This is a genomic window from Paenibacillus sp. 01T431 (assembly GCF_056398625.1).
In genome coordinates this window covers 173,014-230,684 of record NZ_JBFTPT010000013.1, presented here as the reverse complement: position 1 = coordinate 230,684, position 57,671 = coordinate 173,014, and the positions used below count along the sequence as shown (strand labels likewise).

Annotated in this window: 60 protein-coding genes (1 of these 60 running past the window's edge); 6 read left to right on the top strand and 54 right to left on the bottom strand. The window is 46.1% G+C overall.

The annotated features are described in order from the left end of the window. The 5 genes from AC1DM9_RS23550 to cymR all read right to left on the bottom strand — a co-directional run. A protein-coding gene (locus AC1DM9_RS23550; protein ID WP_076270816.1) for an AI-2E family transporter crosses the window boundary here: on the bottom strand, window positions 1-850 show its 5' portion. Its footprint begins 221 nt before the window's first position; the window shows 850 of its 1,071 coding nt (coding positions 1-850); its start codon is at window positions 848-850; its stop codon lies off the left edge, out of view. Between the two features lie 155 nt (window positions 851-1,005). After that, entirely contained in the window at window positions 1,006-1,203 is a 198-nt protein-coding gene (locus AC1DM9_RS23545; RefSeq protein ID WP_054027275.1) for a hypothetical protein, read from the bottom strand. A 13-nt stretch (window positions 1,204-1,216) separates the two neighbouring features. Then, window positions 1,217-1,753 carry a PRC-barrel domain-containing protein gene (locus AC1DM9_RS23540; RefSeq protein WP_083682557.1) on the bottom strand — a complete coding sequence of 179 codons (537 nt, stop codon included), beginning with the start codon at window positions 1,751-1,753 and terminating at the stop codon, window positions 1,217-1,219. A 17-nt stretch (window positions 1,754-1,770) separates the two neighbouring features. Continuing rightward, complete coding sequence (locus tag AC1DM9_RS23535; protein WP_339207912.1) at window positions 1,771-2,925, bottom strand: cysteine desulfurase family protein; 1,155 nt, start codon at window positions 2,923-2,925, stop codon at window positions 1,771-1,773. A 12-nt stretch (window positions 2,926-2,937) separates the two neighbouring features. Further along, window positions 2,938-3,357: a cysteine metabolism transcriptional regulator CymR gene (gene cymR / locus AC1DM9_RS23530; protein WP_054027272.1), complete on the bottom strand. Its 420-nt coding sequence runs from the start codon at window positions 3,355-3,357 to the stop codon at window positions 2,938-2,940. 201 nt (window positions 3,358-3,558) lie between these two features. On the opposite strand from cymR, the gene mnmA reads away from it, so the two are divergent. After that, window positions 3,559-4,692 (top strand): tRNA 2-thiouridine(34) synthase MnmA, encoded by a 1,134-nt coding sequence (mnmA, locus tag AC1DM9_RS23525; protein ID WP_339207910.1) that lies wholly within the window; start codon window positions 3,559-3,561, stop codon window positions 4,690-4,692. A gap of 74 nt (window positions 4,693-4,766) precedes the next feature. Here mnmA and AC1DM9_RS23520 read toward each other — a convergent pair whose 3' ends face one another. Further along, the gene (locus AC1DM9_RS23520) at window positions 4,767-6,107 is read right to left on the bottom strand and encodes a hemolysin family protein (protein ID WP_477582483.1); all 1,341 of its coding nucleotides are present in this window, start codon (window positions 6,105-6,107) and stop codon (window positions 4,767-4,769) included. On the opposite strand from AC1DM9_RS23520, the gene AC1DM9_RS23515 reads away from it, so the two are divergent. From AC1DM9_RS23515 to AC1DM9_RS23505, 3 genes are read left to right on the top strand one after another with little or no spacing between them, the layout of a single operon-like run. Next, window positions 6,095-6,430: a hypothetical protein gene (locus tag AC1DM9_RS23515; RefSeq protein WP_477582481.1), complete on the top strand. Its 336-nt coding sequence runs from the start codon at window positions 6,095-6,097 to the stop codon at window positions 6,428-6,430. The genes AC1DM9_RS23520 and AC1DM9_RS23515 overlap by 13 nt on opposite strands. Before the next feature lie 53 nt (window positions 6,431-6,483). Next, window positions 6,484-7,053, top strand: coding sequence for a copper resistance CopC family protein (locus AC1DM9_RS23510; protein WP_477582479.1), 570 nt, complete (start codon window positions 6,484-6,486; stop codon window positions 7,051-7,053). Beyond that, window positions 7,053-8,138 (top strand): copper resistance D family protein, encoded by a 1,086-nt coding sequence (locus tag AC1DM9_RS23505; protein WP_076270821.1) that lies wholly within the window; start codon window positions 7,053-7,055, stop codon window positions 8,136-8,138. The genes AC1DM9_RS23510 and AC1DM9_RS23505 overlap by 1 nt, the downstream gene beginning before the upstream one ends. Window positions 8,139-8,235: 97 nt before the next feature. Here the strand turns inward: AC1DM9_RS23505 and AC1DM9_RS23500 are convergent, their stop codons facing one another. The 14 genes from AC1DM9_RS23500 to AC1DM9_RS23435 all read right to left on the bottom strand — a co-directional run bounded on the left by AC1DM9_RS23500 (window position 8,236) and on the right by AC1DM9_RS23435 (window position 24,033). Next, the gene (locus AC1DM9_RS23500; protein ID WP_477582543.1) at window positions 8,236-9,543 is read right to left on the bottom strand and encodes a replication-associated recombination protein A; all 1,308 of its coding nucleotides are present in this window, start codon (window positions 9,541-9,543) and stop codon (window positions 8,236-8,238) included. 657 nt (window positions 9,544-10,200) lie between these two features. After that, window positions 10,201-10,956, bottom strand: coding sequence for a tRNA threonylcarbamoyladenosine dehydratase (locus AC1DM9_RS23495; protein WP_477582477.1), 756 nt, complete (start codon window positions 10,954-10,956; stop codon window positions 10,201-10,203). A gap of 29 nt (window positions 10,957-10,985) precedes the next feature. Further along, complete coding sequence (gene aspS / locus AC1DM9_RS23490) at window positions 10,986-12,803, bottom strand: aspartate--tRNA ligase (protein WP_477582475.1); 1,818 nt, start codon at window positions 12,801-12,803, stop codon at window positions 10,986-10,988. Between the two features lie 28 nt (window positions 12,804-12,831). Next, the gene (gene hisS, locus AC1DM9_RS23485; RefSeq protein ID WP_477582473.1) at window positions 12,832-14,097 is read right to left on the bottom strand and encodes a histidine--tRNA ligase; all 1,266 of its coding nucleotides are present in this window, start codon (window positions 14,095-14,097) and stop codon (window positions 12,832-12,834) included. 187 nt (window positions 14,098-14,284) lie between these two features. Then, window positions 14,285-14,449 carry a hypothetical protein gene (locus tag AC1DM9_RS23480; protein WP_477582471.1) on the bottom strand — a complete coding sequence of 55 codons (165 nt, stop codon included), beginning with the start codon at window positions 14,447-14,449 and terminating at the stop codon, window positions 14,285-14,287. 320 nt (window positions 14,450-14,769) lie between these two features. Then, on the bottom strand, window positions 14,770-14,940 hold the full coding sequence (locus AC1DM9_RS23475) for a hypothetical protein (RefSeq protein ID WP_441875823.1): 171 nt from the start codon (window positions 14,938-14,940) through the stop codon (window positions 14,770-14,772). Window positions 14,941-15,032: 92 nt separating this feature from the next. After that, the gene (dtd, locus tag AC1DM9_RS23470) at window positions 15,033-15,476 is read right to left on the bottom strand and encodes a D-aminoacyl-tRNA deacylase (protein WP_477582469.1); all 444 of its coding nucleotides are present in this window, start codon (window positions 15,474-15,476) and stop codon (window positions 15,033-15,035) included. Between the two features lie 54 nt (window positions 15,477-15,530). Then, window positions 15,531-17,711, bottom strand: coding sequence for a RelA/SpoT family protein (locus AC1DM9_RS23465; protein ID WP_076270827.1), 2,181 nt, complete (start codon window positions 17,709-17,711; stop codon window positions 15,531-15,533). Between the two features lie 198 nt (window positions 17,712-17,909). Further along, window positions 17,910-18,440: an adenine phosphoribosyltransferase gene (locus AC1DM9_RS23460; RefSeq protein WP_076270828.1), complete on the bottom strand. Its 531-nt coding sequence runs from the start codon at window positions 18,438-18,440 to the stop codon at window positions 17,910-17,912. Between the two features lie 22 nt (window positions 18,441-18,462). Next, window positions 18,463-20,481, bottom strand: coding sequence for a single-stranded-DNA-specific exonuclease RecJ (gene recJ / locus AC1DM9_RS23455; protein ID WP_477582467.1), 2,019 nt, complete (start codon window positions 20,479-20,481; stop codon window positions 18,463-18,465). A gap of 32 nt (window positions 20,482-20,513) precedes the next feature. Continuing rightward, window positions 20,514-21,431, bottom strand: coding sequence for a cation diffusion facilitator family transporter (locus tag AC1DM9_RS23450; RefSeq protein WP_477582465.1), 918 nt, complete (start codon window positions 21,429-21,431; stop codon window positions 20,514-20,516). A 143-nt stretch (window positions 21,432-21,574) separates the two neighbouring features. Further along, a complete protein-coding gene (gene secF / locus AC1DM9_RS23445) occupies window positions 21,575-22,489 on the bottom strand; it encodes a protein translocase subunit SecF (RefSeq protein WP_475447412.1) in 915 nt (304 codons plus the stop codon). Beyond that, a complete protein-coding gene (gene secD, locus AC1DM9_RS23440; protein WP_076270831.1) occupies window positions 22,479-23,711 on the bottom strand; it encodes a protein translocase subunit SecD in 1,233 nt (410 codons plus the stop codon). Before secD ends, secF begins: the two co-directional genes overlap by 11 nt. A gap of 82 nt (window positions 23,712-23,793) precedes the next feature. Beyond that, window positions 23,794-24,033 carry a post-transcriptional regulator gene (locus AC1DM9_RS23435; RefSeq protein ID WP_076270832.1) on the bottom strand — a complete coding sequence of 80 codons (240 nt, stop codon included), beginning with the start codon at window positions 24,031-24,033 and terminating at the stop codon, window positions 23,794-23,796. A gap of 221 nt (window positions 24,034-24,254) precedes the next feature. On the opposite strand from AC1DM9_RS23435, the gene spoVB reads away from it, so the two are divergent. Beyond that, the gene (gene spoVB, locus AC1DM9_RS23430; RefSeq protein WP_477582463.1) at window positions 24,255-25,832 is read left to right on the top strand and encodes a stage V sporulation protein B; all 1,578 of its coding nucleotides are present in this window, start codon (window positions 24,255-24,257) and stop codon (window positions 25,830-25,832) included. A gap of 58 nt (window positions 25,833-25,890) precedes the next feature. On the opposite strand, the gene AC1DM9_RS23425 is transcribed toward spoVB, so the two are convergent. Continuing rightward, complete coding sequence (locus tag AC1DM9_RS23425) at window positions 25,891-26,610, bottom strand: YetF domain-containing protein (protein WP_477582541.1); 720 nt, start codon at window positions 26,608-26,610, stop codon at window positions 25,891-25,893. 259 nt (window positions 26,611-26,869) lie between these two features. On the opposite strand from AC1DM9_RS23425, the gene AC1DM9_RS23420 reads away from it, so the two are divergent. Continuing rightward, the gene (locus AC1DM9_RS23420) at window positions 26,870-27,265 is read left to right on the top strand and encodes a TIGR04086 family membrane protein (RefSeq protein ID WP_256711052.1); all 396 of its coding nucleotides are present in this window, start codon (window positions 26,870-26,872) and stop codon (window positions 27,263-27,265) included. 55 nt (window positions 27,266-27,320) lie between these two features. On the opposite strand, the gene yajC is transcribed toward AC1DM9_RS23420, so the two are convergent. The 33 genes from yajC to AC1DM9_RS23255 form a co-directional block, all read right to left on the bottom strand. Next, entirely contained in the window at window positions 27,321-27,638 is a 318-nt protein-coding gene (yajC, locus tag AC1DM9_RS23415) for a preprotein translocase subunit YajC (RefSeq protein WP_076270836.1), read from the bottom strand. Window positions 27,639-27,652: 14 nt separating this feature from the next. Next, window positions 27,653-28,786, bottom strand: coding sequence for a tRNA guanosine(34) transglycosylase Tgt (tgt, locus tag AC1DM9_RS23410; protein WP_477582461.1), 1,134 nt, complete (start codon window positions 28,784-28,786; stop codon window positions 27,653-27,655). Window positions 28,787-28,808: 22 nt separating this feature from the next. Beyond that, window positions 28,809-29,855, bottom strand: coding sequence for a tRNA preQ1(34) S-adenosylmethionine ribosyltransferase-isomerase QueA (gene queA, locus AC1DM9_RS23405; protein ID WP_477582459.1), 1,047 nt, complete (start codon window positions 29,853-29,855; stop codon window positions 28,809-28,811). Between the two features lie 10 nt (window positions 29,856-29,865). After that, entirely contained in the window at window positions 29,866-31,986 is a 2,121-nt protein-coding gene (locus tag AC1DM9_RS23400; protein ID WP_477582457.1) for a SpoIID/LytB domain-containing protein, read from the bottom strand. A 2-nt stretch (window positions 31,987-31,988) separates the two neighbouring features. Next, the gene (locus AC1DM9_RS23395; RefSeq protein WP_477549778.1) at window positions 31,989-32,441 is read right to left on the bottom strand and encodes a thiol-disulfide oxidoreductase DCC family protein; all 453 of its coding nucleotides are present in this window, start codon (window positions 32,439-32,441) and stop codon (window positions 31,989-31,991) included. A gap of 6 nt (window positions 32,442-32,447) precedes the next feature. Next, window positions 32,448-33,449 carry a Holliday junction branch migration DNA helicase RuvB gene (gene ruvB / locus AC1DM9_RS23390; RefSeq protein ID WP_076270841.1) on the bottom strand — a complete coding sequence of 334 codons (1,002 nt, stop codon included), beginning with the start codon at window positions 33,447-33,449 and terminating at the stop codon, window positions 32,448-32,450. Between the two features lie 19 nt (window positions 33,450-33,468). Continuing rightward, window positions 33,469-34,104 (bottom strand): Holliday junction branch migration protein RuvA, encoded by a 636-nt coding sequence (gene ruvA, locus AC1DM9_RS23385; protein ID WP_054027250.1) that lies wholly within the window; start codon window positions 34,102-34,104, stop codon window positions 33,469-33,471. After that, on the bottom strand, window positions 34,101-34,604 hold the full coding sequence (gene ruvC, locus AC1DM9_RS23380) for a crossover junction endodeoxyribonuclease RuvC (protein ID WP_076270842.1): 504 nt from the start codon (window positions 34,602-34,604) through the stop codon (window positions 34,101-34,103). The genes ruvA and ruvC overlap by 4 nt, the downstream gene beginning before the upstream one ends. A gap of 161 nt (window positions 34,605-34,765) precedes the next feature. Then, a complete protein-coding gene (locus AC1DM9_RS23375; protein ID WP_477582455.1) occupies window positions 34,766-35,416 on the bottom strand; it encodes a BofC C-terminal domain-containing protein in 651 nt (216 codons plus the stop codon). Between the two features lie 196 nt (window positions 35,417-35,612). Then, a complete protein-coding gene (locus AC1DM9_RS23370; RefSeq protein ID WP_477582453.1) occupies window positions 35,613-37,943 on the bottom strand; it encodes a LysM peptidoglycan-binding domain-containing protein in 2,331 nt (776 codons plus the stop codon). Between the two features lie 203 nt (window positions 37,944-38,146). Continuing rightward, window positions 38,147-39,016 carry a prephenate dehydratase gene (gene pheA / locus AC1DM9_RS23365; RefSeq protein ID WP_430057746.1) on the bottom strand — a complete coding sequence of 290 codons (870 nt, stop codon included), beginning with the start codon at window positions 39,014-39,016 and terminating at the stop codon, window positions 38,147-38,149. Next, entirely contained in the window at window positions 39,013-40,008 is a 996-nt protein-coding gene (thrB, locus tag AC1DM9_RS23360; RefSeq protein ID WP_477582451.1) for a homoserine kinase, read from the bottom strand. Before thrB ends, pheA begins: the two co-directional genes overlap by 4 nt. 5 nt (window positions 40,009-40,013) lie before the next feature. Then, window positions 40,014-41,300 (bottom strand): homoserine dehydrogenase, encoded by a 1,287-nt coding sequence (locus AC1DM9_RS23355; RefSeq protein WP_076270847.1) that lies wholly within the window; start codon window positions 41,298-41,300, stop codon window positions 40,014-40,016. Window positions 41,301-41,324: 24 nt separating this feature from the next. Continuing rightward, window positions 41,325-41,762 (bottom strand): ACT domain-containing protein, encoded by a 438-nt coding sequence (locus AC1DM9_RS23350; RefSeq protein WP_076270848.1) that lies wholly within the window; start codon window positions 41,760-41,762, stop codon window positions 41,325-41,327. Between the two features lie 131 nt (window positions 41,763-41,893). Further along, on the bottom strand, window positions 41,894-43,219 hold the full coding sequence (gene obgE / locus AC1DM9_RS23345; RefSeq protein ID WP_076270849.1) for a GTPase ObgE: 1,326 nt from the start codon (window positions 43,217-43,219) through the stop codon (window positions 41,894-41,896). A 13-nt stretch (window positions 43,220-43,232) separates the two neighbouring features. Next, window positions 43,233-43,970 (bottom strand): Spo0B domain-containing protein, encoded by a 738-nt coding sequence (locus tag AC1DM9_RS23340; RefSeq protein WP_076270850.1) that lies wholly within the window; start codon window positions 43,968-43,970, stop codon window positions 43,233-43,235. A gap of 63 nt (window positions 43,971-44,033) precedes the next feature. Continuing rightward, on the bottom strand, window positions 44,034-44,168 hold the full coding sequence (locus AC1DM9_RS23335) for a hypothetical protein (protein WP_477582448.1): 135 nt from the start codon (window positions 44,166-44,168) through the stop codon (window positions 44,034-44,036). A 13-nt stretch (window positions 44,169-44,181) separates the two neighbouring features. Beyond that, complete coding sequence (rpmA, locus tag AC1DM9_RS23330; RefSeq protein ID WP_076270851.1) at window positions 44,182-44,493, bottom strand: 50S ribosomal protein L27; 312 nt, start codon at window positions 44,491-44,493, stop codon at window positions 44,182-44,184. An 88-nt stretch (window positions 44,494-44,581) separates the two neighbouring features. After that, complete coding sequence (locus AC1DM9_RS23325) at window positions 44,582-44,920, bottom strand: ribosomal-processing cysteine protease Prp (RefSeq protein WP_054027239.1); 339 nt, start codon at window positions 44,918-44,920, stop codon at window positions 44,582-44,584. Window positions 44,921-44,931: 11 nt separating this feature from the next. Further along, window positions 44,932-45,243 (bottom strand): 50S ribosomal protein L21, encoded by a 312-nt coding sequence (rplU, locus tag AC1DM9_RS23320; RefSeq protein ID WP_053374798.1) that lies wholly within the window; start codon window positions 45,241-45,243, stop codon window positions 44,932-44,934. Between the two features lie 206 nt (window positions 45,244-45,449). Beyond that, window positions 45,450-46,679 (bottom strand): Rne/Rng family ribonuclease, encoded by a 1,230-nt coding sequence (locus AC1DM9_RS23315; protein WP_441875773.1) that lies wholly within the window; start codon window positions 46,677-46,679, stop codon window positions 45,450-45,452. Between the two features lie 37 nt (window positions 46,680-46,716). Beyond that, entirely contained in the window at window positions 46,717-47,598 is an 882-nt protein-coding gene (locus AC1DM9_RS23310; protein ID WP_441875770.1) for a M50 family metallopeptidase, read from the bottom strand. Beyond that, window positions 47,591-48,508 carry a peptidoglycan DD-metalloendopeptidase family protein gene (locus AC1DM9_RS23305; protein WP_477582446.1) on the bottom strand — a complete coding sequence of 306 codons (918 nt, stop codon included), beginning with the start codon at window positions 48,506-48,508 and terminating at the stop codon, window positions 47,591-47,593. Before AC1DM9_RS23305 ends, AC1DM9_RS23310 begins: the two co-directional genes overlap by 8 nt. 163 nt (window positions 48,509-48,671) lie before the next feature. Further along, window positions 48,672-49,817 (bottom strand): FtsW/RodA/SpoVE family cell cycle protein, encoded by a 1,146-nt coding sequence (locus AC1DM9_RS23300; protein WP_477549774.1) that lies wholly within the window; start codon window positions 49,815-49,817, stop codon window positions 48,672-48,674. Window positions 49,818-49,824: 7 nt separating this feature from the next. After that, window positions 49,825-50,616 carry a septum site-determining protein MinD gene (gene minD / locus AC1DM9_RS23295; protein WP_054027234.1) on the bottom strand — a complete coding sequence of 264 codons (792 nt, stop codon included), beginning with the start codon at window positions 50,614-50,616 and terminating at the stop codon, window positions 49,825-49,827. A 3-nt stretch (window positions 50,617-50,619) separates the two neighbouring features. Then, window positions 50,620-51,285 carry a septum site-determining protein MinC gene (locus tag AC1DM9_RS23290; RefSeq protein ID WP_076270856.1) on the bottom strand — a complete coding sequence of 222 codons (666 nt, stop codon included), beginning with the start codon at window positions 51,283-51,285 and terminating at the stop codon, window positions 50,620-50,622. Between the two features lie 65 nt (window positions 51,286-51,350). Further along, on the bottom strand, window positions 51,351-51,875 hold the full coding sequence (gene mreD, locus AC1DM9_RS23285) for a rod shape-determining protein MreD (protein ID WP_076270857.1): 525 nt from the start codon (window positions 51,873-51,875) through the stop codon (window positions 51,351-51,353). After that, entirely contained in the window at window positions 51,872-52,735 is an 864-nt protein-coding gene (gene mreC, locus AC1DM9_RS23280) for a rod shape-determining protein MreC (protein ID WP_339207859.1), read from the bottom strand. The genes mreD and mreC overlap by 4 nt, the downstream gene beginning before the upstream one ends. A gap of 58 nt (window positions 52,736-52,793) precedes the next feature. Next, a complete protein-coding gene (locus AC1DM9_RS23275) occupies window positions 52,794-53,822 on the bottom strand; it encodes a rod shape-determining protein (RefSeq protein ID WP_076270859.1) in 1,029 nt (342 codons plus the stop codon). A gap of 39 nt (window positions 53,823-53,861) precedes the next feature. Then, window positions 53,862-54,551 (bottom strand): RadC family protein, encoded by a 690-nt coding sequence (gene radC / locus AC1DM9_RS23270; RefSeq protein WP_477582444.1) that lies wholly within the window; start codon window positions 54,549-54,551, stop codon window positions 53,862-53,864. A 90-nt stretch (window positions 54,552-54,641) separates the two neighbouring features. After that, window positions 54,642-55,271: a Maf family protein gene (locus AC1DM9_RS23265; RefSeq protein WP_430057842.1), complete on the bottom strand. Its 630-nt coding sequence runs from the start codon at window positions 55,269-55,271 to the stop codon at window positions 54,642-54,644. Window positions 55,272-55,325: 54 nt separating this feature from the next. Further along, a complete protein-coding gene (locus AC1DM9_RS23260; RefSeq protein ID WP_076270861.1) occupies window positions 55,326-55,568 on the bottom strand; it encodes a DUF4321 domain-containing protein in 243 nt (80 codons plus the stop codon). A 61-nt stretch (window positions 55,569-55,629) separates the two neighbouring features. Beyond that, entirely contained in the window at window positions 55,630-57,051 is a 1,422-nt protein-coding gene (locus tag AC1DM9_RS23255; RefSeq protein ID WP_477582442.1) for a hypothetical protein, read from the bottom strand. Window positions 57,052-57,671: the final 620 nt, after the last annotated feature.

The window sequence follows — 57,671 nt, the reverse complement described above, 5'->3', positions numbered from 1 at the left end:
TCGCGACAAGGATGACCATCTTAATGGAAACCGTAGATGCCATTAGTATTGCAGGTGCGGCTCCAAAAAAAGGACCGAGATACGGAATGACATTCGTTATCGCAACGATGCCGGCAAGGAGCAGCGCATAAGGCATACCGATCAACAGGTACCCGAAATAAGCAAGCACGCCAACGATAATACAAACCAAAAACTGTCCGCGAATATAGCTGCCGAGTGCCGTATCGATATCTTTAAGCAGCCTGACCGTGTTTTTGCGATGTGATTTGGGTACATACGTAATGACCGTTCTTTCAAACACATCAAAATCCTTTAATATATAGAAGGCGAGAAACGGAATAATGAACGCGATAAACACTGCATTTAACATGGACCCAATATTGTTAACAAAGTTGAACAAACTCTCCGACAGCTTTTTTTCCATATGCAAAAGTGACTTATTAAGCCCGCTTCGAATACTCTCCGGTAAAAAAGAAGTGTTGTTAATGTCCGTGACGATATTTTGAGCACGCATGGAAAGCTCAGGCACATGACGATTGATTTCCTGTACTTGTTCGATGAACATTGGAATCAAGTTAACGAGAATCACCGTAATGACTGCACAAAACACTGCATATATGAGCAGCACGGCAATCGTCCTAGGAACCTTCCGGTCATGCAGCATCGTAACGATAGGATTCAGCACATAAGAAATTATCATCGCGATTATAAATGGAGCAAAAACGGCTTTTACAAACACATATACGTTCACAATAAGCGGCTTTATAAGCAGCATAAGATAAATCGCAAGCAGACCCAATATGATGTAAACCAGCCAGACAAACAGACGGTTCTTCGTAAAGCGCTCCACCGTCCTCACCCCCGAACTTTCTTTATCCGCTTCGCTCTTAGCAAGACAAGCCGAACTAGTTCAGTATATGTACAAGCGCCCTAAATCATCCTATAACAGCAAAAAAAAGACGGCCGAAGACCGTCTTTTGATATTCAAGTTTATAGCAACGCACGTCAGTTGACGTGAACTTGTGTAATTTCTTCCTCAAAGAACAAGTCGTCGAGTGAGCTTAACGTGCCATCCTCTTCCACTTGGTAAACCGACATTTTGTCGCCGTTAACCGTCAGTTCAATGAAGCAGCCCCAGCAATAAAACTGGTGGGAACCGATCTTTCCGATATCTTTCGAATTACAATTCGGACATCTCATCATCTTTCATTTCTCCCTATCCTCTGAAATTGGAAGCTGCGACAGGCTCCAATTCCGCTTCACTGACAGCAGGAACAATAATCGCGTCTTCCCCGAGTAATACGCTATCCGGATCACTCGGCGCCTTCAGCCATCTGCGCCCTTCCATCAGATCCGAAACAAAACCGTCCGTAAGCTCGTAGCCTATTATTTGTGTACCCTCTTTTGGGTAAAAATAAACATCCGACACTCTGCCAAGTTGAATACCTTGTACAGTTACGACGGGCAGATCCTTTAATTTCACTAATCCTGTGTCATAAGAACGTAGCAATTGCTTCGACTTCATCCGAACGATCGCTGCTTCACTTGCTATAATAACGGTGTCCTCTCCGCAAGATATCACGTGAGTCCACTCCACTATTTTTACGGAGGAAGCAAACCACTTGGGACAATCGAGTATTAGCCCTTTCAGCTGCCAATGCTCATCGAACCAGGCGTCCTTGACAGTTCCAACAAGTTTGCCGGAATGGATAACGATTACGGGTAGTCCAATAAGCCGTTGAAGTTTGATCACGCTTAGCTGGAGTCCTCCTAGTAGTTATTACGAATACGCCTCACGATTGTTCCAACTTTTTGTGCGGCATCTTCTAATTCCTCCAAAGTATTCCCCAAACCAAAGCTAAATCTTACAGCAGAATTAATTTGTTCCTCGGGCAATTGCATTGCTCGAAGTACATGTGAGCGTTCAAGCGCGCCGGAGGTACAAGCAGAACCGCTTGCTGCTGCGATACCTTCCATATCCAAATTCATGAGCATCGTTTCCGTATCGACACCAATAAAGCTGATATTTACGATATGCGGCAAATAGTGCTGCTCCGAGCCATTTATAACGATAGGCACTTCAACATGGTTGTGAAGCAGTTCTATCCATCTCTTACGAAGCTCGTCCATAAAAAGTTGCTTATTTTCTCGCTCGTTCACACAAATGTCAACTGCGGCAGCAAACCCGACGATCCCCGCAATATTTTCTGTCCCTGCACGCCGCTTTCTCTCTTGAGATCCACCATGCTGTAGAGCGTCAATCGGCGTACCGTTAGCCACATAAAGTGCGCCAACACCTTGAGGACCGTTGATCTTATGGGCGGAGAAGCTCATCAAATCAACTGGCAGCTCATTGAGCCTATACTCGAATGAGCCCAAAGCTTGAACTGCATCCACATGAAAAACAGCACCGCCAGCTCTAGCTATGCGCCCTATTTCTTCAATCGGCTGAATCGTTCCAACCTCGTTATTTCCATGCATGATGCTAATAAGGCCTGTTTCTGGGGTCATGGCTTCTTGAACAAGCTCTGGTGATGTTCGTCCAAAGCTATCAATAGGTAGTACGGTTAGGGAGAAACCTTCTTCCTTAACCAGCCATTCGCATGTATGAAGAACAGCGTGATGTTCACCCGCTGAAGTTATAATATGTGATTTGCCTCGTTTACGCTGTGCTCTAGCAGCCCCAATTAGAGCGGCATTATCGCTTTCCGTTCCACCTGAGGTAAATAATAATTGTCCCGGCTTGCAGCCTATTGCTGCTGAAATGAGATCTCGTGATCGATTTAACTGATGCTTGGCCGCTCTTCCAAAAGCATGCATACTAGACGAATTGCCGCCGGAGCCTTGCATTACCTCAAGCATCGCTTGGATGACTTTCGGATGCATAGGTGTAGTGGCGGCATGATCAAAATAATGATTTGTCATAGGTCGGCTTCCTTAAATATAGAACATATAGCTATCAGGTTTGCCAGCATCTTCGAAATTAATTAGATCTGCAAGCGTAGTCGAATCTAATACTTCTGCAATACTGTCTCTAATGCGCAGCCAAAGCTGACGTTTAGCCGGATCGTCTTCTTCTGTAAAGTCTACAGGCGAAATCGGGCCTTCAAGAATTCGAATAATATCCCCAGACGTAATTGTTTCCGGATCCTTCGATAAAATATAACCGCCATAAGCTCCGCGAATACTTTTCACAAGACCAGCATTTCTAAGGGGTGCTACTAATTGCTCCAAATAGTGCTCGGAAAGCTGATTTCGTTCAGCGATACTCTTGAGCGAAGTCGGGCCTTCACCAAATTTAGCCGCAAGCTCCATCATAATTGTTAAGCCATAACGGCCTTTCGTCGATATTTTCAAAGTGGCACCTCTTTTATTGTTTTTAGTATTGATTTATGATTGTGTCTTCCTCATTGGTTGTTAATTCTCTGTATTCCCATTTCACTTATATGTTAACATATCGAGCGGGCGGAGTGTGCAAAAAGGTTGACATCTTCATGAAAAAGTTTGCAGCCTATGTTACAATAATAAATGTTTGATTCAAGCAAGGTGGTGTTTACGATGGAAAAACCAAAAGCTTCGACAAGAGTTGTCGTCGGGATGTCAGGCGGCGTCGATTCCTCCGTCACTGCACTGCTGCTAAAGCAGCAAGGGTATGACGTTGTCGGCATTTTTATGAAAAACTGGGATGATACCGATGAATTCGGTCATTGCACGGCGGAAGAGGATTCTGAAGATGTACGCCGCGTATGTGAACAAATTGGCATTCCCTACTATACCGTGAATTTTGAACGGCAATATTTTGACAAGGTATTCACTTACTTTCTAGATGAGTACAAGCGCGGGCGTACGCCTAACCCAGACGTTATGTGCAACCGCGAGATTAAATTTGGCGACTTCCTGCAGCGCGCCTTGGAGCTTGGAGCGGATTATTTGGCAACAGGCCATTATGCTCAAGTAGAACGTACCGAGGATGGCACAACGAAGCTCATTCGCGGAGTCGATTCAAATAAAGATCAGACGTACTTCCTTAGTGCTCTTAATCAGAAGCAGCTGGCTAAAGCGATGTTCCCGATTGGGCATCTGCCGAAGCCTGAAGTACGCCGAATTGCTGAAGAAGCTGGCCTTTATACCGCTAAGAAAAAAGACAGCACAGGCGTTTGCTTCATCGGGGAACGCAATTTCAAAACCTTCCTTAGCGGCTATCTTCCCGCTCAAGCCGGCGATATGATTGATATTAGAAACGGCGAGAAAAAAGGTCGTCACGACGGACTGATGTATTACACGCTCGGCCAGCGCCAAGGACTTGGCATTGGCGGATCAGGTTCCGGCGAGCCTTGGTTCGTAGCGGACAAGGATTTGGAGAAAAACATTCTTTATGTTGTACAGGGAGAGCAGCATGCCAGCCTTTACTCTGAGAGCTTGACGGCAACTGGAATGAACTGGATTCTACCAGTAAAAAGCGGAGATACCATTCGCTGCACCGCCAAATTCCGTTATCGCCAGCCCGATCAAGGCGTCAGCGTAACGATTGGCGAAGATGGAAACGCGCATATCGTGTTTGACAAGCCTCAGAAAGCCATTACACCTGGACAAGCTGTCGTACTCTACGACGGCAACGTTTGCCTTGGCGGAGGCACGATCGATAAAGTTAAGAAAGTCGATCCTGCTGCTGATTTTGCAAAGCAAGCATAACAACACGAAAAGCTGCCTGAAGCATCCGCTATTGATGCATTAGGCAGCTTTTCTTTTGATCAAAACGTTCATGTTCAGCCAAAATATTGGCCGTTCTGTCCTTTTTTTTTCTCGCCAATCTTTCGAATCAGAAGCCTGGAGATCCGAAGATGATCCGTCTCTTCAATAATGAATTCATATTCTCCAGCGTGATCGACACGCTGATTGTTGACAGGAGGTATGTTTATTTTGGAATACATCCAGCCCCCGATTGTATCATAATCATCCGTTTCGATATCGAGATTGAAGAAGCTGTTGACTTCCTCGATCAGCATGAGACCACTAATGGAGTAGGTATTGTCGTCTTTTTTCTCAAGAGGCTCTCGTTCCTCGTCAAATTCATCTTGAATCTCGCCGACGATTTCCTCCATAATATCCTCGAGGGTTACTAAGCCGGAAGTGCCGCCGTACTCGTCAATCAAAATAGCAATTTGCGACTTTCGTTTTTGCATCAGCTTCAGCAGTGTACTAATTTGCATCGATTCGGGTACTGTCGTAATTGGTCTCGTAATTTGCCTTATATCCTGCAGATTGTGCATCGTGTCCTTCAGTAAATCCTTGATATGCACGAACCCAATGATATTGTCCTTGTCATTCTCACAAACCGGATAACGCGTCAGCATTTGCTCCAGTGCAATTTTTTTATTGTCGGCTAAAGTGCTGCTTGTATTCAGGCATATCATTTCTGTTCGAGGAATCATAATTTCACGCGCATTCGTCTCGGCAAAATCAAAAATGTTATCAACAAGCGTTAGCTCCATATTATCTATTAAACCGTTTTTGTGGCTCTCCTTCATCAAAATCCGAATTTCATCCTCCGTGTGCGCCGAATCCTTCTCGGTCACAGGCTCAATTCCAATTTTTCTAAGAAGCAAATTGGCTACCCCGTTAAATAACCAAATAAAGGGAAACATAAGCTTATAAAAACAAACGAGCGGCAACGCTGTCAATCGCGTAATGGATTCAGCTTTGCGGATTGCAATCGTTTTTGGCGCCAGCTCTCCAAGTACTATTTGCAGCATCGTAATGAGAATAAAGGCAAGCAAAAATGAAAAGGTATGAACAAACCATTCACTGCGAATGCCGATGAAAGCCATAGCAGGCTTGATCACATTTGCAATAGCTGGACCGCCAACCCATCCGAGGCCAAGCGAAGCAAGCGTAATACCAAGCTGGCACGCAGATAAATAAGCATCTAAATTGCCTGTCATATGAGAGGCAAGCTTCGCTCTCGAATCACCATCTGCGATTATTGTATCTAAGCGGCTTCCTCTTACCTTCACCATTGCAAACTCGGCAGCAACAAAAAAACTGTTCATCATGATAAAAACAAAAATAAGCAGCAGAGACAAGCTGGTCGGTAATGGGTCAATCACTGGATTCCTGTCCTCCGCAAGAAATGAAACGGGATGCGATGACAGGTGCACCTCCTTTTGGAACAAAGATACGGCAATCTTTGTGTAGTGTGAGATTTCTCCTAGATGACAAACCGCCGCGTCAAACGGTAAAGCTTGCGAGCCATACCGCTCTCAAGACTGTAATTATGTCTATTCGCCATAGGCTAGCACTTATACGCGGATTTCCAGTCTTTCTAAGCGTTTTTTATAGGAAGCATCAAACGATCTTCAACAAATGTTCACTAAGCCGCAATGAATTGATCATTTTATTTGGCGCAACAGCGAATTGGAATCTGTTATAATGCAATGAGCTTACTAAGTAGGCTCGTTACAAAAATATGTAGGAGGTTTAAAAATGAAACGAATATTGCTTATTTTTCTTGCCGCTCTATGGCTCGTTCCGGGCGTAGCGATGGCCCATTCCAAACTAGAAAGCGCGGTGCCTGCGCGAGATGCGACGGTCGCTGCCTCACCAGAGCGTATAGAGATGACATTTAACACAAAGATCGAGAAGCTTAGTAATTTTAAAATATTAAATGCTGCTGGCGAGGAAATGGAAAAAGAAAAGGTCGAGGTTGACGGCATGACGATGACCGGATCAGTACCTAATGCTTTGCCTAATGGTATTTATACAGTTAAGTGGGTCATTATCGGAGCGGATGGTCATTCGGTGGAAGGCGATTATTCGTTTACTGTAGAATCGCCTGTTATTACTGAACAACCAAGCGAAGAACCAACAGCAACAGCTACTGAAGCACCAGCAGAGACAACGTCTCCTACTCCTTCTCCTGATGCTAGCACTAATACTGACGGAGGAAGCAGTGAAGCTACAACTAATGATGCTGGGACAAACTATACTCCTTATGTCGTTATCGGTGTCATTATCGTAGCAGCAGTTCTCTTATTCATGCGGAGGCGCAAATAATGATCTATATCAGCGAAGGCCTTCTATACATTTGCTTCGCCATTTTAACGGGCACCTTTCTATTGCGGCTTGTACCGGAGGACAGAAGGCCTTCCGTTCATGTACCGCATGGCCTGCTGCTCGCATGCGCAGTAGCAATACCGTTCTTATCCTACGTTCCTATTCATAAGCTTGCTATCGTATTTGCCAAAGATTTTGACATGAGCTACGGCGCTATTTTAAAGAGCATCCTGCTCGATGTTAATACAGGCAAAGCGTGGGTATGGACAACAATCGGATCAGCTGGACTCGCTTTTCTACTAGGGCTTAAAGCATTCCGGGGCGATAAGCATATGCCTAAGGTAGCTTTGTTTGTTACCTTTTTGCTAATTGTGTGGCTGGGTTATGCAGGACATGCTTCATCCTTGTATGGATTTAAAGGTTTAATTACACATTCTGCTCATTTTCTCGCAGTCAGCGTATGGATCGGCATTTTGTTTGTGATCAGTTGGTTTTCCAAAGACGATGCCAATTGGAATGCATTTCTGCGTTGGTTTTCACCAGTAGCTATCGTTTCTGTTGTTGTAACGCTTCTTGCCGGCATTACGCTTATGTCATTCACAACTCCAGAATATGTAAACTCATGGATGCTTCCCTACGGTCAGATGCTGCTGATTAAACATCTACTGATTTTGCCTCTGCTGCTGTTTGCTTTCTCAAATGGCTTCGGATACAAAAAAATAGCAAAAACCAATCCGAATTTCAATCCAAGACGCTGGCTAAAAGCAGAAAGCTTCATTGCTTTGCTCGTGCTTGCAGCCACAGGTGTGCTTGGTCAGCAAGCACCACCGCATAAAGTGAAGGAGACACTGCAATCGGAATCACCTTCTCCATTTTTCACTTCAATTTACAAAGGAAACTTCAGCCCTGACATCAGCTTGAAATTCACGCTGAACATGGAGTGCCTGCTTATGCTTGCGGCAGCTGCACTAATGGCGGTCGGTCTGCTTTGGATGTATCGCGTAAATAAGCTTATGCCAGCTTTTGTAATGGGGATTTTGACAGTGGTATTCGGCTATTTCGGCCTGATGTTTGCGATTGCTTAAAAGAATAACAAGAAAAACTCCTGCTAATATGGAGGTAAGCTTAGGAATGAGCTTACCTCCATCAAATTAGCAGGAGTTTTTTTTATTAATTAACTTATCATTTACCTTGGCGTTTTTGCTGATTTTGCCTTATTTTATCTTCCATCCCTTGCTCGGTAGCCTTATAAAAGGTCATTCCCCCAAGCGTATTCGGCAAATATTGCTGCTTTACATAATGGTTCGGGAAATCATGCGGATATTGATACCCCTCGTGGCCAAGCTGCTGCGCCCCTTTGTAGTGGGTATCGCGCAAATGCAGCGGTACCTCTGCACCGCCTGCTCGCTCGATTGCCGCCTCTGCATTGCCGATTGCAATGGCAGTAGCATTCGACTTGGGACTCTCTACCGCGAACAGTATCGCTTGTGAGATGTTATATTTCGCTTCAGGCCAGCCTATCTTATGATAGGCATCCATCGCTGTAACCGCTTGAATCATCGCTTGCGGATTAGCAAGTCCAATATCTTCGCTGCATGCGACAATCAGCCTGCGGATAAACGTCATCGGGTCCATGCCCAGCTTCTCCACAGCATATAAAAACCAAAATAACGCTGCGTCGCTTGAACCTCTTACACTTTTGTGAAACGCCGACAGCACATCATATTGTGTAGATAGATCTGCGCGAATGGACGGCTTCCTTATGGACTCTTGAGCCACCTCAAGCGTCAACCGGACAGAACCATCAATCTCAGACGGCGTTGTCACCGCAGCCAGCTCAAGCGCATTAAGCGCCCTGCGGATGTCTCCGCCAGCCATTGCAGCGATATGCAGCAGCGCGTCCTCATCTACTTGCAAGTCCATAAAGCCTAAACCCCGCTCACGATCGGCTAGCGCTCTTATCATCGCTTCATAGGCGTGCTCCTCGCCAAGCGCTTCGAGCTGAAACAAGGTTGAACGTGACAATAGAGCGCCATTCACATGATGAAATGGATTTTCTGTTGTCGCCCCTATAAAAATAATAATGCCCTGCTCGACAGCAGGAAGCAGCGCATCCTGCCTAGCTGTATTAAAGCGATGCACCTCATCTAGAAAAAGCGTTGTCTTCTTGCCGTACATCGCTTTGTTGGTACGAGCCTGCTCGATAACTTCACGTACATCTTTTACCGACGCATCTACCGCGTTCAGCTTCACGAACTCGCCTGCTGTCCGCAAAGATATAATATGTGCAAGCGTCGTTTTACCGCAGCCCGGCGGACCATACAACAAAATTGACGACACTTGATCGCCTTCAATAGCCCGCCGCAGCAGCTTACCCGTTCCTACTATATGCTCTTGCCCGATATATTCGTCTAATGTTTGCGGCCGCATGCGATCTGCAAGCAGCCTGGCGCGAGGCGCTTCTTCCTCTTGATATGAAAATAAATCCATTCTGCTCCCCAACCTTCTGCCATCTGTTACTCCGATCATAGCATACAAGCACATTTGTTCGCCAGAAATGATGTGCTTGTATGCTAATCGCCGAAGCGTCCACGGCTTCGCTACCCTTTCTGCTGCTATGAAAAGTTTTGAATCCATTTATTTTGTATTTCAGACAAATTTGAAGCAAATTCTTTTCTTTTTATGCTAGCATCTTTCACGCTCGCTCAGCGCTAAACTGCAAGCAGTTCGAGCTATCTTGTACTTATGCAGGCTAGCAACTCTTTTTGTGCTAGACGTGTAGTCTATGATGTATTTTTGCAATACAGATGCACATGTTTTAGTCAACAACCCATAACTACGAGCAAGTTACTGCGCATATACATGATAGCTCATCCTTTACACCTAATCCGAGGCAAGTTATTGCAAATGTGCAGCATAGACAACCGAAGACAACCAAAGCCTGTAAAGTCACTCCTAACAAACTTGCCTTGCCGCAAATGCCCTAGAAATAAAATCCCTTTATTAAAATAAATCTATAAATTCCTATATAAAATAGCCGATTCGCAAAAAAGCTGAAGACGCTTTTTTTCAAATCGGCTATTGTTTTGCTTCTTACTTGTCGAGTGGAGATCTATGGCCTCTCACCAGCTTACCGACAGTTATCGTTTACACCTCAATGCCGCCAGCAGCAAGCAAATCCTTAACGACGACACTAACCATGATCAGCCCCGCTACGGGCGGAACGAATGCATTGCTGGCCGGAGGCTGCTTCGCTTTGCGAATGTCAGGCGCATTCTCGGGAACGATTTTTTTCGTAACATCCTCACGCGGCTTCATTGGCAGCTCCGTTGAGAATACTACCTTAACGCCGCGTTTGATACCTTCCTTACGAAGCTTAGTACGGATAACCCTTGCTAAAGGATCGGTATGCGTCTGCGAAATATCGACAACCTGAAATTTCGTCGGGTCCATCTTGTTTGCTGCGCCCATACTAGAAATAATCGGAATTTTTCTTTCGAGACATTGCTTGATCAAATGAATCTTATACGAAATCGTATCGGACGCATCAACAACATAATCAAGCGGATACTCGAAAAACTGTTCAAACGTTTCTTCCGTATAAAACATGCGCAGCGCAATGACATCACATTCGGGATTAATGAGTTTAATCCGGTCACGCATAAGCTCCGCTTTCACTTGACCAACCGTTGTTGTGAGCGCATGAACTTGGCGATTCACATTTGTAATATCTACAACGTCCTTGTCAACGAGTATAATACGTCCAACTCCGGTGCGTGCAAGCGCCTCAGCTGCAATGCCGCCAACGCCTCCGATGCCGAGCACGGCAACCGTGCTCCCCTTCATTAGCGCTAGCCCCTCTGGCCCAATAGCCAGCTCTGTTCGTGAAAATTGGTGAAGCATCCGGCTGCCGCCCCTTTCGCATTGATTGCTTATTTTTCGTTAGTTTCTGCTGCTGCAGCAGCTGCCGATGCAACAGGTTGTTTTGGCTTAAGAACAGTACGGATATGCAATTGCTCGAGCTGCGACAGCTCGACTTCGGACGGCGCATCGCAGAGAAGATCTGTAGCACTTGCCGTTTTTGGGAATGCAATCGTTTCACGCAGATTCGTGCGGCCAGTAAGCAGCATAACCAGACGGTCGAAACCAAAGGCAATACCGCCGTGTGGAGGTGTTCCGTATTCAAATGCATCCAGCAAGAAGCCGAATTTCTCTTGTGCTTCTTCCATGCTGAAGCCAAGCGCTTTGAACATTTGTTCTTGTACTTCACGCTTGTAGATACGCATGGAGCCGCCGCCAACTTCATAACCGTTCAGAACTAGATCATACGCTTGTGCGCGAATTTGTCCTGGATCCGTATCAAAGAAATGAAGGTCATCTTCATTTGGACGTGTGAATGGGTGGTGTTCCGCTACATAACGCTTCGCATCCTCATCCCATCCAAGCAATGGGAAGTCAACAACCCAAGCAAACTTGAATTTGGATTCGTCGATCAAGCCTAGGTCTTTACCAAGTTTAGAGCGCAGGTTGCCAAGTACATCGCAAACCACTTTTTTCTTATCCGCAGAGAAAGTTAGCAAATCTCCGTCTTCAACTTGCAAACGCTCTGTAAGCGCCGCAATCTCTTCCGGCTTAAGGAATTTAACGATCGGTCCACGCCATTCGCCATCCTTCACCGTAATCCAAGCTAGCCCTTTACCGCCGTAACGAGCAGCGAATGGCTGCAAGTCATCAAGCTCTTTGCGGCTCCAGCTTGCACAGCCTTTAGCGTTCAATGCTTTAACAACGCCGCCGCTTGCAGCAACGCTCGCGAACACTTTTACATCGCTGCTTGATACGATATCGGTAATATCTTTAATTTCAAGGTCGAAACGAAGGTCCGGTTTGTCGGAGCCGTATTTGTTCATTGCATCCGCATAAGTAATGCGTTGGAACGGAAGCTCAAGCTCTACGCCTACTGTCTCTTTTAGAAGCTTAGCTGTTAGCTCTTCCATCATTGCAAGCAATTGATCTTGCGAAAGGAAAGAGGTCTCGATGTCGACTTGCGTGAATTCCGGTTGACGGTCTGCACGAAGATCCTCATCGCGGAAGCAACGAGCGATTTGGTAGTAACGCTCAATACCGCCAACCATCAGAAGCTGCTTAAAGATTTGCGGCGATTGCGGCAATGCAAAAAATTCACCTTCATGCACACGGCTTGGCACCAAGTAATCACGCGCGCCTTCAGGCGTGCTTTTCGTTAAAATAGGTGTTTCAACGTCGATGAAGCCTTCCCCGTCTAGGAAATCGCGGAAAACCTTTGCTGCTTTCGAACGAAGGAACAACGTTTTTTGCATTTCTGGACGACGCAGGTCCAGGTAACGATATTTCAAGCGAAGCGACTCGTCTACTTCTACGCCATCCTCGATTGGGAATGGAGGCGTTTTGGCAGCGTTCAACACTTCAATTTTTGTAACACGAACTTCAATTTCACCGGTAGCAAGGTTAGCGTTGTAAGTTTCAGCATCGCGCTCCACTACTATTCCTTGAATGGCAAGGACGAACTCATTACGAGCACGGTCAGCGATCGCTAGTGCGTCACCAGAGAAATCCGGGTTGAATACCGTTTGTACAATACCAGAACGGTCACGAAGATCGATAAATAGGACGCCACCAAGATCGCGGCGACGTTGTACCCAGCCATTTAGAATAACCGATTGACCAACGTCCGCTTTCGTTAAGCGGCCGCAGTGATGTGTTTTTAACAACATAGTGTTCATGCTCCTCGTTTAGTTAGATTTATTTATGTGTTGAAAATGAATTGCTAATTTCTTCAGCGAGCTTATCTAGTGCAACAACACGCTGCTCGCCTTTAGCCATGTCTTTCAAGGAAATTTCGCCACGCGCAAGCTCATCATCGCCAAGTATAGCAGTAAAACGGGCCTGAAGACGGTCTGCCGACTTCATTTGCGCCTTCATCTTACGGCCAAGATAATCACGCTCTGCACGTATGCCTTGCTGTCTTAGCTGGTATACGAGCTTGGTTACCTCGCGCTCCGCAGCTTCGCCTAACGCAACGACATACACGTCGATTTGATTAAAAACAGGCAATTCCGTTTCTTGATGCTGAAGCAGCAAAATCGTTCTTTCAAGACCTAAGCCAAGACCGACTCCCGGCTGGTCAGGACCGCCGATTTCCGATACAAGGCCGTTATAGCGACCGCCGCCGCCGACAGTATCGATCGTACCGATACCCTCTGCCTTGTATTCGAAGGCCGTATGGGTATAGTAGTCGAGTCCGCGAACGAGGCGATGATTGATTTCATAAGGAATGCCCATGTCACTCAAATACATTTTTACTTTATCAAAGTGAATTTGGCATTCCTCGTCCAGGCTGTCCAAAATAGATGGCGCATCCGTAAAATGCTCTTGATCGACCTTGCAATCAAGCACGCGCAGCGGATTGCGATCCATCCGTGATTGGCAATCCTTGCAGAGCAGCTCACGCTTAGGCTCTAAGAAAGCAAGCAGACGCTCGCGGAACACCGCACGTACAGCCGGTGTGCCGACGGAATTAATTTCTACGCGTACGCCTTTTAGACCCACCTCTGTATAAAAGGTATAGCCAAGTGCAATGACTTCTGCATCTATAGCAGGATCAACCGAACCGATAGCCTCAACGCCAAATTGATGCAGCTGGCGATAACGGCCTGCCTGCGGGCGCTCATAACGGAACATCGGACCGATATAATACAATTTAGACACGTCTGGCTCGCCGTAAAGCTTGTTCTCTACGTAAGACCTCACAACGCCTGCGGTTCCTTCCGGACGAAGCGTCAGACTGCGATTGCCGCGGTCTGTGAAGGTATACATTTCTTTCTCAACGATGTCGGTCGTTTCACCGACGCCCCGTTGAAACAGCTCAGTGGATTCAAATATCGGCGTACGAATTTCCCTGAAATTATAACGCTGACAAATATCTCGAGCCTTCTGCTCCACATACTGCCATCTCTCTACCGCGCCAGGCAAAATATCCTGTGTGCCCGGCATTTTCTGAAATGCCATTGAATAACCCCTCCTGCCCTCATAATAAACGGGTTAAATTTCGGAAAACGCAAAAAACTCCCGTTCCTAATAGCTTGCGCCATAAGGGACGAGAGTGAATCTCCCGTGGTACCACCCACATTTCGAGCCTGCATCCTATGCGTTCGGCTCGCTCAAAGACGGTTAACGTCCGTCATCCGCAGTCCAGCTACTGTGCGTTAGCTGCAAGCCTAATTGCTTGCTGCCATCTGCCGTTCACCGTCTGTTCTCCGGGAAGTCTGTTCATTCTGCCAATATAAGGACGCTTGCAGCCAAGTGACGTCCCTCTCTGAATATAAGGCGTAGAATTACTTTGTCCCTTCAACGAATCCATATCTATACTGAGGACTAATTTTACCTCTGACTAAGCTTAAAGTCAAGATCGAACTGCCCAAGCAACACTATCCTGTTTAAAATAGGCAGAAAAAAACCTACAAAACGTATTTGTAGGTCCAAAAGTAAAATATATTTTAAAAAGGGGGTCGAGTTCTATTATAGGTCAATGATATTAAAAAAAAGTTAGAGATTGATTACAGTAATATTACAATTTCGAAAGCGTTTTAATGGATACTTTGTGTAGATGCTATTTTCTCCATTTGTTTATTTCAAAAGATAACCGCCCCAGCTCTCGGCTTGGGCGGCGGTATGCTTATGCTATAGTTGACCCGAATTATCGCGGCGCGGGTGCTGCGGGAAACCCGCCCACTCCTCCGCTGCTTCCATATCTTCCTCAAGCTCTGCAAAAATTTTAGCTTCTCTGCGATCGGAATGAAGCAGTCTGCGAGATGATCGTTCCATCCCTTGTTCCTTGCGTGATTGGTGCATTCGCGGTTTACCTCCAATATGGCATACTGCTTGTACAAGCTTCTAATGATGCGTGCACAGCCTACACTATATTGTTTCCCGCGTTGCCTTAGTTAAATACGGCTATCCAAAATTAACGTTATAGGCCCGGAATTCACGAGCTCCACGTCCATCATCGCACCAAAGCGCCCCGTTTCCACGACCAATCCGGTAGAACGAAGCGTCTCATTAAACAAATCATACAGCTGCTCTGCTTGCTCGGGTCTGGCGGCTGCCATGAAGTTAGGGCGTCTGCCTTTCCGGCAGTCTCCATACAGTGTAAACTGTGAGACCGAAAGCAACTGCCCGCCAACATCTGAAATAGAATGATTCATTTTGCCTGACTCATCCTCAAAAATACGCAGGTTAGCTACCTTATCAGCCATCCATTTGACATCCGCTTCTGTGTCCTCATGCGTCATGCCTACAAGAAGCACAAGCCCCGAGTCAATTGAACCTACTGTTTCACCCTCAATGACTACCTTTGCTTGTTTACTGTGTTGTACAACAACCTTCACTGCTCAAAAACCTCCGATATTCGTTTTGATCTCGATGCCGCAAGAGCAAAACGTTTATTGCATAATCCGTTGAACAGAATAAATATCCTGCACTCGCTTGATTTTCTCAACAACCGAAGTAAGGTGCTCGACATTGCGGATAAGCACCGTCATATGAATATGCGACATTTTGTTTTTTACAGAACGTCCGGTTACAGCTGAAATGTTCGTCTTGCTTTCGGATACCGCCTGCAGCACTTCATTCAGAAGGCCTCTGCGATCGTGTCCGGTTATTTCGATATCGACGCTGTAATTGGCATCAATATTATCTTCCCACTCTACCTCTATTACGCGTTCGCCCTCTTCGCCCTGATCGCCGAAAGGAATGTTCAAACAATCCATTCGGTGGACTGAAACGCCGCGCCCTCGGGTAATGTACCCGATAATCGCGTCTCCCGGTACAGGGTTGCAGCAGCGTGCAAAACGAACGAGCAAATTGTCGATGCCCTTCACAGTCACGCCTTGATTCGGACGTGATTTGCGATTGCCCGGCGATTTTATTTCCTTGATTTCGCTTGTAAGCTCAATCTGGCTTGCCAGTTCGGCCTCTCTGCGCATCTTCTCGGTAAGCTTCGTGCAAATTTGTGCAGCCGTAATTCCGCCAAAGCCGATTGCGGACATCATATCCTCAATATCGTTAAATGCGAACTTCGCGGCAGCCTCCTGCAGCTTATCTTCCTGCAGCCATGCGGAAGGCTCAAGTCCTAAACGCTTCAGCTCACGCTCAAGCAGATCCTTGCCTTTTGCTACATTTTCTTCGCGACGCTCTTTCTTGAACCATTGCCGAATTTTGCTTCTAGCGTGTGAGGACTGCGCAATTTTCACCCAATCCTGACTTGGTCCATAAGAATGCTTCGACGTTAATATTTCAACAATATCCCCGGTTTTGAGCTTATGGTCAAGCGGCACAATTCGACCGTTCAGCTTTGCGCCAATCGTTCGATTGCCCACTTCCGTATGAATCCGGTAGGCGAAATCAAGCGGTACAGAACCAGCTGGCAGTTCAATGACTTCACCGCTAGGCGTAAATACAAATACGAGATCGGCAAAGAAGTCCATTTTTAGCGACTCCATAAACTCCGACGCATCGCGCGCTTCATGCTGAAGCTCTAAGATTTCTCGGAACCATGACATTTTATCTTCAAAATTGCCGCCTGGTACAAGCGAACCCTCTTTGTAAGCCCAATGTGCCGCAATTCCGTATTCTGAGGTGCGATGCATTTCCCAAGTACGAATCTGTACCTCTGTAGGCTCTCCATTTGGCCCTATAACGGTCGTATGCAGCGATTGATACATATTCGCCTTCGGCATAGCGATATAGTCCTTAAAGCGGCCAGGCATCGGTTTCCAGAGCGTATGAATAATTCCGAGCGTAGCATAGCAGTCCTTAATATTATCAACGATTATACGAATAGCAAGCAGATCATAAATCTCCGTAAACTGCTTGTTGCGATCGGTCATTTTTTTGTAAATGCTGTACAAATGCTTAGGCCGACCAGAAATATCACCTTCAATACCCATTTCTTCGAGCTTCTCGGTAATCCGGGAGATGACATCGTCAATAAACTGCTCGCGTTCCGCACGCTTCTTCTTCATCAGATTGGCGATACGGTAATATTGCTGCGGGTTCAAATAACGAAGAGCAATATCTTCCATTTCCCATTTGATAGCTGAAATACCGAGGCGATGAGCAATCGGACAAAATATTTCCAACGTTTCATAAGCGATACGACGCTGTGCTTCTTCCGATTGGAACTTCAGCGTGCGCATGTTATGAAGCCGGTCAGCCAATTTTATCAAAATGACGCGAATGTCCTGAGCCATGGCGACAAACATTTTACGATAGTTTTCGTTTTGCTGCTCTTCTTTAGAACGAAATTGAATTTTTTCGAGCTTCGTTAGACCGTCTACCAGCATCGCACAGGTTTCGCCAAATTTCGCACGCACCGTCTGCAAATCAACAGTTGTATCCTCAACGACATCATGGAGCAATGCTGCGATAATGGACAGCACGTCCATTTGCATATCAACAAGAATATCCGCCACCGCTACGGGGTGCAGAATATATGGCTCTCCCGATTTCCGTACTTGTCCGTGATGGGCTTGCTCCGCAAAGTCATAGGCTTCCTGGATGCGTATAAGGTCCTGCTCTTTCATATAGGCGGATGCCTTCTCGAGTAAATGCTCAATGCCCATGAAACGTCCCTTTCTGATTACACTCCTGGCGGATCCCATTCATGCGTTTTCCGAGTTTTTATAATATTATGCCTGTAATCACAGTACCGCGTCAACTACCAGAGACCTCCAGCAATAAAATAAAACCGCCTGGCCTTCTCGCAAAATGCGAATAAGGGGGATAGGCGGTCATTTTATAGAGCAATCTTGCTGCTTGAATTATGAGTAAGTCATTAGTGAGAATACGTCGATTCCTTTAAGCTTCTCACGGCCAGTTAAGTATGCAAGCTCAATTAGAAAAGCTGCGCCTACTACTTCACCGCCAAGCTGCTCAATCAAATTGATCGATGTTGCGATCGTTCCGCCTGTTGCAAGCAGATCGTCAGCAATGAGTACGCGTTGGCCCGGTGTGATTGCATCCTTGTGCATAGCCAGTTTATCCTGTCCATACTCCAAGTCGTAGCTTGCTGTAATCGTCTCGCCCGGCAGCTTGCCGCTTTTGCGAATCGGAGCAAAACCTACGCCTAGCGCAATCGCCAGCGGTGCGCCTACTACGAAGCCGCGAGCTTCTGGTCCTGCAATGACGTCAATTTTCATATCCTGAACAGCAACTCGCATCTCTTCAATCGCAGCACGATATGCTCCTCCGTCTTTCAGAAGCGTCGTAATATCTTTGAAACGGATACCTGGTTGCGGGAAATCAGGAATTACCCGGATGTAATCTTTGAAGTTGTATTGTGTGTTGGACACTTGAGGTCAACCCTTTCCATTTCTAACTATTCATTATAATTTGTGTTGCTTCAAATTGTGCTTTTGCTTCTCTATAACGTTCAGAAGTAGCTAAATCACGTTTCTGAGGTGAGGGTGCTGCCTGCATCAAACCATTGTCTCGGTTAATAAATTGCAGCTCCTCGAATACTGCCAGCATAAGCTCAACCGTCTCTAAGGATAAACCACTTTGCTTCGATAAGCGAGCATTTAATCCTTGAAGCGGAACTTGCCCCAGCTGTTTCAACAGTTGATACACTTTGCCGAATTGCTCGCGCTCTGGAAATTCGACAGCAGCAGGATCAAAATGCACATCATGCAGTTGAAGCTGAGGTTTGCGCTGCCCATTCCACTCATTAACAGATAATTCCCCGACAACATCTATTTTGCTGCCCGGCTTTAATCCTTCTGCTAGCATTCCCATACTGAAGCCGATACCGTCTAATAAACGACGGCCGCTTCCTAGAGATAGCTTTAAGTGTCTTGACTCCTTGCCTATCGTACGACGATCTGCAAGCTCCGTCTTCTGAAACAGCAATCTTGGCGATGGATTTCCCATCCCGAACGGCTCAAGCTGTGAAAGCTCGGTAATCGTATCGAGAGTGGCTTCGCTAACCGAGCATACAAGATCAACAGACGTTTTGGGAATCCAATCGTCAGCGCTCAGCCATTCAGCAGCCAGCTCGCCAAGTTTCTGTTCAAATTCAGATAGTCGATCGCGATGAAGACTCATTCCAGCAGCGGCCTGGTGTCCTCCGTAATGATCGAGCAGCTCGTCGCAAGCTGTAAGGGCTGCATGCAGGTCGAAGCCTTCTATGGAGCGCGCAGAGCCTTTACACATCCCTGTCTGCTCATCTATCCCAAGTATAATAACAGGCTTATAATTGCGTTCAAGCAGTTTGGAGGCAACGATACCGATGACACCAACATTCCAGCCTTCACCTGAGAGCACAATAACTGGCGGAGGTGATGCATTCGCGGCTGCAGCATCGTCGCATTTGGTCTGCCACTGCAGCTCGGCTTCCTTCACGATACTCTCCACTACGCGCTGCCGTTCTTTGTTTAAACTGTCCAGTCCGATTGCAGTCAAAATCGCATTGTCATAATCGTCGGTTGTGAGCAGTTCGACTGCACGTTTCGCATGGTCGAGCCTTCCAGCTGCATTGATGCGCGGTGCCATTCCAAAAGCAATGCCTGTCGCAGTAATGCTGTCCAGCTCAATGCCGCCAGCCTCTGCCAGCGCTCGGAAGCCTACTCCTGCATGATTCTTCAATCGTTCCAAGCCGCAGCGAACAAAAATACGATTCTCGTCTTTAAGCGGCATTAAATCTGCTACTGTTCCAAGACTCACAATGTCGGCCCACTCAAGCGGAGGGCGCTCTAATAACGCATGCGCCAGCTTGAATGCAACGCCTACGCCTGCAAGCCCTTTGAACGGATAAGTGCAGCCTTCTTGCTTCGGATTAACGACTGCTGCAGCATTTGGGATTTGCTCTGGCGGCTCGTGATGATCAGTAACAACAACATCAATCCCGAGCTGCTTCGCATAATCAATTTCTTCAACAGCGCTGATGCCCGTATCAACCGTAACAATTAAACCGATGCCCTCTTCAGCAGCCAGCTCAATCGCTTTTTTGTTTAATCCGTAACCTTCCAAAGCACGATGAGGAATATAATAATCAAATTCATAATTTAATGATCGGAATAAATGTACCAATAAAGATGTGCTTGAAACGCCGTCCGCATCGTAATCGCCATAAATCCTTATTTTCTCATTGCTGGCTGCTGCTCGCTTTATGCGTGCAACGGCAGCCTCCATTCCAAGCAATAAATAGGGATCATGAAAATGCTCCACCCCGCCTCGCAAAAAACGTTCAGCCGCTTCGGTATCATCAAAGCCGCGCTGCACGAGAAGTCTCGCTACTAGCGGCGGCAAACTAAGATTCGCTGCCAAATCCTTCGCTTTTGCTTCGTCGTCCGCAGACCATGGCGCTACAGCCCATCTTGTCTTCCTTTGAATCATGCTGCTTGCTCCTCTCCTGCTGTTTGCTGTTCTTATTGCAGCAGTGTCGGCATCTGCTCCTGATTCGGATCATGATTAGACTTATAAGGATAACCAGGATCATAAGGCTCAACGAAAATCGATACATCCGTGACATGTATAAAACGTTTCATGACGAGCTGCTTTACCCTTTTGGCAATCTCTTGACCCTCAAGAACAGAAATGCGTGGATTTACACTAATAACCATTTCTGCAATGACATAATGACCATGCTCTTTCGCTCGCAAGGTTTGCACAGTAATGACTCCATCAACACGTTGAATAAGCTGCATCAGCTCATCCGGATTTTCCTCTGAAGTCTTGCTATGTTCATCTTTTCGCATAAAGACTGTAGCCATTCTGTAGCCGTTTACGATAACAATGACCGCAATAACGATCGCTGCCGCCGGATCAAAATAATAGAGCACCGGCACATTCAGCATTTTGCCAATAATCGCTCCGCTTGCGCCCACTAATGCTGCGACTGAACAATAAAGTCCTGTCATTCGATCCTTCGATGGAAAAAACAGCTGCTGCACGATTAGAGCAAGCGCGATGGCCACTGCCGAACTCCAGTGCGGAGCGCTCGTTACACGATCAGAAAGGTCTCTAATGGCAGATATACCGATTTCGAGCCCAACGATGAGAAGGACGACTGACAACAATATCGTTGTCGCCGTCTCTCCTCTTAAATCTACTGGTACCGCTTTGGCACCCGGGTTTGCCATTTTCCGCTGCCGGCTTGCCCTCAAACCTGAAAGGGCAACAACTCCTGCAGCGACCTCAGCCGCTGTTCGAAATGCATCCGCGAGCAGCGCTTTGCTTCCTGACAACCATCCTATTACACCTTTAAATAGAGCCAGCAGCATGTTTCCCCATAAGCCGGCCCAGCTTGCGGACTCTGCTTTTACATATCGCTGTGTGGTTGACATTTATACCTCCTAAAGGTTTTGCGCATGCAAAACCACTTCGTAAGCATCTACTTAAGTTTTGCGAATGCAAAACCTACTTCGTGAGCATCTACTTAGGTTTTGCGAATGCAAAACCTACTTCGTAAGCATTCAACTGCTTATAGTTAAGCTGTTTTCTTAACAACAGCCTTCGGCTTTTGTCTGCCTTTAAGCATTAGCCACAGCGGGCTCGCTATACAAATGGACGAGTACGCACCGCTTGTAAGACCAATGATTTTTGCAAGGGCAAATAGCTTGATTGACTCGCTTCCGAAGATGAACAAACAAACTGCAACGATAAGCACTGCTAATACAGTATAGATATTACGCGCCATTGTTTGCCAAATACTTGCGTTAACCATCTCAGCGAGCTGCTCACGGTTTTTATATTGACCAAACCGAAGATTTTCACGAATCCGGTCAAAAATAACGATTTTATCATTGATAGAATAACCGATCGTTGTCAACACCGCCGCAATAAACGGAAGATCAACTTCCAGACGGAATATCGAGAACAACGCGACAACGACAAATGCGTCATACAAAATCGCAATGTTCGCAGCTAGTGCAAAGCGCCATTCAAAACGAATCATGACATAAATCATTATGGCTACGCTGGCAATCAGTACTGCCCAGATCGTTTTGATCCCAAGCTCCTGCGCCATGTCCGGCGATACGACGTTAACCTCAGCCGATACTTGATCACCATACTTCGCTTTAAATAAGTCTTGAATTTCAGTGATTTTGGCTTGTGTAAGCACTTCGTCAAAACGAGCCGTTACACGTTCTTCACCTGTACCGCCAACTGTAGGCGTGATGCCTTCGATTCCTGCTTTCACAAGAATTTCTTTCGCATCCTGCTGGGTTACTGCTTTGCCTACTGAAATATCCATATTCGTACCGGCCTTGAAATCAACACCGAAATTAAGGCTGAAAAAAAGCAAAGACAAGATGCCGATTACGGTTAACGTGATCGAGAACAGAAAGAACTTATTGCGGTTCCCGATGAAATCATAACGAATTTTTGTATTAAAGTTCACGGATTTCTGCCTCCTTCACACCATAGTAGCTTGGTTTTGTAAACAGGTTGCTCTTAATAAGGAGCATAATTAAAAAGCGGGACAAGAAGATGTTTGTCAGCATACTTACCAAAATACTGAAAATCATCGTCAATGCAAAACCACGAATCGCTCCGTTACCGATAAAGTACAATACTGCGCTTGAAATGATGTTCGTAATGTTCGCATCCATAATGGTACGGAATGAGTTTTTTGATCCAGCTTTAAGCGATGAAAGCAAGCTTTTTCCGCTTCGAATCTCTTCCTTAATCCGTTCATACATGATGATATTCGCATCGACCGCCATACCTATACCAAGCACAAAGGCGGCTATACCCGGGAGTGTTAGAGTCGCGTTCATTAAATTAAATACTACGATCAAGAGCCAAGTATAAGTAATTACTGTAATACCAGCTACAATGCCTGGAATACGGAACAATATAACAAGGAATATCAAAATAATGACTGTTCCGATAACACCCGCCTCAACGGTGTCTTTCAAGGAAGCTAGTCCTAGTTTAGCGCCAACGCTTTGCGTATATTTCTCAGTGAGCTTGAGAGGCAATGCTCCGAGGTTAATCATATCGGCCATTTCTCTCGCTTCATTCACGGTATATTCACCCGTAATTGTAGCTGATCCGCCTGAAATTGGTTCTCTTACGGATGGTCTGGAAAGCTCTTTATCATCGAGATAGATCGCTAAATACGAACCGATCAACCGTGTCGTAATTTCCTCGAATTTTTTCGCATCCTTAAGTTCGATCGTAACAAAAGGTTTGCTTAAGTTGTCATAACCAACACCTGCACCATTTTGCTTAAAATCGCTGCCGTCCAGCTCGATCTTGCCGTCAGGTCCGCGGAACGTTAAATTAATTGGTTTAGCAAGAATCTCTCTTACTTCATTCTCGTTCGCAACTCCTGCAAGTCTCAAACGAATACGATTAGAGCCTTCAGTTGTAATTTCCGGCTCTACAATACCGAGCTCGTCAATCCGCTTTTCTAAGCTTTTTGCCGTTTCCTTTAGTGATTGCGGTGTTACAGCTTCTCCACCTTCAAGCGGCGTAGCTTCGTACAAAACCTCAAATCCGCCTTTCAAATCAAGGCCTAGCCTTACGTCTTTCACTAGCGATGGGCTTGTCCAAGCGATAACGCCAAACATAATGACTACGATCGCAAGGAAGGCAATTATTCTCTTCCCGAACATACGTCTAAATCCCCCTTATGATCTCAATATTCCTATTATACAGACGGGACAAAATCGAGTCAAAAAAAAAGAAACCGTCAATTTAAAATTGGGTTCCTTTGTATGCGCTTATCGTCATGAAATTCATAAATTTCATAACTTTTAAAGATAAAATATCATTTACTAATTCATGCAGTTCGGGCTGCCCCGACTTGTTATATTTCTGGCTAACGCATTCCCAAACCTCTTGACCCGTTACATGTTCGTAGCCAATGAGATGAAATTCCTCCGCTTTGCTGTTGCATAGCTCCTCAATCATACGATTTAATTCTTCGTCTGCCATGCTGCGCCTCCCAAAAGCTTATGACATAAAGCTGTATCCCATCTATTCGCTGTACCTCTGCCTTTTTCCTGCCCGCTTCATTGCTAATCTATAAATTGACTGACATGGAACTGGACATGCCGAGCATAAAGATGATAGTACATGCCTGTCTAAAGACTTCGACTCATATCAGCATCAGGCAGCATTTGGTTATTTCATGATAGAGAAGAGGGTACAACATAATGACAAAACGATCGGATCAAACAAAGCAAAACTTTATAAAAGGCGCCATGATATTGCTTGCTGCAGGATTAATTAACAGGCTGCTTGGTTTCATTCCTCGCATTGCACTCCCCCGTATTATGGGGGCAGAGGGTGTTGGATTATACCAGCTAAGCTATCCGTTTCTAACTGTCATGATAACCCTCATCACAGGAGGCATTCCGCTTGCCGTTGCCAAATGGATTGCTGAAGCGGAGTCGCAAGGTGATTCCAAACGAGTAAAGTATATTTTTCGAACGGCTATGCTCCTCGTTACTTCGCTAGGCGTATTGTTGACCGCTCTCATGCTTCTTTTTGCACCTTGGATAACGAAGCATGTGCTGCCGGATGCCCGCGTATACCGCACCTTTATGGTTATGACGCCTATGCTGCTCATTATTGGCATATCCTCGGTTTATCGAGGTTACTTCCAAGGCAAACAGAACATGATTCCGACCGCTGTATCTCAAATCGTAGAAACCTTGCTGCGCATTGTTGCATCGCTATCATTTTCCTTCATGCTCCTGCCCTATGGACTTGAATGGGCGGCTGCCGGCGCTATGCTTGGAGCCGTGCTTGGAGAGATCGGTGGCCTCGCCGTACTGCTTTGGAAATACTACAGAGACAAATCCCGCATCAAACAAAAAGCTCTCAGTCATCCAGATGAAAAAGCAGGGAAAAACATTCCTGTATTGCGAAAATTACTTAGCTTATCCATTCCTGTTACAGGCAGTCGATTAGTCGGCTCCTTCTCCTACTTGCTGGAATCCATCTTTACCGTACGGAGTTTAGCGGCGGCAGGAATTACAACGGGCATCGCCACTGCGCAATACGGAGCATTGCAAGGAATGATCATACCGCTGCTTTTACTGCCAACTGCATTAACCTACTCACTTGCTGTTTCTTTGGTACCATCCTTATCCGAAGCGGCTGCACGCGGAGATCATGCGTTAATTCACAAACGGCTGCATCAATCGATGAGGCTTGCACTTGTTTCAGGGGCGCCTTTTGTTGTTATTATGGCTTTGTTAGCTGAACCGATTTGCCGTATCGTTTATAACCATGCCGAAATAGCTCCGATGCTCCAGCTCATCGCTCCTGTTGGCATTTTCATCTATCTGCAGGCTCCCCTGCAAGCAGCACTCCAAGCACTAAATAAACCGGGAACGGCATTAATTAATACATTAATTGGTGCGGTGGTCAAGCTATTTCTCATCGTTCAACTTGCATCGAATGCTGATTTTGGAATATACGGTGCTTTAATCGCTATTAATGTCAATATCGTACTCGTCACATTATTGCACGGCATTAGCGTATTGCGGTTCATTGGCTTCCATATGAAAGTGCTTGATTTTGTAAAAGTTGGCACCGCTATGATTATTATGGGAGCTGCCGCCAGGTTTACGATGAATCATAAACCGCTCTCCATGGAATGGGTAAATTTACTTCTTGCATGCGCAGCTGGCGTAATCATTTATTTAATTTTGATGATCGTAATGAAAATCATTGATCGCCACGATATGGTGCGTTTACCATTGTTCGGAGCTTGGTTTAAATAACAATGGTAAGGTCATCGAATGATAAAAACCGCGGTAAAGAAAGGGATAAGCCCTCTCTTTAACGCGGTTTTTTATCATGCGTATCAATAAACAACTTCCCTTTATAGTCAATCGTACAAAAAAACACGTCCTTAAAATCGAAGACGCCTCTTTCCTGCAAAACATTTTTTAACCAAAATCTTGTCTTTTCAAGATTTTCCAAGTTTTTGTCCTGCACCTTGCCATCCATAATAAGCGGGACAGGCAATATCTCAAATCGATATTTCGGTGGAAAAATATTCGTTTGATTGTACTGCTTCAGCTTTTTGTCGGATCGCTCTGATTCCTGACCTTCATTACTGCCCTCTTCAGACTCATCAGCATTTTCCTTGGGTATGACGGACAGCTTGCCGCTCGTCTCCAAAATCGCAAATTCAACATCCGATACAGCACTGATTTTATTTTCCCTTAACTGCAGCATTAGATCATCCAGATTGTACCGCTGCTTGCGCATAACGTCACTATTCAGCTTGCCCTTGTCAATAATTACACTTGGTTTGCCATCAAACAGCAGTCTTAGCTTTCGACTCTTCATCGTCATAAAAGCACTGCCTACTTGAATAATCATCAAAACGACCATCGGTAAGATGCCTTCCCACATCGCCCGCTCCATGTCTTCAATAACAATGACTGCAATCTCAGCAATCATGACTGAAATAACGAGATCGAACACGGAAAGTTTACCGATTTCTCGTTTTCCCATAAAACGCATGATCAGAAATACGACGAAATAAATCATTATCGTCCGGATCAACAGGCCCCAAAATTCCAAAGGAAACCGCCTCCTCGTCTTTATCATTCGAGCTGATGCCAGCTGCGTTTTGTCCGTAAAGCTATTCTGACCTACGTGTTACAACATCATACTCCTGCTGTTTATACGAATATATGGCAATGCGGAATAAGCTGCTCATAAATACATACTGACAAGCTAATTCCTGTACTATTCTACCTAGCTTGACCATATGGATAAGTAATACGTTCATAACGCTGGGGGGAATATGATGAGTTCGGTTAAACAAGCACCTAAGCCGCCTTTAATCGCTTCACCTTTGCTTGCCGGAGTGCTTTTTTCAATCATTTGGCTAGCAGTAGGCGCATTGCTGCTCTCACTGCTTTTGCATTTTACGGCAATGAAGGAAAGCAGTTTGCCTTCTAACGCCATGCTGGTTCACGGCTTCGCAGCACTGGCGGGGGGCTTTACATCAGGAAGACGCTCTGAGAACAAAGGCTGGTACAATGGCGCACTGCTCGGTTTGCTTTATGGCGTAATTGTTATCATTATCAGCTTTCTTGCATCAAATGCTTCCTTATCCGTACATAGCATCCTTCTTCTAGGCGCTGCTCTCTTATCAGGCGCATTTGGCGGTATGATTGGCGTAAATATGAAGAAATGAACATTTACAAAAAAAAAACCGACTAACATGCAAGCATGTCAGTCGGTTTTTTTAATTATTTCTCTAAATCAACCGACGCTGGTGCGGAGTTGATAATTGTATTAATTGCGCTGCGCTCAAATGTCATTTTAGTTGTATCGTTGACACGAATAACAACCGTATCGTCACTCAGCTCAACGACTGTGCCATGCAATCCACCAATTGTTGAAATTTTATCGCCTTTCTTCAATTGGTTAAGCATGCTTGCACGAGTCTTTTGTTTCTTCTGCTGCGGACGGATAAGCAAGAAATAAAAAACCGCAAACATAAGCACAAAAGGCCAAATCATTTGTAGGATATTTGTTGATCCTGCTTCACCTGCTGCTTGCAACATCGAAATCCCTCCTTTCAAAACCCTTTCTCATTATCGAACAGGCCGTAGCTTGTGAAGAAGGAATCCCGGAAATCCAAAAGCCGGTCATCCATGATCGCTTGCCGAACGTCCCGCATGAGTTGTAGCAAGAAATGCAAATTGTGATAAGTCGTCAGCCTCATACCGAACGTCTCATCCGCTTTAATTAAATGCCGGATATAAGCTCTGGAATAATTCGTGCATGTATAGCATGAGCACTCTGGATCCAGAGGACCATAATCCTCAGCGTACTTCGCATTACGGATGACGAGTCTGCCTTGGCTTGTCATGGTTGTCCCATTGCGAGCAATACGCGTTGGCAGAACACAATCGAACATATCAATACCGCGGATAGACCCTTCAATCAATGCATCCGGCGATCCAACTCCCATAAGGTAGCGTGGTTTATTCGCTGGCAAAATGGGAACCGTATAGTCGAGAACATCATACATCAGATGTTTAGGCTCTCCAACACTCAGTCCACCAATAGCATACCCCGGGAAATCCATGGAAGTCAATTCATTTGCGCTTTGAATACGCAAATCTTTGTACATCCCCCCCTGAACGATAGCGAACAGCCCTTGGTCATGCGGTCTTGCGTGAGCCTTAAGGCAGCGCTCTGCCCAACGTGTCGTACGCTCCAACGATTTCTTCACATAGTCATGCTCGGCAGGAAATGGCGGACATTCATCAAATGCCATCATAATATCAGAGCCAAGAGCATTCTGAATTTCCATCGCTACTTCTGGTGAAAGAAATTTTTTGTCGCCATTGAGATGGGAACGAAAGTGTACGCCTTCCTCGGTAATCTTACGCATTTCGCTAAGGCTAAAAACTTGGAATCCGCCGCTGTCTGTTAGAATTGGACGATCCCAGTTCATGAACTTATGCAATCCTCCAGCATTTCTTACAATGTCATGTCCCGGTCTTAGGAACAAATGGTAGGTGTTGCTCAAAATAATTTGAGCATCCATCGCTTTCAGTTCTTCTGGAGCCATCGTTTTCACAGTAGCTTGTGTTCCTACCGGCATAAAGGTAGGAGTCTCAATCACACCATGCGGAGTGTGTACACGTCCTAGTCTTGCTCCTGATTGTTTGCATTGTTTGATTAATTCATATTTTACAGCCACAATTCACGCTTCCTATTCCTAATTAGTAAATAAACATGGCATCGCCAAAGCTGAAAAATCGATATTCATGAGCAATCGCTTCTTCATAGGCGTGCATGACAGCATCTCGTCCAGCCAGCGCACTTACAAGCATAACGAGCGTTGACTTTGGTAGATGAAAATTGGTGAGTAATGCATTGACAAGCTTAAACTCGTATCCTGGGAAAATAAAAATAGATGTCCAGCCGTTGCAAGCTTCGATTTCTTTTCCTTCAAAGCGAGCAGCAACAGTTTCCAGCGTGCGGGATGAGGTTGTTCCTACAGCGATAATACGTGCCCCGCTCCGTTTGGCTTCATTAATTATTTCGGCATTTTGTTCACTCAGCTCATAATACTCTGCATGCATTTCATGATCCTCAACAAGGTCAACGGACATTGGGCGGAATGTGCCTAGTCCAACATGCAGTGTTACGTAGGCGAGTTTAACGCCCTTCGCTTGCAGACGCTGAAGAAATTCTTCCGTAAAATGCAAGCCAGCCGTTGGTGCTGCTGCCGACCCCGCATGTTTCGAATACACGGTCTGATACCGCTCGCGTTCTTCAAGCCTTTCCTTGATATACGGAGGCAATGGCATTTCTCCAAGACGGTCAAGCAGCTCCTGGAATATCCCCTCATATTCAAAACGTATCGTACGTCCGCCCATTTCGCCTTCTTGCTCAACAACAGCGCGCAGCAGCGGATTGCCTGCACCATCATCTCCAAAGGATAGAGCGGTGCCGACCTTTAAACGTTTTGCCGGTTTTCCGAGCGCATCCCAGCTGCCATCCTCAAGCTGTTTCAATAACAACAGCTCAATCTTTGCGCCCGTATCGCTCTTCATCCCCGTCAACCTGGCTGGAATAACTCTAGTGTCATTTAGAACTAGGACATCTCCAGGCTTAACATACTGCTCTAAATCCGTAAATCTATTGTGCGTCAATTCGCCTGTTTGCTTGTTTAATGCAAGCAATTTCGAGGCCGTTCTGTCAAGCAATGGCGTCTGAGCAATTAAATGTTCCGGTAATTCAAAATCAAACCATTCTACGTTCATATCGATTCAATCATTCCTTAGCGATGGTGACATCTTTGTAGTAGTATTTCAAAATATATTGATAGTCATACCCTTGCTGAGCTAGGCTTAATGCTCCGTATTGCGATAATCCGACCCCGTGTCCGTTGCCAGACCCTACAAAACGGAACGAAGGCTCCTTCGTAGCTGCGCGAATATTACCGCTGCCATTTAATATAAACAAGTTAGCGTTAACCGCCTCTGTTTTTGCGCCTCCGGCACTAATCATATAAACAGGATTCGAATCCGACGGCTTCGTACGTGTTGCTGATCCAGCACCAAGCATAGCAACCTTCGCGGTTTCCTCAATCTGGAACAACGTACTTGGCAAAGACCCTTGTACACCTAGTGCAGCACGATAATCAATCGGATAAGTAACAGCTAGCTTTTGTCCATTTGCTGTAATTTCTGTCGCACGTCCTGAAGCGCCGCGCAGGCTCACTTCGAGTGATTTGAGCGGACCTGAGACGGGAGTCTTCACTTTGCCGTTAATCGTAGTTAACATTTCTTGTGCGCTGTAAGGACCACGTATCCAAGTCATTGAATTGGATTCTACACTTTTATCCAGGACAACGACCCGTGTTCCGTTGTCAACCGTTGCAATGACAGGGATCGTATCCTGAATAAGTGGATGCTTGCGCACTTTTGTGCCGTTTGTATTTACTAGCATGATACGACTTCCTGCTGCTGTCGTTTCTCCTGTCTCGGCTAGTAAATCCTCTCTAATATAACCAATAGCTCCGCTAGGGACAACAACGCGGTACCAATTGTTCAAACCTACCTCCGATGAAGTGTCCGGGCTTTTGACAGCCTGCATATAAGGAACTGCATTCCCCCACGCTTCTTTGGCATCAGCCGTAAATCCACCACTGTTGGCTGAATAGATCGCATCAATAGCTTTTCCATTGTACATTGCAACTTCGCCTGCTGTCTCTTCGACGGCAGCAATGGTTGATGGCCTCTCTGAGCCTACACCGTAATACGCTTGGCTTAAAGTCGTATCCACGACATGTGCGATTTGGAAACCAAATCCTCGGTTTAAAGCATAAGTGCGTGCAGCAACCGCTTGTGCCTTAAGTGCTTCGATAGGCCATGTAGGGTACATTTCCACACCTACAACTGAATACAAGTATTGTTCAAATGGAAGTTCATTTACGACTGCCATCCGTCCATTTAATATACTAAGCTCAAATAGTCCTCTATAGCTGCGAGCGCTCCGCTCGTTTAGCTTAATTGGATCATTCCCGTTTGGAGACACCGTAACCTTCGTATCGTTGCCAGCAAACATATACAGCTCAGTACTGCTTTCTGCTTTGACAGTTACGGTATGATCATTTCTTATGAGCAAGTAAGCCGAACTAGCATCGGCCTCCTTCAACGCCGCTCCGCCTGAAGCATTTGCGGCAGCTGCTTTAACAATTTGCAGCTCAGCAGCTGATACAGCCGCCCCTACCATTACCGAGTAGTACGCTGATCCATTTTGCTGTGAACGAATAGCAACATAGGCATCGAGGCCAACTGCGCCGAAGCCGCTGGCTGCTGCTATTGCATCCGCTTTGCTGGTCAAAGGACCGCTCTCCAAATGAAGTGGGCCTTGAACTACCGAGTTCGAGCCGCCAACTAGCTTAGACAGCTCACTGTCACCCTTCCACTTCGTTTGCGCAGTAACAGCTTCTGCAGCTGTTTTGTATGTACCTTCAATGACCTGATAGATGATTGCACCATTTTTTGAAAGGGAGGTTATAAAAGCAGTCCCCTTCAAAGCTTGCAAACGTTTCTGTACAGCTAGAGCTGAAGCAAACGTTGAGCTCTCGTACACTTTGACTTTAAAGCTGTCAACTGCGAATCGAGCTGTAGCTGCTCCATCTACATTAAACCAATTATTGATGCCATCAGGCTGCCTTACACCGATGCTCATTCCACCCGTTGATGAAAATGTGGCAGCTGCTGTCGTATCATCGTATTTCCCAGGCAATTGCATGAACAAAGCAACTCGGATATTGTCGAGCTTTGGTACTGCTGCCTGTGATGGAGAGCCTGTCCATGCTGTAGCAAGCAGTACAATTGCGATCGTCATAATTAAATAACGCTTCATATTCCGTTTAATTGACATTCCTAGTTCTCCTCCCTCTTCTGCGGCAAATCGCAGCCATTAACGGAACAGCTTTGTTCTGTAGATCCAAACCATTCATATCTTCTTTTGGCTACAAATTTGTACATACGATTAGCTATGCTTTTCATACCAGGTATTCGATAAATTACTGACAGCCAGCGAAAGCCCTTTACCGTTCTTAATATACGAACAATTCCATCCGCACCAGCAAAGAGCTGCCCCTGCTCATCAGCAACATGCATTTTCTCATACAACTCATCAAATTTCAACAAACCAACGGAAGGAATTAGCTGTTCCGTACTGCCTGCTGCCTCCAACTGTTGAATTTGAACATAATGCAAATCCGCTTTAGAGTGAAGCTCCTTCAGCTTCGCAATGGAACCCAGGCACAGATTGCAATGGCCATCATAGATAACATAAAGTTTCTCAGCGGCACCTTTGGCTCTGGAACTCATGGCGTACTACCTCCCCGGTATCGGTAGACCTAGGTGACGATAGGCGTTTTCCGTAGCAATCCGGCCTCGCGGCGTTCGCTGTAAAAAACCGATTTGCATTAAATACGGCTCATAGACATCCTCAATCGTTTGGCTTTCCTCGCCTATCGTTGCTGCAATTGTATCAAGGCCAACTGGCCTGCCGGCAAAAGTAGTCATCATCGCTTGCAGCATTTTGAAATCGATGAGATCGAGTCCCATTTTATCTACCTGCAGCAGCTCAAGCGCCGAACGCGCGATGTCATGTGTAATCACGCCGTCGCCGCGCACCTGCGCGAAATCACGCACTCGTTTAAGAAGACGATTCGCAATCCGCGGTGTTCCTCGAGACCGCATTGCAATCTCAGAAGCCGCTTCACCTACAATGCTGACGTTCAATATTTCTGCTGTTCTAGCCACGATAAACGCAAGCTCATCCATTGTATAAAATTCTAATCGGCTCACTACTCCAAAACGATCACGAAGCGGCGCAGATAAAAGCCCTGCCCTTGTAGTCGCGCCAATCAAGGTAAAAGGCGGCAAATCGAGTCGAACCGATCGAGCGCTCGGCCCTTTGCCAATCATAATATCGAGTGCAAAGTCTTCCATTGCCGGGTACAATACTTCTTCTACCGTGCGATGAAGGCGATGAATTTCATCAATAAAGAGTACATCGCCTTCCTGCAGGTTCGTGAGCAGTGCAGCAAGATCACCAGGACGTTCAATTGCAGGTCCGGATGTCGTGCGAAGGCTCACTCCGAGCTCATTGGCAATAATGTTCGACAAAGTCGTTTTACCAAGACCTGGAGGCCCATACAGCAGTACATGATCAAGCGCTTCTTTGCGCAATTTTGCTGCTTCAATATATATTTTCAAGTTTTCCTTGGCTTTTGTTTGCCCAATATATTCGGCTAAATAACGGGGACGCAAGCTGAGCTCAACTGCCTGATCTTCCATCATCAGGTTGGCGGAAATGATTCTATCATCCATCTGCCTTCATCTCCCTACTTTAACCTTTAAATAGCTGCTGCAAAGCCCGCTTCATCAAAGAATCGACTGATTCCTCCGCCGTAACGCTATGCTGCAATCCATTCCATGCTTTATCAAGCTCCGCTGCTGTGTAGCCCAGCGCAGCAAGCCCTTCCCTTGCTTCCTGCCAAGCGGTGCCTGCGCCTTGACCTGAATGCCTGCTCGATGTGAGATCAAGCGCAACACCTGCCGCAGTCAAAAGACCTCCATCCAGCCCCGCCCCGATCAGCTTGTCCTTTAGATCTAGAATCATCCGCTGTGCGGTTTTTTTCCCTATGCCCGGAAGCTTAATGAGAAACGCTATATTTTCCTGCTGAATAGCGGCTATAACCGCATCCGGTCGACCACCTGACAAAATGCCCAAAGCGACGCGCGGACCAATGCCGGATACCTCCAGCAGCTTGCGGAACAGCGTCTGCTCCTCTCTCGTCTCAAAGCCAAACAACAAAACAGCATCCTCGCGAACGTTATGATGAATATAGACGACGACGGGCTCTTCTTTTTTTGCAAATGCATACGGATTAGGAGTAAATACACGATAGCCGGTATCTCTTACGTCCAGAACGATATATTCGGATTCTAGATGGACGACATTGCCTCTTAAAAAATCGATCATGAACGTTTCACCTCATTTATTTTCTGATTGAGTACGACCGAGTGCGCATGACAGATTGCAACAGCGAGCGCATCGGCAACATCATCGGGCTTCGGCACTGCCGAAAGCTTCAAAAAAACCTTAACCATTTCTTGCACTTGTTTCTTCTCCGCTTTGCCATAACCAACAACCGCCTGCTTTACTTGAAGCGGCGTATATTCGCCAATAGGCAATCCGCGCTGCGCAGCAGCCAAAATAATAGCGCCCCTAGCCTGCGCCACATCAAAAGCCGTCGTCACGTTTCGATTAAAAAATAGTTTCTCTATGCCCACAGTGTCCGGCTTATATTTATCCATTAAAGCGCCCGCAGACTCGTAAACTTGCAGCAAACGCTGCTCTGAAGGCGTATGAGCTTCCGTCTGAATCGCACCGTATTGAACGGGCGTAAGCTTATGTCCGATCTTATCTATGAAACCAAATCCAACGATCGCATAACCAGGGTCAATTCCAAGAACGCGCAAACGGTCATCTCCTCAAAATAACTGCTTTCTCCACATACTCACTGAAAGTTGCTTCATCCATTATAGCAAAAGATGGCGTGAATGAGAACGCGCGTTTGATATTTCGGCCTTTAGACATAAAGAAAGGAGACCGCACGATGATGTGCGATCTCCTTTGTCACTTACTCTTGCTGATAGGCTGGGTTCATTACTTTCTGATTTTGCTCAATAGCATAGTCGCTATAGGTGGATAGAACACTATTATATTCTTCCATGTCGGTTATCCGAATCCCTCTGGTAAGCTGGTCCAGCTTATCCTGCGGCAAACTGCTCTCCATATAACGTACGTCCAGCTGGAAAAAGGTTCGAACAACCTTTTCTTTTTTTGGAGCTCCGTCATAAAGTGTAAGATTCCCTTTCTTGTCGACGCCCATATACGCATTCGCTTTACAATGCTCGGACAAATCCTCAATACGCTCTTCAAACTGAACGGTGCCCTGTTCTTGATTCAACATGACCTTCCACTCCGGATGTGCAAGCACTAGCTGAACAATCTCCTTACTCATCAATTGACCCAGAAGCTTCGATTCTTCGCCGCACACATATACGAGGCGCAGCTTTGCAGATAGAGCTCCATCAAGCTTCTTCTCAAGCTCTTGAATAACGCTCGTTTGATTCGCTGATGGCTTGGGTGCAGCTGTGACAACATTTTTATTAGCGATAAAGAGCCAACCTGATAGCAAGCAAAACATAATAACGCCTAACATCCAAACGGGACGCCGCTTTCTCTTTAAACGTTTCTTTAAGTTTTTCCAAAGGCTGAATTCCATCATAGGGAAGACCCCTTCTTTATATTTTTTGATAGTATGCGCCATAATTACATAAATATTCAAAACGATTTATTTGTAAGAATCCATAGTTTAAGCTGCTTGTCCGATACCTGTTTTTTCAAAAAAATGACTAGCATTATGTATTCATAATAAAGAAAGCCCCAAAGGATAGTAGACCTTTGGGGCAGCATGCATTCATTTAACGATTGATCCAAGGCTGATTTCCACGTTTTTTCGGTTTATTAGGCCGTGTGGAAACTGTTCGAATAACTGCTTTTTTGTTCGATTTCTTTGGTACAACTATCTTTGCTGGTTTTTCAATTTGTACGTCAGCCGCCTTTGCGGTGTTTTGATCAGAACGATTTCCTTTGCAGCCGCAATCGTCTTGATTCATATTGCCTACACCGGCTGTTTGAGGCCAACCCTGATTAGATGGAAACGGCTGTGAGTACGGGGAGAAACCAGCTACAGGATAACCATAACCGCCATCATTTTGCACTTGAACCGGCATTACATTCCCATGACCGCCATGACCATAGCCGGAGCCATAACCATATTCAGGCTGCATGCTCGATGGGAAAGCCATCCCTTGGTTCGGCTGTGTTGCAAACGGCGATACCATCCCTTGGTTCGGCTGTGTTGCAAATGGCGATACCATGCCTTGGTTCGGCTGTGTTGCAAACGGCGATACCATGCCTTGGTTCGGCTGTGTTGCAAATGGCGATACCATGCCTTGGTTTGGCTGTGTTGCAAACGGCGATACTGCACCTTGGTTTGGCTGTGTCGCAAATGGCGATACTGCACCTTGGTTTGGCTGTGTTGCAAACGGCGATACCGCGCCTTGGTTTGGCTGTGTCGCAAATGGCGATACCGCACCTTGGTTCGGCTGTGCCGCAAATGGCGATACCGCGCCTTGGTTCGGCTGTGTTGCCAGCGGTGATACACTGCCTTGGTTCGGCTGTGTCGCCAGCGGTGATACACTGCCTTGGTTTGGCTGTGTCGCTTGAGGGGACACCTTACCTTTATTCGGCTTTGTTGCCAGCGGCGATACCATGCCTTGGTTCGGCTGTGTTGCCAGCGGTGATACCATGCCTTGGTTCGGCTGTGTTGCCAGCGGTGATACCATGCCTTGGTTCGGCTGTGTTGCCAGCGGCGATACCATGCCTTGGTTCGGCTGTATTGCCAGCGGCGATACCATGCTTTGGTTCGGCTGTGTTGCCAGCGGCGATATCATGCCTTGGTTCGGCTGTGTTGCCAGCGGCGATACCATGCTTTGGTTCGGGAAAGCAGAAGTTCCGGCTACCATTTGACCACTTTCCTGCATGCCATGCTGGAGTGGATTTATCATTGGATAACCATAACCCCATTCAGGGCCAACGCCCATTGGCATGCTGGATGGAGATGGGTAACTGCCGACAAATACCATCCCCGGCGGACACTCAAATGGCGCCTCGTTGCCTTCATGCATTGGGCTTACCGTACTTCCGAATGGCACAGGTTGATGCCAATCTCCGTAACCGTAGCCATGTTCCATGTGAGCAGGCATGGTCATTGGTTGACCAAATCCATACCCCGACTGAATTGGCATGGTCATCGGTTGCCCGTAACCATATCCCATCTGAGCCGGCATAGTCATCATTGGCTGATGATGCCCATATCCTCCGTAAGTAGGCTGTTGTGCAGCTGGCGAGATTGCTTCAGGTGCTTTTGGCAAATCATACAAGGATAATGCTTCGGTTGCTGGGATGCCATATTGCTTGAATAAATCAACATTTGGCTTGTATTCGGAATGAATCGGTTTTAGCTTTTTCTCAACAGGCTTTTCGATTGGCAGTGCCTTTTTGGCTGGCTCAACTGCTGCCGCCTTAGGGGCAGGAAGAGGAGCTGGTTCTACTGGCTTCACAATAGGTGCTGTTGGTTTTTTCTCTTGTACAGGTGCAACAGGCGTTTCAGGAGCAGGGGCTACCGGTGCTGGTGCAATAGGCGCAGTTGGCGTCTTGCCTGCAATTGGAGCTGTTGGTGTTTTTCCAATAATAGGCGCTGTAGAAAGCTTTCCGACCCAGCCCTGTACCCCTTGCATGATTGAGCTTGGGTGAAGGGCGTGATGGCCTCCCGTGTTTTGTGCCACGCTCTGCCCAGCTTGTTGTCCAGTACCTCCAGTACCTTGGCCACCAGTTCCTTCAGTCATGGTTTCGCCTACTTTAGGGATATTCACAACTTCACCAGTAAGCAATACATTCGGATTTTTGAGCTGCGGATTCGCTTTAATCATATCCGCGAGAGGCACGCCCCAAGCTTTCGAGAGCTTCCAAAGGGTATCACCTTGTTTCACAATATGCTGATGCATGATGTCCATTCCACCTCCTGCGCCGCCCGCGATGCTTGAAGGAATTTTCAGCTTCATGCCAACATCAATGGCGTCCGGATTCGTAATACCCGGGTTCAGCTTCAAAAGCTCTTCGAGCGATACATTATACTTTTGGCCGATAAAGTATAACGACTCGCCTTTCTTCACAATATGGATTTTCACTCGTTGTTAACCTCCTGTCACGTTCTGAATAACCAGGCACTGCTAATGCCTATTATCAATCCTTACATCCTATGCAGAATATGGGCAGGTGTCTCCACTTTCACAAAAAAAATAGTAAAAAGCCGAGTTCACCCAACAGAGTGAACTCGGCTTTCTATTCCAATATCGATTAAACCTAAGATGTAACGCACAACCAGCTATGCTTATTTCTTGAATTCAGTAAAGCTTGGATAGCTTCCTAATACGCGAACCTGACATCCGATTGCTTCAATTTCTTGAATGGCTGAAGGTAGTAAAACAGTATCAAGAGCCATATCAATGTCGATGAAGAAATAATAATTGCCGAGCTTCTTCTTCGTCGGGCGCGATTCAATTCGGGTCAAGTTGATTTTGCGCCATGCAAAAGCAGAAAGAACCTGGTGGAGCGCTCCCGGGTAATCCTCTGGCAATGTAATTAAGATGCTCGTTTTTATTTTATCGGATTTACGATCGGTATAGGGCTCTGATCCGACCAGCAAAAACCGAGTGTAATTATTATCATGATCTGTAATCTCACTTGCGAGAACATCAAGCTTCTCGTTCGCAGCAGCTGTCATCGTGCCAATAGCTGCCAAACCGGCATTCGGGTTATTTTGAACGATTCTAACGCCCTCAGCTGTACTGCTGACATGTTCTGTAACCGCATGCGGAAGATGTGTTCGCAGAAATTGCAAGCACTGTGCGATCGCTACAGGATGGCTGATCACTTTAGTAATACGTGAGTAGTCCATTTCCCCATTATCGTTTAACAGTTCAGATTGCCGGCCGATCAAATTTTGAATGGAGGGATAAACCCACTCCGCTTGAATCGGAATATCAACCTCATGTACAAGCCAATCCATATGAAGGCTAACAGAACCCTCAATCGTATTCTCGATCGGAATGATGCTGTAATCACTTATTCCATTGACAGTAGACAGGAACACATCGGATATTAGCCGATGATGCTTCCAGTTTATTTCTTCACCGCGGAATAAATGTCTTGCTGCCTCATCCGATACGGAGCCAGCAGGTAAAACCGCTATCGTCTTCATCGCTTCATATCTCCTTTAATTCGATCCGGAAGAGGAATCGCAGGCTGCGAAGAAATTTCCTCTATCGTAATTTGAGGACCTTGAGCGCTTGGCGACAGCCATAGCGTATTTGCTTCAATGCCCTCCTGCTTCAGCGTATCAAGCAGAAATGTTTCAAGCATGGATTCGCCCGAGCTGTGTGCAGCACCGGCTTCCGTATCCTCAACAAATGCAATCAGCGTCGGCCCTGCTCCGCTTAGCGCAGCACCAAGCGCGCCGTGCTCTACCGCGCGCTCCAGTATAGTTGCCATGCCGGGAATCAAGGCTGCACGGTAAGGCTGGTGCAGCCGATCCTTCATCGCATGGCGAATCATACCTAGCTCGCCGCCAGCAAGCGCCGCGACGAGCAAAGAGCTGCGGCTGACGTTAAATATGGCGTCAGCCATACTGATTGAAGACGGAAGCGCATGACGCGCCTTCTCCGTCGACAGCTGAAAGGCTGGAATCGCGACAAGCGTCTTCAGCTTGTGATGCGGCTCAATTCTAACATAATCTGCTCGCTCTCCATCCCAAGCCGAGACGACAATGCCGCCGTATAGTGACGCGCCGACATTGTCCGGATGGCCTTCCAGCGCTGTTGCCATTTGGAACAGCTTATCATCCGTGAGCGGACTGCCAATCAATGCGTTCGCAGCAACCAGAGCGCCTACGATTGCAGAAGCGCTGCTGCCTAGTCCACGAGTGAGCGGAATATCGCTGTGCATCGAAATCGAGAGCTCAGGCACGGATACGCCTGCTTCTTTGAACACAAGCTGCGCAACCTTATAAATTAAATTCGTTTTATCCTTTGGCAATCCATTCATTTGATCACCGAAAAACTGGAATTCCGTTTGCTCAGAGATGCTCATTTCAATCCATGCGTATAGCGAAAGAGCCATCCCAAGCGTATCAAAGCCTGGTCCGAGATTTGCTGTACTTGCTGGTATTTTTACGATTACTCTGCGATTGTTCATAAGATTTATCCTTCTACGCGATAGACGCTTTTCACTTTATGAACGACATCCAGCGAGTCAAACTTAGCAAGCACCTTCTGGATAGCCGCTTTGTTCGCGTCATGAGTGATGATGATGATCTCAGCTTCCGGATTAGACGGTGTCGGCTGCTGCAAAACCGACTCCAAGCTGACCTCAAAGTCAGCGAATACTTGCGTTATGCGTGCAAGAACGCCGGCACGATCTGCCACTTTAAGCAAAATGAAATATTTAGATGAGATCTGCTCGTCAGTCTTGAGCTTCTTCTCTTTATAAGCAAGGCTTCCCTGCATGCCGTTCACACCAAGCTTCAGGTTTTTCACAACAGCAACCAAATCGGATACGATCGACGTAGCAGTCGGAAGCTCACCCGCGCCTGCACCGTAGAACATCGTTTCACCAACAGCTTCGCCATATACATAAACCGCGTTAAACACGCCGTTTACCGATGCGATAGGATGCGATTGCTTCACCATCGTTGGTTGAACGCTGATGCTGATCAAATCATCCTGGCGCTCTGCGATACCAAGCAGTTTCACTTCATAGCCAAGACGCTTCGCGTACAAAATATCTTCTTTGGATACTGATGAAATGCCTTGAACGGATACATCCTCAAGCGCAACATTGGCACGGAATCCGATCGTAGCGAGAATTGTCATTTTGCGCGCTGCATCAAGTCCTTCGACATCTGATGTCGGGTCTGACTCCGCATAACCAAGCTCCTGTGCTTCTTTAAGCACATCTAGATACGAAGCGCCTTCTTGACTCATCTTTGTCAAAATAAAATTCGTTGTGCCGTTCACAATGCCCATAATTTTATTAATGCGGTCGGAGGCGAAACCTTCGACAAGTGTACGAATAATCGGAATACCGCCGGCTACGCTCGCTTCATACAAAACATCGCAGCGGTTTTCTTTGGCTTTGGCCAATATTTCAGGACCGTGCATTGCCATCAAATCTTTATTTGCCGTTACGACATGTTTGCCGAGGGACAGCGCTTCTAGAATATATTCTTTCGTAAGCCCAATTCCACCCATAACCTCAACGATAACATCAATTTCAGGGTGGCGGATGACTTCCCAAGGATCCTCAGTTAGCTTGCTTGCATCCACTGCAATATTACGCGATTTGCTTTTATCTTGAACGAGCACCTTTTCAATTACGATCGGCGAACCGACCTGGCTAGCCAAATCATCCTGATGTCCCTCAACAATTCGAACTACACCTGTACCAACTGTACCAAGACCCAATAAACCAACTTTAACCGGCTTCATATATACCCTCCATTATCAATTCTGTTATCCTTGTCCGATGACCGAAGCTTTACGCACGCCTGGTTGACTGCGAAGCATTTCAACCAGCGATGACAGTTCTCCGGAAAGCTGCGAAATATCGACCGAAATGACGACATTAGCGAAACCTTGGAGCGGAATGGACTGATTCATCGTCAGCACATTGCCATCTTGGCTCGCCACCATGCTAAGTACGTTGGAGAGTACGCCTGAACGATGCTCCAAATCCATAGAAATGGTCGCAATACGTTCTCGTTCCAGCTCATTTAGCGCGTAGACACCATCTTTATACTTATAAAAAGCGCTTCGGCTAAGTCCAACACGTTCAACCGCCTCATGTACGGTTGCCGCATCTCCTCGGCCAAGCATCTCCTTCACTTGTATCGTCTTCATAATCGCTTCCGGTAAAATATCCTCTCGAACGACATAATAGCGTTTCGTCACTATACGTCCTCCTCAAAAAGACAATTGTTCACCTATAGTGGACATTATATCGAAATATACAGTTTGGGGCAATAGGCAAAACAAGAAAAGACGGCTTTCGCCGTCTTCATTTGTTAATATGTGCGAATGCTCTAGCCATTCGGATTATAGTCGCTGCCCTCGAAGAATTCAAAAGCAAAGTCGCCGATTTGAACCATATCGCCGTCTTTTGCCCCCATCTTGCGAAGCTCGGCATCGACACCCATTTTGCGCATCGTGCGTGCAAAACGCATAACTGCATCATAAGAAGTCAAATTCATCCGTTTCATGTAGTTGCTAATGCCAGCACTAACAATAACGAACACTTCATCTTCCTTATGGATGGTGAAAGTCGTTTCTTCGCGCTTCTCGTACGTATAAACTTTACGCTCAGCAACATCTTTCACATCCGCGATTTCAACTTCCTCTGAAACCGTATCAAGAATATCAGCTGCTTTATATAGTAGCTCCTGTACGCCTTTTTTCGTTAGCGAGGAGATTGGCAAAATTTCATATTGACGTTCACCGCTAACTTCTGCGAGCTTTTGCTTGAATAACTCAAGCTGCTCCTCAGAATCCGGCATGTCCATTTTGTTTGCAGCAATAATTTGCGGACGATCTGCTAGCTTCTCATTATAGAGAACAAGCTCCTCGTTGATTTTCACCCAATCATCAAAAGGATCGCGTCCTTCAGACGCTGACATATCGATAACATGAACGATAACCCTCGTCCGCTCTACATGACGAAGAAACTCATGACCTAGACCAACGCCTTCATGCGCTCCCTCGATAAGTCCAGGCAAATCAGCCATTACGAAGCTGCGGCTATCGCCAACGTCTACAACACCTAGATTCGGTGTAATGGTCGTAAAGTGATATGCGCCGATTTTCGGCTTAGCGCCAGAAACGACAGATAGCAGGGTTGATTTGCCTACGCTTGGGAAACCAACAAGGCCTACATCTGCCATTACTTTAAGCTCAAGAACAACCCAGCGCTCTTGTCCTTCTTCACCATTCTCCGAAATATAAGGAGCTGGATTGTTTTGCGTAGCGAAGCGAATGTTGCCGCGTCCGCCGCGTCCGCCTTTTGCAATAACGATTTGTTGACCGTGACGAGTCATATCTGCAATAATTTCTTGCGTATCATCATCAACGATTATTGTACCGGGCGGAATCCGTACGATTGTATCATCAGCGCCCGCTCCGTGCATGCTTTTTACTTTTCCGCGCTCGCCGCGATCAGCCTTGAAATGCTTCTGATAGCGGAAGTCCATCAGTGTACGCAAACCCTCGTCAACTTGAAAGATCAAGTCGCCGCCTCGGCCTCCGTCGCCACCTGCAGGACCGCCCTGCTCTACATACTTCTCACGGCGAAAAGAAACGATACCATCGCCTCCGTCGCCGCCTTTTACAAATATCTTCGCTTTATCGACAAACATGATGTGCCCCCGTTCATGCGCGCATTTCCGCCCTCAGCAACACCTTTGCATACGGCTGCTCGAAGTTGATCGGCTGCATTGGCGCGCCTTCCAACTGCTGTTGTATTTTTTGCTTCCATTGCTGTTCATTCATTAGTTCGCCATCATAATAGAAGGCTGCATACAGTGCATCCTCATCCAGCGATAGCTCCAGCGTAAGAACAGCAGCATTACCATAGCCAGGCTTAGCCGCAAACCGATATGCGTTAATCGTATGAATGAGCGTTTCGGCTATTTGATCGGCATCTGCCGTTATTTCGTTTAAATGAATGTCGCCTTTAATTACAATTTGTAACTCCAGCGAATTCGATATCGTACGAAACGATTGAATATAACTAATCAGTGATGGAACCCCTAGCTTGGATATACTGCTCTCCACAGCCATCCGTTCACTTATTTTCTCCACATACTCGGCGGCTTTATCCAGCTTTTTGAGCCTAATATAGCCAAACACGACTTGCAGGTCGTTCATCCAGTCATGACGATGATGATTGAGAGTTCGTATTGCAGAGTTTTGCAACGATTGAATCGTTCGCGCAGTCCGCTCTGCGTGCTCTTTCCGTTCCGTTCGTATCCAGTAAGTCGCAACAGCTATAAGCCAAACGAGAAAGACAGCAGTTAACCACACTTGATTGGGCCAAATAAGTACAGCGGCGCATGGCAACAAAATGGTTGCCGCCGCGTAATATTTCACCGTTGTTAAGCGTCCCATCGATTAAACCTACTTTCTTCGTATTTCCCGAAAATATAACAACATATATATTATATTTTCCCGTCAAAGCTGCTTCAGCGTCCAAGACGCCTTAGGCATTTTTGCTTGCTTATCCAGTATATCACGCGGCCGTCCTACGGTCATCAGCCATGGAATAAAAAAACCCGGCCAAGCGATGCAGGCCGGGGCTTGTTGCATATATAAGGTTGTATTAAGCTTCTACTGCTGCAGCTACCGGAGCAAGAACAGCTGGATACACGCTCACTTTTTTGCGGTCGCGTCCCCAACGTTCGAACTTCACTACGCCTTCTACTAATGCAAAAAGCGTATCGTCTTTCCCGATGCCTACGTTAGTTCCTGGGTGAATTTTTGTTCCGCGTTGACGAAACAAGATGCTTCCAGCAGATACGGTTTGACCGTCAGCACGTTTAGCGCCAAGGCGTTTCGACTGTGAGTCACGTCCGTTTCTAGTGGAACCTACACCTTTCTTCGAAGCGAAGAGCTGAAGATTCAGTTTCAACATAGTTATTCCCTCCTTCTAAAGGATTGGTGAGCAAAGCTGCACCGTAAGCATGAACTAGAGGCTTGTAAAACAAACCTGCACCGAATGCTTACGCATTAAGATGTTCATGAATAACGACATGCTTGCCGTATGATTTTGCAATAGTGTCAAGCATAACCGCCATCGATTCCAGCAGCAGCTGCATCCGGCCGTCTGAAGCCTCGTCTGCAAGCGTCGGAATATCCGACGATAGCCAGCCGTTCTTCATCTTGGCAGGGAGCTCCTCTCCCGCTAGAGCTTCGATCGCGTTAACGGTACCAACCGAGATGGCTGATACACCCGCACAAACGATATCTTTGCCGGGCTTCGCATATTTAGCATGTCCTTCGACCGCAAATGATACGATACGTCTGTCAGCGGCTCTTCGTACAAAGGTAACTGTTATCATAGAAATTCCTCTTACGCTTGGATTTTCTCGATTGTTACTTTTGTGAACGGTTGACGATGACCTTGCTTACGACGATAGTTCTTTTTGGCTTTGTATTTGTAAACGATGATTTTTTGGCCTTTGCCTTGTTTCTCGACTTTGCCTGTTACTGTAGCGCCGGAAACAACCGGAGTTCCAGTTACAAGACCGTCACCTTTAGAAACCGCCAAAACACGATCAAACGTTACGCTTTCGCCTGCTTCAGAATCCAGTTTTTCGATGTAGATTACATCGCCTTCCTGAACTTTGTATTGCTTGCCGCCAGTTACGATAATTGCGAACATTGTTGGTGCACCTCCTTATTTTCGAAGACTCGCCTAATTCAGGTGGCTCACGGCATGCGCCGCAAACGCTTGTTTACCCAATCGGAGCGGTACTTGTACGTCCCATTCCAATGAGGTACGAGACACACACCCAAAGATTGTACCATACTATGCAAGCTATATCAATTCATCCAACAAGAAAATTTAAACTATTTATACAACTCTGATCATTTTATGTGCGCTCCGCAGCTCTCACAGCGCTCGATCAGTTGATGGACTGCATTCTCACGAGCCTTTTTACGCGTCATTTCAATTAATCCGAGCTTTGTCCAGCCCAAAATCGTACATTTGGTTTGATCATTGCGCGCTTTCTCTACGAGTCTTTGCATAACCTGCTCGCGATGGTTGTCCTGCTCCATATCAATAAAATCAATAATAATAATGCCGCCTACATCTCGAACTCGGAGCAATCTTGCAATCTCGTCTGCTGCTTCCATATTCGTACGAAACACAGTGTCCTCAAGGCCAGATGTCCCAATAAATCTGCCTGTGTTCACATCAATAACCGTCAGAGCTTCCGTCTCTTCCCATATGAGGTGCCCTCCGCAGGTAAGCTGAATTTTGCGCTCGAACGCTCTCGTTACCTGCTCCGTCACACGATACGTATCAAATAAAGAATTGCCTTGCCTTGATTCAAAACATTTTAACCGCTCACGAAGCTGAGGGGTCATTTCCTCCAGCAGTGCTGACGCTTCCTCAAACCTCTCCGCATTGTCTATCCATATTTCATCCATATCCATCGTAAGCGTGTCTCGTACAGCCCTCCGCATGAGACCTGCCTCTCTGTGCAGCTCGCTTGGCGCACTCGCTTCCACGCTTCGTTCCGAAATGCTTTGCCAAATCTCTCTTAACCCAGCGACATCGGCATGCAAAGACAGCTCGCTTTCAGCTCCAGCCGCCGTTCTTAAAATAATGCCTTCCTCCAGCTCACGCAGCTTCTCGCCTATGGCTCGCAATCTCGACCGCTCGCTTTCGGAACTGATTTTTTTGGAAACGCCAATATAATCGGCATTTGGCATATAAACAAGAAACCGGCCAGGCAGTGAAAAATGTGTAGTGACACGGGCGCCTTTGCCACCCAGCGGCTCCTTCATAACTTGTACGAGCAATTCCTGTCCAGGCTTGACCATATTTTGAATGAGCGGCTTTTCAGCTGGCTGTTTTTCCAAATGAGGGTGGAGCAGCTCATCAATGTACAAAAATGCATTTTTAGCTAGTCCTACATCTACGAAAGCCGCCTGCATGCCAGGCAGCACGTTCACGACACGACCTTTATAAACATTGCCAACCAAACTGCTTGCTTTTGATTTTTCCATAAAAAATTCGACTAGGCGGCCATTTTCCAGTACAGCGGTTTGCAGCATTTCACCGTTAACGTGCATCAACATTTGCTTCATTCCTGAATATCACCTGCCCGTACGCTTTTCATCTATTTTAACTGAAAAGTTCCGACACTGCACGATTCGGATTATTTTCGGACAAACATCCTTCTACAATTTTCTGCTCCGGAAGCACTCTGACCTCCTTGCTGTGCGACTCCACCATGTATATCAAATGATATCGCTCCCTTTGAAAGAGCCTTGCTACCGAGATGATTGACTGCTTGCCGCTTACGATTATAGGACTTGCAATGTGTCCGAGCCTCAGCGCCTGCAGCGTGATCCTTTCCCGGTACATCAGAAAACGATAAAACAAATATGGAACATTACGATAATATGTCCAGTTCGTCATCACAAGAAATATGCCGACAATGAGCAGATTGAGTTGAATGCCATCCTTATACACTAACCATGGAAGCAAGGAGACGATGATCATCAGCACACTAAAAAACAAGCTGATTCGCGCGCTCCAAATAAGCATTTTATAATAGTTAACCGTATAGCTTAATGCCGCCTGCAGCAGCTTCCCTCCGTCTAGCGGGTGAATAGGCAGCAGGTTGAACAAGCCGATCATTAGATTTGCTTTCCATACATACTCCGCCCATGCTAAGTCCCATATGCCAAGCTGCCCGCAGCCCCAAGCAGCTAGTCCCATCCAAACGTTTTGCAAGGGACCCGCAATCGCTACAATTGCTTCTTCTTTTGCAGGTACACCGCCGGCTTCCTCAACCTCTACAACACCGCCAAAGGGCAGCAGCTTTACTTCCTTTATCGTCCAGCCATAGCCCCGAGCTACAATAACATGGCCGATTTCATGGACAAGCACGAGTAAAAACAAGGTAATCAGCTCGGCAAAATATCCTGTCATGACCGACCCAAGCATAATGATAACGAACAACGGATGGACCGACCATAGGATTCCTTTCCATTTAATCAATCGGTATCACGCCCACGGGATCGATATACAAATCATTTTGTTTAACAGCAAAATATAGCAGGCTTGGCTGCGTACCTTCAGCTTTCAGCAGGTTGCCGATAGAATCCCCTGCCTCAACCCAGTCATTTACTTTAACATTCGTTTTCCCAAGCATCCCATATACGGTTACGCGCTGATTGACATGCTGGATAACAATAGTCGAACCTTGCGTGCTCTGATCTGATAATAGCAATACGCGCCCCGTCTCTGCCGCAACAACCTCTGCTTCAGAGCTTCCAGCAAGCTCTATACCATTAAGCATCTCCGCAAACGTTCGAACAAGCGATCCTCCTTCCAATGGGGTTACGATAGGCAGCTTTACCGTTCCATCCGCGCCTACCGCAGGTTCAGGATTGTCCTGAAAAATAGGAATAAAGGATGGAGCCCCGGCAAACGTTTCCTTATACCAAGCAGCCGCAGCTGCAAAATCAATCTCATCCGTAAGCGCTTGTTTCACAAGCGCTTGTCCCTTGAGCGTGTATTCCGTATCATAGCGAAACATAGCCCATACCGCGCCAAATAACAGCAATGCTACTGCTAGCTTCCATTTCAGCTCCTTGCCGAAAGTATAATTATTTTTCCCGCCGCCTGATCCCGGATCGTTCCCATTCGATACAACTGGCCCTTTTACAAATCTTCTATTATCAACATACCCTTTGTCCTCGTTCCAATTTGCCCATGGATTAGGATTGGTTTTCCAAACGACCTCTGGATCAAGCTCCTCCGCCTCGTCTTCATCAAAATATTCGTGCTTGTATGGCATGCGAGGGTCTGAATATATGTCCTCTTCTTGTAAAGGCACAGAGTTCCGATCCCCTGTATTTTGATTTTTATGCTGATTGCGCCGCTTCTCATTATCCTTCATTAACATCTCATTTTTCCCCCGCTTCCATCGTCCTTGGGACAGCTTGTTCCTTTATACATGGATATGTGGGGATTGAGACAAGTATGCGAGCGCAGCTGATCATAAAAAAAAGCCACCCCAAGATCGGATAACATCCGTCTCAGAAGCAGCTTTCTAACTTGGCTAACCTTTAGTCAGCCATCTCATATTTTTCTTGATGTGCCTTAATGCTGAATACAAGTCCGATTGACAACATATTAAGCAGTAGAGATGTGCCTCCATAACTAATAAACGGCAGCGTAATTCCCGTAATTGGCATAATTCCAATCATCATTCCGATGTTTTGGAACACCTGGAACACATACATGGACACGATGCCAATAATAATGTACGAGGCTCGCAAATCATAACACTTAAAAGCAATAATAATCATCCGATATATGAGCAAGAAATACAGAAGCAATAAGATGGCTGCGCCTTGAAAACCAAATTCCTCGCCGATAACAACAAAAATCGAGTCAGAATACGGATAAGGTACAAAACCGCCATTTTTCATATCGCCTTGCATATAACCGTCACCGTTTAAACCGCCTGAACCGATTGCAATTTGTGCATTTTCCGATTGATGTTTATCATCTGCAGTTGCCGTCTCCGGATTAATGAATGTATTAATCCTTTTATGCCAATGTCCCATTTCATTATCTTTCAAGTAATTGTAAATTTCTTGATTGAATGTATTGAACAGAGAAACAAAAAGGACAAGACTTACAACAACGACGGTAATCCCTGTAATGACATGAGAATATTTGACATTCCCAATCCATAACATCCCTAACACGATGACTACGTATATGATCGCATTGCCGAGATCCGGCTGAATCATTACGAGCATAAACGGCAATAAAGCAAATGCTGCAATCGGAAGCAAGTCTTGTGTGAACGTCAGCCGATCGCCTTGCCGTCGTCCCATAATATAAGCGATACCGATAATGAGTATAATTTTGACCATTTCCGCAGGCTGAAACGATAAGGCTCCAAACTGAAACCATCCTCTAGCCCCATTGATTACCGCTCCAAAGAAATAAACAAGAATCAACAATGTAACCCCTATGCCATAAAGGACATGCCAGCTCTTGAGAACGATACGATAATCAAATAAGGTGGCTGCGATAGCTACAAAAAAGCCTAAGCCGTAAAACTTCAGCTGTTTGATCTCATGACCGGCGTACTTTGGATTATTTGCAGTTGCACTATAGACAAGTACGATACTGATAATCATAAGGAAAACTAAGATTATCAAAATTCCCCAATCCAGCTTTTTTAATTTGTTAAGCAAGTCGTAATCATCCTATTCCGAGGAACTTACGGAAACGTTTGAACGCTCCCGCCTTCTCATCAAGCAGCATGAGAGGAACCATGTCGCCAAGTATGCGGCGTGCGATGTTCCGGTAGGCGATTGCGGCACGTGAAGCCGGATTCATAACTGTCGGCTCTCCGCTGTTTGCAGCAGAAATAACTTTCTCATCATCAGGTACGATTCCGATCAAATCGACTGCCAGCACTTGACAAATTTCATCGATATCCAACATTTCCCCGGTTTTCATCATATTTTGACGAATCCGGTTAATGATTAGCTTACTTGGTATTTTCTCCTGCTCCAGCAGTCCGATTACACGATCGGCATCCCGCACTGCAGCGTTCTCAGGTGTAGTAATCACGATAGCCCGATCGGCACCTGCAATTGCGTTTCGAAAGCCATGCTCAATCCCCGCTGGGCAATCAATAATAACATAGTCATGCTCTTTCTTGAGCTCTAAAATCATATTTCGAACTTGTTCAGGCGTAACAGAATCCTTATCCTTCGTCTGTGCGGCAGGAAGCATGTACAGCTCTTCAAAGCGTTTGTCCTTAACGAGCGCCTGATTCAAGCGGCAGCGGCCCTCGGCAACATCAACCAAATCATAAATGATTCGATTCTCAAGTCCCATAACCACGTCCAGATTGCGAAGTCCAATATCTGTATCAACCATGCAAACCTTCTTACCAAGTAAAGCTAGCGCGGTACCCAGGTTCGCCGAAGTGGTCGTCTTGCCGACGCCGCCTTTCCCTGATGTTACAACAATCGCTTCTCCCATATTCTACACTCCTTTAAACATTATAGGATTATGCCGTATGCGGAATAATTGCGCTAGCTTATCAATTTGCATTCTACCTTCACTTAAGAAGGCGAACTCCATAGAGGCATCGCCGGTCATCCATTCCTCTGGCGGTCTGCTGATTACATCCGCAATGCGGAGCTGAGTTGGCCGCATGAGTGAAGTCGCTATAATCACGTCCGTCCTCCCGCCAATCCCAGCATGCGCGGTTCCGCGCAATGCACCCAGCACATATATGTCACCTGTACACATTAAAGTACCGCCTGGATTCAAATCGCCGATTAAAAGTAAATCCCCATCATGCTCATAAGTTTGGCCTGAGCGTATAATAGACGTGAGCACTTGCAGATTAGGTTGCTGTCCGAGCTGAGGATCGATCTTAGGCGCTTCAGACTCAACAGATTGAACCATTAGGTTTCCTTGTGAACGTATCACGTTTTTGATGCGATCTTTATCATCATCAGAAATCTGCCTGGATCCAAGCTTCACCTGAACGTGAACAAGGGGACCTGTGAGCAACTGCTGATGCGTCTTCTCCAGCTTGTATTGCAATTCATCTAGAAGCGTCGCAAATTCACATTTATCGTCGAGAAGGAACACGAGACCTTCTTTTACACCCTTAATAATAATATGCTGCTTATCGGTCACGTTCGTCCCTCCCCAACCTAATGGATTCTTGCTAAGCTGGGCAAAATCCTGCCTGCAGCAATATTTTATTCCTCATCCTTCTCTGCTTTGACCAATGTCTGCCCTTCAAACCATTTTCGCGCCGGTACATAACACAAGAGTGCAAACGCCAGCTGTAAAAATAAACTAGGAAGGATATGATCGATAAGAGCCCATGCATAACTTTCATTCGTAATTCGAAATGCCTTGTAAATGAAATATATGGCGCTGTCATATAGAATGCAGGCAAAACCCACAACAGAAATCGCCATCATAAGCGTTGAACGGCGATGCTCCAGCAATACGCCAGTAAAGTAACCCATTAAACCCATAATAAACGCATTAATTCCAAGCAGATGACCAAAGTATACAATATCCTGAAGCAATCCGAAGCTTATGCCAAGCATGAGTGCAAGATGCCTTCTGCTATATAGACCTGAGAAGATGACCATTACAAATACAAAGTGAGGAATGATCCGTTGACCGAAGCCGGCTGGAATAATCCACGGCATCACTGCTCCCTCGATAACAAACAAGAGCAACATGAGCAGGATGATTCGGTTCAAGCTCATTTCTCGGCTTCCTCCATTTCAGGGACCTGAACAACAAATACCTCAGTCAGATGATCAAAACTTGCTGATAGCTTGACCGATGCTGTATATGTAAGGCCGAAGTCGCCAAGCTGCTTGTTTTCAACCGTTCCGACAACGAGTCCTCTTGGATAAATTCCGCCAAGGCCAGATGTAATAACTGTATCTTGAAATTCCATTTTATCGTCTTCGGCGATTTTCGTCATAACGATTCTTGACGTTTCCTTGTTGTAGCTGCTCAGAACACCAAATGATTCATTCTCACGACCCATAATCGTCACAGCAATGGAGTTGAACGTTGGTGATGCTTCGTCAAGTTCTGTAATTGGAGTAACAGCTGCCGAATTGGGGGTTACTGAACTTACAAGACCGATCAACCCCTCTATGGTTGTTACGGCCATATTCGGTTTGATGCCATCTCTGGAACCTAGGTTAATCGTCATCGTGCGGTTATTCGCATCGTTGCTGATCGATACAACCTGTGCGATCAAATAATTATAATTGTACATCTCTTTCTGACGCTGTGTGAACGAGAGTTCTGCCTTTAAACGTTCATTCTCTTTTTCTACGAAATTGTAATTAATCTTGTCACGAGAATAAGCTGCAGCTGTAAGGCGCAGCTGCTCATTTTCTTCATAAATCGTACGTAAATTACTAATATCCTCGAAGAAGCCCGCTATATAACCAGCGGGCTTGTAGAACCATTGCTGCACGTATGCTGCCGAATCCTTCAAAAATTTCTCCGGCCACGATAATTCCTTGCGGTCGCTTAGCGAGAAGCCGATGACCGCTATGAATAAAATAAACCCGATCATAAGCATAAACATACGCTTATTTCTCATTAGCTTAAACAGCTCGACCACCTGCCCATTTCATATCCGTTTCCCCATCGGACCTAACTTAGCGTCTCGAACGAGATGAGCTTCTTGCTTTAAATAAATGAATATTATCGAGCGAGCGGCCAGTACCGATCGCAACACAATCAAGCGGATTGTCAGCAACAATAACAGGCATGCCTGTCTCTCTTTGAAGCAGCTTGTCCAGATTGCGCAGCAAGGCGCCGCCGCCTGTGAGTACGATACCGCGATCCATAATGTCCGCAGACAACTCCGGCGGGCATTTCTCCAGCGTTACTTTCACCGCGTCAACAATGGCATTAACGGTATCTGCTAATGCTTCTGTAATCTCATCGGATGTAATCGCTAGTGTCTTAGGCAATCCCGATACGAGATCGCGTCCACGAATTTCAATCGTTTCAGGACGATCCAGTGGAAGTGCTGAACCAATTTCCATCTTCAACTGCTCGGATGTACGTTCCCCGATCATGAGATTGTATTGTCTTTTAATATATTGAATAACCGCTTCATCCATCTCGTCACCAGCTACACGAATGGATCTCGCCGTAACGATTCCGCCTAATGAAATAACAGCAACCTCTGTTGTACCTCCACCAATATCAACTACCATGCTGCCTGTCGGCTCCCATACAGGCAAATCAGCACCAATCGCTGCTGCGAATGGTTCTTCAATCGTATAGGCCTCACGAGCTCCAGCTTGCTTAGTCGCATCCTCGACCGCGCGTTTCTCAACCGCTGTAATGCCTGACGGCACACAAACCATAACGTTTGGATGACGAGGAAATAAAGAACGCTGCTTTTGAGCTTGGCGAATAAAATATTTAATCATCGTAGCGGTCGTTTCAAAATCAGCGATAACGCCATCTTTCATCGGACGAACAGCACGAATGTTGCCGGGCGTTCTACCGATCATTTTTTTGGCTTGCTCGCCTACTGCTTCAATTGTTTTTGTATCTGTACGAAGGGCCACCACGGAAGGCTCCCTTACCACAATTCCTTTTCCCTTGACGAATACCAACGTATTCGCTGTTCCTAAATCAATACCCAAATCTTTCGAAAAACCACCAAACATGTTCTTGCTCCCTTCTAATTGCCACATCACTTTATTATATTACATATGACCTTGTTCCTTCAAACTTACGAATCTTCCGTCACCGATTACCAAATGGTCAAGAACTTCTATTCCGACTAGCTGTCCAGCTTCCACTAGACGTCCCGTTAAGGCAATGTCTTCCGGGCTTGGCGTAGGATCGCCGCTTGGGTGATTATGAACACAAATGATAGATGCACTGTTACGTGAAATAGCTGCACGAAATACTTCTCGAGGATGTACTAGCGATGCATTAAGCGTACCGACAGATAAGGTTTCGCGGGCAATAATATGGTTTTTTGTGTTTAAAAACAAACATACGAAGTGCTCCTTCTTCAAATAGCGGAGCTCTTCCATCACATATTCCGCAGCATCCTGCGGCTTGCGCACAATAACCGTCTCACCATGCTGACTCCGGGAAATTCTTCTCCCCAGTTCAATGCCAGCACGAAGCTGAATCGCCTTTGCCGGACCAATTCCTCGAATGGCTGTTAATTGTTCCATGCTCATATCCATTAAATTACGCAGGCTGCCGCATTGCTTAAGCACCGCTCCTGCCAAATGTACGGCGGATTGCCGCTTCGTACCTGTGCGCAGCAGTATGGCTAACAATTCGGTATGGCTAAGTGCTTCTGCCCCATATTTCATCATGCGCTCTCTTGGACGTTCTTCATGGGGGACTTCACGCAAAATCATAGGTTGCGGCAACATGTCCCAATCCCGCCTCTTCGAAAAAATGAATTATTCATATCCTGCCACATTCATGAAAAAAAATCCGATTGAAATCAATTAAGTTACCTTTTAAAAAACAGCAATGTCATAGGAAGCGAGCATGTCTGAGAGAAGCGATAACGGCAAGCCAACGACATTAAAATAACAGCCGTCAATTTGCTCTACAATCGTCGCTCCAAGTCCTTGTATGCCATATGAGCCCGCCTTGTCCCTCGGCTCGCCGGTAGCAACGTACCTAGCAATCTGATCCTCACTAAGCGGCTTCATCATTACCTTCGTTTTGCGATGGGCAACCAATGCTTCCCCGCTTGTAGAGAGAACACAAGCAACTCCTGAATACACTTCATGGGAGCGGCCTTGAAGGCGTCTAAGCATAGACTTTGCCTCTTCGTCGTCAGCAGGCTTGCCAAGCACATCTCCGTCAAGCACGACAATGGTGTCCGCACCAATAATTAAAGACGTTGGTACCTCCTGCTTTTGTTGCAGCAGGGGTATGGCTGCTTTTGCTTTGCGCAGGCTGAGCTGCTCTACAACTTCCGATGGCGACCAGCCTGCTTCAATCGTTTCATCCGTATCAGTAGACAAAATATAAACCGGCAAAGAAAGGTCCAGCGATGCGACCAGTTCCTTCCGGCGCGGTGACGAAGAGGCCAGTACTAGCTGGCTAATCGCTTCGTTGCGTAATTTTTTATATTCCATAAATTGAATGCTGCGCTCCTTCATGCTTTCCTTCATGCGTCAATGTCTGCTGTTCTACATTTTGCGGTATAACCATATTGCAATTACGGCTCCAATTAAGCTAAACAAGCTGAATTGCAGATGAAGCGTTAGGTTGAAACTAAGCACATATAGATCGACAGCAGGTGACCATGATGTTTCGATTGGTTTCGTTAAAAAAGAGATGCCTGGAACTGGAGTCAGCCATCGCGCTACTAGAGCACCAGCCAACAATCCAAATATGATAAAAATGAGAAGAATCCAGCCGTTTTTCTTCATCTTTCAACGCCTCTCGCCATGAAATGACACCTAAGACTATTATACGCATGAACCTATTCGTTTACAATGCGCTGATCTTCTCAAACCATTCTTTTTGCGTAATGATCACTTTCATAACTTCCGCTTGTGTCTTCCACAATTGTGCTTGAGAAGGCTTTTTATCGTACTCTACCATCGTCTTTGCTGCCGCATTCATCGCTTGATTGATTTTATCCAAATATGCCTTACCTTCCGCATCTACTATACCTATTCGCAGCGTTTCCGCGTTTTCTGTCCATTTTTGATGCTCGGCTTTCCACGAATTTGCTGCAACATCGCCAAGCGGCGATAAGGTCGGCTGTTCCAGCTGGGCTACTGTTAATTCATCCAACATTTGGACGACTACAGCCGTTTGATCGAAGAAAGATTGTGCTGCTTTTTGATCGCCTTTAAACGGTATTTTTCCTGGATTTACTATATTTACTTCTTTGATATAAAGATCGATTTCCGGCATCATATTCCGAATGACCTGAGCTCCTTTTCGATCTGTACCCATGCCAACATATACGCGATAATCAGCAGCACTTGTCATAGCAGCACCAGCAAGCCCTTTCTCGGCCAATTGCACCATTGCGGCATCCCTGCCCTCTGTATTGCTAAACACGCCAAATTGCAGCAAATAATAAGAACGATCCAGCCCCTTAAGTGCAGCCATCGCAGTATTCGGATCTGGTTTTGCTGCAGGGTCATTTTTATTTTCAACGCCCGCTTCCTTGCTTTCCTCACCTACACCTGCAACCGGTTCTTTGCCTGTACCTTCTTGGACAGAATCTCCAATCACGGGTACTGAGTCAGGCTTATTGCCAGTTCCTCCAGGCCAAATGCTTGCCCCCGTAAACAATGACAACAATAAATAACCAAACAGCGCTCCAGTAGCTAGCGCAGCCGTCACTGACAAAAATACATTAAACCATGATGGCGCTCCCGCCTTACGTTTCGCTCGCGCATAGTTCACTCTTTTTATACTGATTTCGTCTTCAACGAATTCTTCTTCATACGCTTGAATCGGCTCCTGCATATATTCCCTATCTGAATACTTTTCCGCAAATGTCTGTTGATTCTCATGTTGCTCATACGGATCATCTGTAAAAGTTGGTTTTATCGTTTTTTTCTTCTCTTTTGGAGGATTGGGCTGAGCCTGTTTTGGAGTGGATACTGGCTTCGAATCAGCATCTCTAATAAGCTGCTCCAATGCGCCAATATCCTCTTGGAAAGGACTATTCCATGGACTCACTTCGCTGACGGAATGCTTCTCTGTCGATGGGTATAGAGGAACAACTTTCTTGGAAATCGTTTTATTCGCATTGTTATTAGAGTTGTTGGGTGATGCTGCTTTATGATCGAGAGCCTCTTGTTGATTGTCATTGCTGCGGCTTTCTTCGTTAACGGACTGTCCATTGCCATTACGGTCAAAACGATAAGTAATACGGTTTTTCTGAGTCATTTCATCCACTCCTTGTCCCTTTCATCTAGTATTAATCTATGAGACATTTGAGAGATTTAGACCCGTGCCCTTAGAGGGTTGTCTACCAAACCTTCAAAGGTTTTAAATTAAAGAGATTACAATTTCAAACTTCAATTTCAAATCTAAAGAGATTACAATTCAAACTTCAATTTCAAAATTAAAGATTAAATGATTTTCGAACCCACCCAAACCCTCCCTTCCAAGGGAGGGCCCCAAGGGTTGCACCCTCTGGACACCCGCAACTCAACTAACGTACAACCACATCCGGCGTCCAACAGTTCATGAAGCGTTGGAGCGCTTTGTCCCTCTGGGACCCGCTGGAAGCTTCTACAAACCTTGCTGCATCCTCTGAGACTCCCAATTGAAATATTAAAAGTCTGCAACTAGCGTTAATAAGCAAATGTCGCTTGGAGTGAGCTTCGTCCCTACTTAGACACGCTGGAAGCTTCTACAAACCTTACTGCATCCACTAAGACTCGCAATGGGACTAACAAAAGCCTGTCCCGCTTGGATTCGCTCGGCACTTCTTATAACCTTGATGCGTATTCTGAGACCCGTAAACGGATTATTAAGGGTCCGTAAATTTTGATTGTAGATTA

Excerpts from the sequence above, each read along its gene's own strand:
- AC1DM9_RS23545 (WP_054027275.1), bottom strand. The coding sequence starts at position 1,203 with ATGATGAGATGTCCGAATTGTAATTCGAAAGATATCGGAAAGATCGGT.
- AC1DM9_RS23535 (WP_339207912.1), bottom strand. The coding sequence starts at position 2,925 with ATGACAAATCATTATTTTGATCATGCCGCCACTACACCTATGCATCCG.
- mnmA (WP_339207910.1), top strand. The coding sequence starts at position 3,559 with ATGGAAAAACCAAAAGCTTCGACAAGAGTTGTCGTCGGGATGTCAGGC.
- AC1DM9_RS23515 (WP_477582481.1), top strand. The coding sequence starts at position 6,095 with ATGGGTCAATCACTGGATTCCTGTCCTCCGCAAGAAATGAAACGGGAT.
- AC1DM9_RS23510 (WP_477582479.1), top strand. The coding sequence starts at position 6,484 with ATGAAACGAATATTGCTTATTTTTCTTGCCGCTCTATGGCTCGTTCCG.
- AC1DM9_RS23505 (WP_076270821.1), top strand. The coding sequence starts at position 7,053 with ATGATCTATATCAGCGAAGGCCTTCTATACATTTGCTTCGCCATTTTA.
- AC1DM9_RS23500 (WP_477582543.1), bottom strand. The coding sequence starts at position 9,543 with ATGGATTTATTTTCATATCAAGAGGAAGAAGCGCCTCGCGCCAGGCTG.
- AC1DM9_RS23495 (WP_477582477.1), bottom strand. The coding sequence starts at position 10,956 with ATGCTTCACCAATTTTCACGAACAGAGCTGGCTATTGGGCCAGAGGGG.
- aspS (WP_477582475.1), bottom strand. The coding sequence starts at position 12,803 with ATGTTGTTAAAAACACATCACTGCGGCCGCTTAACGAAAGCGGACGTT.
- hisS (WP_477582473.1), bottom strand. The coding sequence starts at position 14,097 with ATGGCATTTCAGAAAATGCCGGGCACACAGGATATTTTGCCTGGCGCG.
- AC1DM9_RS23480 (WP_477582471.1), bottom strand. The coding sequence starts at position 14,449 with ATGGATTCGTTGAAGGGACAAAGTAATTCTACGCCTTATATTCAGAGA.
- AC1DM9_RS23475 (WP_441875823.1), bottom strand. The coding sequence starts at position 14,940 with ATGCACCAATCACGCAAGGAACAAGGGATGGAACGATCATCTCGCAGA.
- AC1DM9_RS23465 (WP_076270827.1), bottom strand. The coding sequence starts at position 17,711 with ATGGGCATTGAGCATTTACTCGAGAAGGCATCCGCCTATATGAAAGAG.
- recJ (WP_477582467.1), bottom strand. The coding sequence starts at position 20,481 with ATGATTCAAAGGAAGACAAGATGGGCTGTAGCGCCATGGTCTGCGGAC.
- AC1DM9_RS23450 (WP_477582465.1), bottom strand. The coding sequence starts at position 21,431 with ATGTCAACCACACAGCGATATGTAAAAGCAGAGTCCGCAAGCTGGGCC.
- secD (WP_076270831.1), bottom strand. The coding sequence starts at position 23,711 with ATGTTCGGGAAGAGAATAATTGCCTTCCTTGCGATCGTAGTCATTATG.
- AC1DM9_RS23435 (WP_076270832.1), bottom strand. The coding sequence starts at position 24,033 with ATGGCAGACGAAGAATTAAATCGTATGATTGAGGAGCTATGCAACAGC.
- spoVB (WP_477582463.1), top strand. The coding sequence starts at position 24,255 with ATGACAAAACGATCGGATCAAACAAAGCAAAACTTTATAAAAGGCGCC.
- AC1DM9_RS23425 (WP_477582541.1), bottom strand. The coding sequence starts at position 26,610 with ATGATTTATTTCGTCGTATTTCTGATCATGCGTTTTATGGGAAAACGA.
- AC1DM9_RS23420 (WP_256711052.1), top strand. The coding sequence starts at position 26,870 with ATGATGAGTTCGGTTAAACAAGCACCTAAGCCGCCTTTAATCGCTTCA.
- yajC (WP_076270836.1), bottom strand. The coding sequence starts at position 27,638 with ATGTTGCAAGCAGCAGGTGAAGCAGGATCAACAAATATCCTACAAATG.
- queA (WP_477582459.1), bottom strand. The coding sequence starts at position 29,855 with ATGAACGTAGAATGGTTTGATTTTGAATTACCGGAACATTTAATTGCT.
- AC1DM9_RS23400 (WP_477582457.1), bottom strand. The coding sequence starts at position 31,986 with ATGTCAATTAAACGGAATATGAAGCGTTATTTAATTATGACGATCGCA.
- AC1DM9_RS23395 (WP_477549778.1), bottom strand. The coding sequence starts at position 32,441 with ATGAGTTCCAGAGCCAAAGGTGCCGCTGAGAAACTTTATGTTATCTAT.
- ruvB (WP_076270841.1), bottom strand. The coding sequence starts at position 33,449 with ATGGATGATAGAATCATTTCCGCCAACCTGATGATGGAAGATCAGGCA.
- ruvA (WP_054027250.1), bottom strand. The coding sequence starts at position 34,104 with ATGATCGATTTTTTAAGAGGCAATGTCGTCCATCTAGAATCCGAATAT.
- AC1DM9_RS23375 (WP_477582455.1), bottom strand. The coding sequence starts at position 35,416 with ATGATGGAATTCAGCCTTTGGAAAAACTTAAAGAAACGTTTAAAGAGA.
- pheA (WP_430057746.1), bottom strand. The coding sequence starts at position 39,016 with ATGAAGACGATAGCGGTTTTACCTGCTGGCTCCGTATCGGATGAGGCA.
- thrB (WP_477582451.1), bottom strand. The coding sequence starts at position 40,008 with ATGAACAATCGCAGAGTAATCGTAAAAATACCAGCAAGTACAGCAAAT.
- AC1DM9_RS23355 (WP_076270847.1), bottom strand. The coding sequence starts at position 41,300 with ATGAAGCCGGTTAAAGTTGGTTTATTGGGTCTTGGTACAGTTGGTACA.
- obgE (WP_076270849.1), bottom strand. The coding sequence starts at position 43,219 with ATGTTTGTCGATAAAGCGAAGATATTTGTAAAAGGCGGCGACGGAGGC.
- AC1DM9_RS23340 (WP_076270850.1), bottom strand. The coding sequence starts at position 43,970 with ATGGGACGCTTAACAACGGTGAAATATTACGCGGCGGCAACCATTTTG.
- AC1DM9_RS23335 (WP_477582448.1), bottom strand. The coding sequence starts at position 44,168 with ATGCAACAAGCCCCGGCCTGCATCGCTTGGCCGGGTTTTTTTATTCCA.
- rpmA (WP_076270851.1), bottom strand. The coding sequence starts at position 44,493 with ATGTTGAAACTGAATCTTCAGCTCTTCGCTTCGAAGAAAGGTGTAGGT.
- AC1DM9_RS23325 (WP_054027239.1), bottom strand. The coding sequence starts at position 44,920 with ATGATAACAGTTACCTTTGTACGAAGAGCCGCTGACAGACGTATCGTA.
- rplU (WP_053374798.1), bottom strand. The coding sequence starts at position 45,243 with ATGTTCGCAATTATCGTAACTGGCGGCAAGCAATACAAAGTTCAGGAA.
- AC1DM9_RS23315 (WP_441875773.1), bottom strand. The coding sequence starts at position 46,679 with ATGAAGCAAATGTTGATGCACGTTAACGGTGAAATGCTGCAAACCGCT.
- AC1DM9_RS23305 (WP_477582446.1), bottom strand. The coding sequence starts at position 48,508 with ATGTTAATGAAGGATAATGAGAAGCGGCGCAATCAGCATAAAAATCAA.
- minD (WP_054027234.1), bottom strand. The coding sequence starts at position 50,616 with ATGGGAGAAGCGATTGTTGTAACATCAGGGAAAGGCGGCGTCGGCAAG.
- mreD (WP_076270857.1), bottom strand. The coding sequence starts at position 51,875 with ATGAGCTTGAACCGAATCATCCTGCTCATGTTGCTCTTGTTTGTTATC.
- mreC (WP_339207859.1), bottom strand. The coding sequence starts at position 52,735 with ATGAGAAATAAGCGTATGTTTATGCTTATGATCGGGTTTATTTTATTC.
- AC1DM9_RS23275 (WP_076270859.1), bottom strand. The coding sequence starts at position 53,822 with ATGTTTGGTGGTTTTTCGAAAGATTTGGGTATTGATTTAGGAACAGCG.
- radC (WP_477582444.1), bottom strand. The coding sequence starts at position 54,551 with ATGTTGCCGCAACCTATGATTTTGCGTGAAGTCCCCCATGAAGAACGT.
- AC1DM9_RS23265 (WP_430057842.1), bottom strand. The coding sequence starts at position 55,271 with ATGGAATATAAAAAATTACGCAACGAAGCGATTAGCCAGCTAGTACTG.
- AC1DM9_RS23260 (WP_076270861.1), bottom strand. The coding sequence starts at position 55,568 with ATGAAGAAAAACGGCTGGATTCTTCTCATTTTTATCATATTTGGATTG.
- AC1DM9_RS23255 (WP_477582442.1), bottom strand. The coding sequence starts at position 57,051 with ATGACTCAGAAAAACCGTATTACTTATCGTTTTGACCGTAATGGCAAT.